The following is a 56755-nucleotide window of genomic DNA, read 5'->3' on the forward strand; positions in this document are numbered from 1 at the left end:
TCTACCTGCGCGCCAGTCTGGCACAGCTCGATGGCGAACAATGGGCGCCCAAGCTCGCAGCGTCGGTGACGGTCGCGCGCGACGCGCGCGGGGTGCCGCTGGTGAGCGCGGGCGATCGCCTGGATGCCGCCTATGCGGTGGGTTTCGTGCACGCACAGGAACGCTTCTTCCAAATGGACCTGCTGCGACGCACGGCCGCCGGGGAGCTGGCGGAACTGTTCGGCCCGCGCGTGCTGCCGCTGGACCGCTCGCATCGCCTGCATCGCTTCCGCGCCCGGGCTGAACAGCGCCTGGCATCCCTGTCCTTGAGCGAGCGCGAGCTTCTCGACAGATACACGGCCGGCGTCAACCATGGCCTGTCGGGGCTGCGCGCTAAGCCCTTCGAATATGCGCTCACCAGAACCAGCCCGCGCCCGTGGTCCAACGCGGACTCGCTGCTGGTCGTATGGGCGATGTTCCTCGACCTGCAGGGCAACCTCGGCCCGCGCGCGCAGGCGCGTGGCTGGCTGCGTGCGCACAGCACGGCCGAGCAGTTGTCCTTCCTGCTGCCGGAAGTGAGCGAATGGGACCAGCCCTTCGATGCCGGTGTGCCGGCGCCGGCGCAGCCGATCCCGGCACGCGCCCCAGTCTGGTGGGGACGGCCGGGCGATGCGCCCGAACGGTTGGCGCTCGCGAATGTGGTCGACGCGGTCGGCAGCAATAACTTTGCCCTGGCCGGCGCGCGCACCGCGACCGGCGCGGCGATCGTATCCGACGACATGCATCTGGGCCTGCAATTGCCCAATACTTGGTATCTGCTGGCCATGCGGATCGGCCCGGAGCGGATCGCGGGCGTGACGCTGCCGGGGGCGCCGCCGTTCATTATCGCCGGCAGCAACGGCCACGTCGCTTGGGCGCTCACCAATAGCAAAGGCGATTACCTGGACCTGGTGGCGCTCGCACAAGATCCCACTCGTCCCGACGAAGTGCGCACGACGGACGGCTGGGAGCGCCCAGTCGAGACGGTGGAACGGATTCGGGTCAAGGGGGCAGACGACGAGCGGCTGGTGGTACGCGAGACGCGGCTGGGCCCGATCCAGACGATCGGCGGACGGCCGTTCGCCTTGCACTGGATCGCCTATGATCCGGCTGCGATCAACCTCAACCATATGAAACTGGAGCGCGCCACCACGCTCGACGAAGCGTTGACGATCGCCAACAGCGACGGTATCCCGGCCCAGAACTTCGTGGCCGGCGACGAGCACGGCAACATCGGCTGGACCATTGCCGGGATGCTCCCGCAGCGGGACGACCGAGCGGGGACCTCGCCGCTGGGCGATCGCGGGCCGACATGGCATCGCCTGCTGCCACCCGAGCGCTATCCGCGCCGGGTCAATCCCCTGAATGGCCAGCTGTCGACCGCCAACAACCGCCAGCTGATTGGCGATGGCGCGCAGCACATCGGCGACGGCGGCTTCGACCTCGGCGCGCGCCAGCACCAGCTCAGGCAGGACCTGGCGGCGCTCAAGGGCAGGATCGGGATCCCGGCCGCGTACCGGGTCGCGCTGGACGACCGCGCCCTCTTCATTGCGCGCTGGCGGGAGCGCGCGCTCGCCCTTCTCGATCCGGCGGCGTTGCGCGGGCATCCGCAGCGCGCCGAATTCCGGCGCCTGCTCGAATTGAGCTGGAACGGACACGCCAGTACCGATTCGGTCGGCTACCGGCTCGCGCGCGCTTACATGTGGTCGCTACACGCGCTCCTATTCGGCGGCGCCGACCGCGAGATGACCGCGGGCGACCCGAAGGCGAACATGGCGCTGGCCTCGAGCCGGTGGCCGGTGGTCGTGGCGCGCCTGCTGGACGCCCAGCCGGCCGGCTGGCTACCGGCCGGCTATGCCGATTGGCGCGCGCTGCAGCTGGCGTCGGTGGACCAGGTCATCGGTGACCTGACGAGCGGCGGTCAGTCCTTGGCGGCAGCCGCCTGGGGCGAGCGCAACCGCGCAAGCATCGAACATCCGATCAGCGCCTCGCTGCCCCGTTTTCTACGGACATGGCTGGCAGTGCCGGACGACCCGCTGCCAGGCGACGCCAACATGCCACGCGTCGCCGGCCCCAGGTTCGGCCAGTCCGAACGCATGACGCTGTCGCCGGGTCATGAAGAGCAAGCCCTATTCGATATGCCCGGCGGACAGAGCGGCCATCCACTCTCTCCATTCTTCCTGGCCGGCCACGCCGACTGGGTCAATGGAATGCCATCGCCGCTGTTGCCGGGCAAAGCGCGCTACACGCTCACACTGATGCCCTGCCTCGTTTGCGACGCGGGCGGAAGCGCCGCCACGACCGGAGAGCGTCATGCCCCAAGCACATAGCGGTTTGATCGCACCCATCGGCAACCAGGCATGGTTTTCCTTGATGACATCTTTATGACTTAACGAAAAGGTAGTTGATCATGAAAATAGAAGATCCGCACGCCTTGCACCTACCACTGTCCGAGCGTGCGAAAAACATGAAGAGCTCAGCGATTCGCGACCTCCTGAAAGTGACCGCCAGGCCGGAGATCATCTCGTTTGCCGGGGGCCTGCCCTCGCCCGATACCTTTCCGATCGCGCGGCTCAAGGACGCTTTCGACCGCGTCTTGTCGGCACAAGGTAAGGTCGCATTGCAATACGGTCCCACCGACGGCTATGCGCCGCTGCGCGAGTGGATCGCCGACCGCATGTCCACAGACGGCGTGCGTATCGGCCCCGAACAGGTCACCATCGTGTCGGGTTCGCAGCAAGGACTGGACCTGCTCAGCAAAGTGCTCATCGACAAAGGAAGCAAGGTCTTGGTCGAAACACCGACTTACCTGGGCGCATTGCAAGCCTTTTCCATGTACGAACCAGATCTGCAGTCGGTCGAAAGCGACGACATCGGCTTGGTGCCGGAGACGGTGGCCCGAATCGGCCAAGGCGCGCGCCTTCTCTATGCGCCGCCGAACTTCCAGAATCCGACCGGCCGAACCCTGCCGCTGTCGAGGCGCCGCGAACTCGTCGCCATCTGCGCACGCATGAATGTGCCGATTATCGAGGACGATCCGTATGGCGAATTGAGTTATGGCGGCGAACGGCTGCAAAAAATGCTGACCATGAACTCTGCCGGCGTAGTGCACATGGGGTCCTTTTCAAAAATCCTGACGCCCGGCATCCGCCTCGGCTATGTCATCGCACCGCCTGCGCTTTCGCGCATGCTTGAGAAAGCGAAACAGGCGACCGACCTGCACACGTCGCAGCTGACGCAGATGGTCGTGTACGAAGCGCTCAAGGACGGCTTCCTAGACCAGCACATTCCCGTCATCCGCCGTCTCTACGCCGAGCAGTGCGAGACGATGCTGGCAGCGATGCAGGACTTCTTCCCGCCTGCGTTGAAGTGGACTCGGCCGGACGGAGGCATGTTCATCTGGGTGACCTTGCCCCGTCATATCGATAGCCAGCAATTGTTCGAAGAAAGCGTTGCCCAGGACGTGGCCTTCGTGCCCGGCACACCGTTCTATCCAGCCAATCTAGCGACCAATACCTTGCGCCTGTCGTTCGTCACGGTACCCCGGCCCAGGATCCGGGAAGGCATCGAAAGGCTGGGCAAGTTAATCGCTTCCAAGCTTTGATGGCGAAGCATGATGCACGCGGTGTCGAACGATCGGACGGCGACGCACTGACCATAAACAATGTGAAAAGGACTATAAGGTATGAAAACTTTTTCGATTAATCCGAAGGAAATCGTTCGACGGACGCTCGGTCCGCTGTATCTGACGACGGCAATTTCTTTTTTTCTGATCCTGCATGCGATGGGTTATTCCAAGCTCGTCGTGTATTACGTCGCTTCGATCTGCGTGATCGTTATGACCGTATTATTGGAATTCGCTTTTCCTTATGAAAAGACTTGGTGCAAACCCGATGATCAGTTCTTCAATGAAATCGGCTCGATGCTGGTATCGACGAATCTGGGCCATAACCTTTCACGCACGGCGGTATATTTCCTGATCGCCCCGGCCATCGTGTTCTGGGGCAGCGATGGCGCGCCGTGGTGGCCGACCGCCTTGCCCTTTCCGCTGCAGGTGGTGCTCGGCTTCATCGTCTGGGAATTCGGCATCTACTGGAGCCACAGGATGATGCACACGACGGAACTGGGATGGCGTTTCCACTCGTTGCACCACAAGCTCCGCCGTCTCACTTGCCTCAACTCGGGTTACGGTCACCCGGTCAATTTTGCTCTGACCAGCTTGTTCGACCTCACGTTTCTGATCCTGTCGGGGGCACCGGCAAAAGTGATGTTGTTCACCAGCTTCTTGTCGGGCGCGGTCAATTTCCTCAGCCATGCCAACATCGACATGAAAATGGGCTTCTTGAACTACGTCGTGAATACGCCCGAAGTGCATCGGTGGCATCACGCCGCGGAGCGGGCCGCCGGAAAACGTAATTTCGGCATGCAGCTGCCGTTCTGGGATCTCGTGTTCGGCACCTTCTACTGCCCCAAGGACACGGCCGCTCCCCGGGTCCTCGGCCACGACGGCCACCAGCCGGCTGGCTTTTTCGCGCAGTGGCTCGCTCCGTTCATGCCGAAGCGGGCCATGCGGTGGGCCGCGATTCCAGGACGAGCGACACCGTTGCGCTCCCCGGCGTCGGCGCAGATCGGCGAGCCAGGAGGTTCCATGGATGCCTGACGGCGGCCCCGGTCGCGCTGGGAGCGACGCGATGGTTATCAACTACATGGCCGGCCCCTTCCTGATGGCCTCGCTCAGGAACGCGATCAGTGCCGGGTTGTTGCTGTGCGCCACATTAAAGCGCAAGTGATGAGCGAATGAGCCGGTTGGCGAGAAGATCGACCCTTTGCTCAAAAATATGCGCTTCTGGAATGCGTCCTCGATCAACCTGTCGATGTCGACATGGCATGGCACCTGCCCCCATAGAAACATCCCGTGCACCGGGTGGCTATCGAACTGGATACCCGCGCTCGCTAAAGCTTGCTCGGCACTCGACCTGGCCTTCAGGAGCTTGGTTTGCAGGTAATTCAAGTGAGCTTGGTAGCGGCCCGATTGCAAGGCATGGAAGACCAGCGACTCCTGTAGCGATGAGCCGCTCAGCACCGTGAGTACCTTTTGTTCAACCAGCGGCTTGACGAATTTTGGCTGGGTGACGACGAAACCGACCCGCATCGCTGGACTCATCAATTTTGTGAAGCTGTTGACGTAGAAGACACGTTGAAAACCATCCATCGCGGCAAGGCGCAGGCTCTTGTGAACGCATATGTCACTGAACACGTCGTCTTCGACGATGTGAAAATCGTATTTCTCCGCTAGCGAAAGCAGCCGGTAGCAAAATATCGGTGTCGTACTGGTACCGGTCGGGTTCTGCAACAGCGTCTGCGTGAAAAACAATTTGGGCCGATGCTCGTGCGCCAACTCTTCCAACGCATCCAGATCGGGGCCGTCCGGCGTGCGCCGGATCGGCACGATCTTAGCGCCCGTGTTGGCGATGATCGCATGTTGCAGCATGTAGCCAGGATCCTCGACGAATACTGTATCGTTCGGCTTGAGCATGATGTTGCAGATCATGCTGACTGCCTGGGTAGCGCCGTAGGTGATCACGATCTGCTCGACATCGACTTGGATACCTTCGTTGTTCAGCTTGGTGGCAAGCTGCTGGCGCAGCATCGGCAACCCTTGCGTCGGCGTCGGTACGGAGCACTTCACTTCGTTGCGTACGAGGCGTCCTATGACTGACGGCGAAACGGCGTTCTCGAGCCAATCGCCGGGTAGGAAACCCGAGCCAGCGGGAATATCGTATCGTCCTTCGTCCACGGTGTTGAGCACAAAGCTGACGGCCCCGGTGGGCCGGCCGATCGGCATTTCCTCAGTTTTGGCGCCTCCACGGTTGTGAACATGGCGCCGGTGAGCGACGAAATACCCGGCCCCCGTACGCGACACCAGGATACCTTGCGAAACTAAGCGTTCATAGGCCGTCGAAATCGTGAAAACGCTGACCCCTAGGGTCCCCGCAAGTTTTCTTACCGACGGTAGCCGCGTACCTTGGAGGAGTCGATTGGTCTCGATCTGATGCATGACCCCCGCATAAACTTGATCCGTCAAAGTAGCGCCATTTCCTTTTTCTAGATTGAACATGTTAAAGCCTTGATTAGATGTTGACGACGAGCGCTATATTCATGACTGGCCGATCCATTCCGATACGGTCAAATCCGTCCTTGAATTTTTGCATTAAAAACAACGCATCAGTGCCCCGAACGCGCACAATACTCAACACGGAAAATTAACAATCGCATGACAAGCCATAATTCCAGATCGAAAAGACTGATCGGGATGCCTGTCTAGCAGTCGGTCCGGATCAAAACGGTGATATGTCAAATCACGAAACATCCTGTTGCGGTTGCGTTGGGAGAAAACTAGATACGCGCTGCTGGTGAAAGTTTAGCTGGAATAGAACTAGACAATCTAATCTGGAGGGTGCGGCTTTTAGCAACAATCCGATTCATTGGAGCCCCTTTTGAGGCGCTACCGATTTCGATTTTACCGTACTGCAGTATAAAAAAATTTACTGAATATCACTACAGCTATAGTGGACCCATCAGTCAAGACACCCAGCCGGCTAGTTTAAGCTGTGTCCGTTTCCCCTTCAGCAGCTATGCGGCGCTGCCCCGTAATGTTGTCTTGCTCATGCTCGTGTATCGCATCGCCGAACTTATCGACGATCAGCGCACTGTCTCCGACGCCAGTACGGTGAACCCGATCCGGCGTCTCGTAGCCCAAGGCCTGATGCGGCCGATCGGCGTTGTAGAACGCAAAATACTGCGCCAAGCCGACTGTCCGCTCAGCCATGTTGGCGTAGCCCTTCAGGTACATGTCGTCGTACTTCACGTTACGCCACAGGCGCTCGACGAAGATGTTGTCCAGTGCCCGTCCGCGCCCGTCCATGCTGATGGCCACGCTTTCGCGTTTGAGCACACCCGTGAAGGCGTCGCTGGTAAATTGCAAGCCTTGGTCGCTGTTGAATAACTCCGGCTTGCCGTAGTGGCGCAACGCATCTTCCAGGCAGTCCACGCAGAACAACGCGTCCATACTATTGCTGATGCGCCAGGCCAGCATGCGGCGGGAGTACCAGTCGATGATCGTCACCAGGTAGGCAAAGCCGCGCGCCAGGCGGATATACGTCAGGTTGGTACTCCACACCTGGTTCGGCCGCATGACCACCACCCCGCGCAGCAGGTAAGGATAGACCTTGTCCTGCGGATGCGGCTTGCTCGTTACCGGTCCCGGCGCCATGCCCGCCAGCCCCATTTCCCGCATCAGACGCTGCACCCGCTTGCGATTAACGCAGTGCCCACGACCTCGCAGAAATACCACCATGCGCCGGCTACCGTAGAACGGCCGATTGGGTGTATTCCTCGTCGATCAAGACGCGTAGCGCGTTGTCTTCCTGGTCCTCCTGCCGTTGGCGGACCATCGCCTCCAGCCTGCGATACACCGTCGCCCTTGGAACACTGGCAAGCTCGCACTGCCGCGTCAATGGCAGGTGCACGTGCCCAAGCTCGATCCAGTCCATGCGCTCGTCGCGACTTACAGCCCCAGTTTTTTTGAGCCAATCGGCTTCCATCTTCAACCGGCCGATTTCGCTATACAGCTTGTCCTCCGGACTGCTTTCTATAGTGGCCCCCGGATTTGAGACAGTGGTTTAAGCTGTCGTCCTCGAAAGGATGATAGCGAATGAGTGAAGGTAAAAAACGCAGGACGCATTCGGCGGACTTCAAGGCCAAGCTTGGCCTTGAGGCAGTTCGCGGATTGAAAACGATCAACGAGATCGCGCAAGAACACGATGTACATCCGCAGCTGGTGACACAGTGGAAGAAGGAGATCCTGGAGAATGCGAGCGCCTTGTTCGATACCAAGCGCGGCCCGAAACCGGTGGATGAAAGCAGTCCGGAGGACAAGCTGTATAGCGAAATCGGCCGGTTGAAGATGGAGGCCGACTGGCTCAAAAAAAAACTTGGGCTGTAGGTCGCGACGAGCGTATGGACTGGATCGAGCCTGGGCACGCGGGTCTGCCGTTGACGCGGCAGTGCGAGCTTGCCGGTGTTCCAAGGGCGGCGGTGTATCGCAGGCTGGAGGCGATGCTCCGCCAACGGCAAGAGGACCAGGAAGACAACGAGCTGCGCGCCCTGATCGACGAGGAATACACCAATCGGCCGTTCTACGGCAGCCGGCGTATGGTGGGGTTCCTGCGAGGTCGTGGGCACTGCGTCAATCGCAAGCGCGTGCAGCGCCTGATGCGGGAAATGGGGCTGGCGGGCATGGCGCCGGGACCGGCGACGAGCAAGCGGCATCCACAGCACAAGGTTTATCCCTATCTGCTGCGCGGCGTGGCGATCACGCGGCCGAACCAGGTGTGGAGCACGGATTTGACGTATATCCGTCTGGCGCGCGGCTTTGCCTACCTGGTGGCGATCATCGACTGGTACTCACGCCGCGTGCTGGCTTGGCGTATCAGCAATAGTATGGACGCGTCGTTCTGCGTGGACTGCCTGGAAGACGCGTTTCGCCACCACGGCAAGCCGGAGGTATTCAACAGCGACCAAGGCTCGCAATTTACCAGCGACGCCTTCACGGGCGTGCTCAAACGCGAAAACGTGGCCATAAGCATGGACGGGCGGGGACGGGCACTGGACAACATTTTCGTCGAGCGCTTGTGGCGCAACGTGAAGTACGAGGACGTGTACCTGAAGGGCTACGCCAACATGGCCGAGCTGACGGTCGGCTTGGCGCAGTATTTTGCGTTCTACAACGCCGAGCGCCCGCACCAGGCGTTGGGCTACGAGACGCCGGAGCGGGTCCACCGTACTGGCGTTAGAGGCGGCGCGCTGATCGTCGACAAGTTCGGCGATACGGACCAAGAGCATCAGCAAGACAGCAGTACGGGGCAGCGCCGGGCAGCTGCTGAAGTGGAAACGGACACAGCTTAAACTAGCCGGCTGAATGTCTTGACTGATGGGTCCACTTTATTTATAGTGGACCCCGAATTTGAGACAGTGGTTTAAGCTGTCGTCCGCGAAAGGATGACAGCGAATGAGTGAAGGTAAAAAACGCAGGGTGCACAGTGCCGAGTTCAAGGGCAAGCTCGGGCTGGAAGCGGTGCGCGGGGTGAAGACGATCAACGAGATCGCGCAGGAGCACGACGTGCATCCGCAGTTGGTGACGCAGTGGAAGAAGGAGATTCTGGAGAACGCCGGCGCGCTGTTCGACGTCAAGCGCGGGCCGAAGCCGGTGGACGAAAGCAGTCCCGAGGACAAGCTGTACAGCGAGATCGGCAAGTTGAAGATGCAGGTGGATTGGCTCAAAAAAAAGCTTGGGGAATGAGTCCTGCCGAGCGGGCACGGTGGATTGCGCGGGAAGACGCGATGCCGCTGACCATGCAGTGCGAACTGGCCGGCGTGCCGCGTTCGACGGTGTATCGGCGGCTGGAAGCGGTAACACGCCAGGCATGCATGAACGAGGAAGACGACCGATTGCGCGCCCTGATCGACGAGGAATACACCGGCCGGCCGTTCTACGGTAGCCGGCGCATGGCGGTGTTCCTGCGAGGTCGAGGGCACCAGGTCAATCGCAAGCGCGTGCAGCGCTTGATGCGGGAAATGGGTCTGGCGGGCATGGCGCCGGGGCCGGCGACGAGCAAGCCGCATCCGCAGCACAAGGTCTATCCATACCTGTTGCGCGGGGTAGCAGTCACGCGACCGAACCAGGTGTGGAGTACGGATCTGACCTATATCCGCCTGGCGCGTGGCTTTGCCTACCTGGTGGCGATCATCGACTGGTACTCGCGCCGGGTACTGGCCTGGCGCATCAGCAACAGCATGGACGCGTCGTTCTGCGTGGACTGCCTGGAAGATGCGCTGCGCCACCACGGCAGGCCGGATGTATTCAACAGCGACCAGGGCGCGCAGTTCACCAGCGACGCCTTTACCGGCGTGCTCAAGCGCGAAGGTGTGGCGATCAGCATGGACGGACGCGGGCGGGCGCTGGACAACATCTTCGTCGAGCGCTTGTGGCGCAACGTGAAGTACGAAGACGTGTACCTGAAGGGTTATGCCAACATGCCCGAACTAACAGTCGGCCTGGCGCAGTACTTTGTGTTCTACAACGCCGAGCGACCGCATCAGGCGTTGAGATATGAGACGCCGGATCATGTCTACCGCGCCGGTGTCGGAGGCGGTGCGCTGATCGTCGACAGGTTCGGCGACGCGGGCCTAGAGCAAGAAAAAATCGGCAGTACGGGGCAGCGCCGGGCAGCTGCTGAAGTGGAAACGGACACAGCTTAAACTAGCCGGCTGAGTGTCTTGACTGATGGGTCCACTTTAGCCTTCCCCTATCCCGTGGTGGCTTGGACATAGGGCCTGCAGTCGACGGGAATTTCAAGGAGGAAAGTTGTGCCATTGGCTGCCGAGCTGTCGACCATGACGGCGCCGCCATGGCTTTCGGCGACGCGTTTGACGAAGGGCAGGCCCAGACCCCATCCAATGGAAGCGGCCGCGGCGACGTCGCGCGTGAAATACTCGAAGATTCGGCCTTGCTGCTCAGGTGGAATCGGCGCTCCGGCATTATGAACCGACAGCAGAAGGCGTTCGTCTCTGCGGGCGGCCACGATCTCGACAGCGCCGCCGTCGCCATATTTGACGGCATTGTTGACTAAGTTTTCCAGGGCGCGCCGCATGGATTTTCGACACCACGTTCCTTGAACCGCTTCCGAGCAGGTTCGAACACAGGTCGCGTTCATTTGCTGATACTCGACGCAGATTTCCTTGACCAAGTCGGCAATGTCAAAGGTCGAAAGCTCCAACGCCAGTTTGGCGCCATGGGTGAAGGTGAGAGCGTCGAGAAGCTCCGCGAGCATTTCTTTTAAGCGGTCGGCGTCGGACGCAATTTTTCCAGCGAGGCGTTTGGTCAATTCGGCATCGACAGAACGCTGGGCCAACTGGGCGCCATTGATCACCACGGCCAGTGGCGTGCGCATGTCATGAGAAATCGAGGCCGCCAGCTTGCGGCGCAAATCCTCTTGCGTGAAGGCGAAGGCGCGCAAGGCTTGGCGCATGGCGAGGTTGATCGACCGGTCGATGATGGCCCAGTCCCGCCGTATCAGTGCAATGTGGCCGTCCGCCACGACGCTGATGGTCTCGCTCAAGATCTGGTATTCCTGAGCGATCTGGTCGGGGCCGAACTGGGTAGTGCGGGCTCGCTCGGCGCCATGGGCCGAAGCGATGGTTTCGATTCCATTCGCCGCTAGGAGAGGGCTTGGCGTCAGAATTTGGGCGAGGTGGACCAGCAGCGCAGGAAACGTCGAGATCAAAGACTGACGTTTCAACGCGTCTGCGCCGAGGATTCGAGCGCGCGCTTCGCGCTCCCAGCGCCATATGAACGCTTCGCCAAGACCCAGAAACTGTTGAGAGATTAGCGAAAGCGCCGACCCGTCGAAACGTTGTTTATGCGCCATTGGGACTTTGATCCCATCGATGAAGACAAAAATTTTGCCAGCCCATGCCATGCCGGCGAGGCATTGAGCCAAGTCAAAACTTGCTCAAATCAAAACGCTCACACTAAAAATAAGGGGGACAAAAAGGATGAAAAATGTCTTCGTCCATCTTAATACGAATTGAAAAAAATTCATCAAATTTCCTTGACTCTCGGTCTAACGACTCTTGTCGCGGGATTCGAAAAAGCCACAATGGAAAGAAATTTCAAATAAGAACTATTTATTGCTCTCTGTTTGCCACAAAATTTTCATGGCATCGCTATATAATGTGAAATTGCTGTCGATAAGAAAATCACAAAGGATCACTTTAAAAGGGCGTTTTCATGGGGCAGTCATTGTGCGTGCGGCGTGTTCTGGTTGTCGATGACAACGCTGACGCAGCGGAACTGGTCGGCGAAGTTATGTCGATGCAAGGTCATCTGGTTGCGGTCGCCAATTGCGGCAAGGAGGCGCTGGCCACGGCCACAGAGTTTTTGCCGGATGTGGTTTTTTTGGACATCGGCATGCCCGGCATGGACGGCTACGAGGTGGCTACACAGATGCGGCGCAACCCTTTGTTGAACGCGGCGCGAATTGTCGCCTTGACGGCATGGGGCGACTTGGCTTCGCGCGCGCGCGTCGCGGCATGTGGCTTCGACGCGCATTTGGTCAAACCGGCCAATCTCGACAGTTTGCTCAACGAAGCCGCGTCGTCCCGTGCGTAACTCACGAGGGGTTTGGTGACGTGATAAGTCCAAACGCTTGTTCATCGCTTGGTCAGATTCAGCGATCTCGGTCGTTTCGGCTTGTAGATCCAATTTCTCTTATTAGCGTTTTAAATCTCAGAGCCGCGCTAAATTCAAGCCGCGGCCACCCTTGGGAAGCCTGAACTTTCGACGTAAGGTCTGCAGTCGACGGGGATGTCGATCAGGAAGGTCGTCCCCGTTTCAGGGGAGCTGTCCACGGCGACGCTTCCACCATGGCTTTCGGCCACGCGTTTGACGAAAGGTAGGCCGAGTCCCCAGCCGATGACCGACGGGTTGGCGGGTTCGCGGGCAAGATAATCAAAAATCGCGCTTTGGCGTTCTTTGGGGATGGGAACGCCTGTATTGTGGACTGACAGCATCAGGCGTCCTCGGGTCTGCGCAGCCATGATGCCTACTTCAGCGCCGTCGCCATATTTCACCGCGTTGTTGACCAAATTTTCCAAAGCTCGGCGCATGGAGTCACGGCACCAAAATCCTTGGACGCTTTCGAGGCTTGTCTCGATGTCGACGCCGCTAGACTGCTGGAATTCATTTGACACTTCCCCCGCCAAAGCGGCGATGTCGAAGGTGGAAATGGTCAGCGGGAGCTGGTCGCCGCCTTTGGAAGTGAGCGCGTCGAGCAGTTCGGTCATCATGTCCTGTAGCCGCTGCGCGTTTGAAGCGATTTTCGAGGCAGTTCGTTTCGCCATCGACCAATCGCCTGTGATTTTGATCATCTCAGCGCCGTTGAGAACCACCGCCAAAGGCGTACGCATGTCGTGCGAAAGGGCGGCGGCGAGCTTGCGGCGCAAATCGTCCTGGGTGGCGACAAATTCGCGCACAGCCTCGCGCACGGCCAAATTGATCGACCGATCGATGATGGCCCAATCGGCGCTCGTCAGATCAACTTTGCCTGCCATTTCCGCGGCGATCGATTCGCGCAAGATTTGATATTCGTGGATCACTTCGTCCGGGCCGAAGTCTGTCATGCGCGCTCGCTCACCGCCATGAACCGCGGCCGCGTTGGTGTGGCTCGTTCCGTTCTCGCGCGCATGGAGGGGACTGAGTGCTTCTGCGATATTGTCCAGAAAAGCGGGAAGGGTGTTGGTGAGTATGGGGCTGTGCAATGCCTGGGCGCCATCGACGCGAGAACGAATTTCGCGTTCCCAACGCTCCATGGTCGCGTCTCGAAGCGCCAAAAATTTTCGAGCGGTATTGGACAAACCATCGTCGTCACAGTTTTGATCGGTGGCCAAATTCATGGTGATGTGTTATGAGCCTTGGTAATCCCCCACAAAAAGAGCGCGATCAGAAGTAGAATTTTCTACTTAAGACACAGAAAGCTCTACATGAAGACGTCCCGCTTTACCGACAGCCAGATTATCGCCATCCTCAAGCAAGCCGAAGCCGGCAGTCCTGTACCGGAGCTGTGCCGCGAGCACGGCATCAGCAACGCCACGTTCTACAAGTGGCGCTCCAAGTTCGGCGGCATGGACGCCTCGTTGATGGCGCGGATGAAGGAGCTGGAGGAGGAAAACCGGCGGCTCAAGAAGATGTATGTCGAGGAGCGTCTCAAGGCCGAGATCGTCGCGGAGGCGCTCACAAAAAAATGGTAGCGCCATCTCAGCGGCGAGAGATGGCGCAATGGGCCGTAACAGAACGGTCAGCCACGGTCAAACTGGCGTGCCAGGCGTTTGGCATCAGCCAGACCTGCTACCGGTACAAAGCCAAGCTGGATGCAGAAAATGGCCTCATTGCCGACTGGCTGGTGCGGCTGACCAACAACCAGCGTAACTGGGGCTTCGGGTTGTGCTTCCTGTACCTGCGCAACGTGAAAGGCTTCAAATGGAACCACAAGCGCGTCTACAGGATTTACCGTGAACTTGAATTGAACCTGCGGATCAAGCCGCGCCATCGCCTGGTGCGCGAGAAGCCGCTGCCGCTGGCAGTGCCGAGCGCGATCAACCAAAGCTGGTCGATGGACTTCATGCACGACCAGCTCGCCGATGGGCGCAGCATCCGTCTGTTCAATGTGATCGACGACTTCAACCGCGAAGGCCTAGGAATCGAGGTCGACTTCTCGCTGCCGTCTGAACGCGTGATACGTTCACTAGACCGGATCATCGAATGGCGCGGCAGGCCGGAGGCAATCCGATGCGACAATGGCCCTGAATACATCAGCGCCGTGACCTTGGCATGGGCCGCAAAGCGCGGCATCCGTATCGATTTCATTCAACCTGGCCAACCGCAACAGAACGCCTACGTCGAGCGCTACAACAGGACGGTTCGCTATGACTGGCTTGCCCACCACCTGTTCGAAACGCTCGACGAAATCCAGGAGTTTGCCACCAACTGGCTGTGGACCTACAATCACGACCGGCCCAACATGGCGCTCGGCGGTATTACGCCAAAACAGAAACTTGCCCTTGCCGCTTAACCTCTACTTTTAGCGTGCTCTAAAAATGGGGGGATTACCCCTTGATAAAGCACCTTCGGCAACGACAAGTCAAACGACGAGTCAAGGGGTGGTGGTAGTAGCGCCAAGCGCGGCGTCTGTTTGATGTCGAGCGAAATTTTACCTTCCACTTTTGTCGACCGCATCCATGTGTTGCAATTTCGCAGTCGCTGGGTAATCCCCCACAAAAAGAGCGTGTTTAGAAGTAGAATTTTCTACTTAAGACAGAAAGCTCTACATGAAGACGTCCCGCTTTACCGACAGCCAGATCATCGCCATCCTCAAGCAAGCCGAAGCTGGTAGCCCTGTGCCGGAGCTGTGCCGCGAGCACGGCATCAGCAATGCCACGTTCTATAAATGGCGCGCCAAGTATGGCGGCATGGACGCGTCGCTGATGGCCCGCATGAAGGAGCTGGAAGACGAAAATCGGCGCCTGAAGAAGATGTACGCCGAGGAACGTCTGAAGGCCGAGATCGTCGCCGAGGCGTTGACAAAAAAGTGGTAGCGCCATCTCAGCGGCGAGAGATGGCGCAATGGGCCGTGGTACAACGGTCAGCCACGATTAATCTGGCATGCCGGGCGTTTGGCATCAGCCAGACCTGCTACCGCTACAAGGCCAAGCTGGACGCAGAAAACGACATGATTGCCGATTGGCTGGTACGGCTGACGAACACCCGCTGGAGAAGCAGTCTTCTCTCCCGGAACAGCGCCTGATGCAGGCCCGGTTCGAAGACGCGCAGCGTTTCAAGGAGAAGAAAGTCGATGATATTCACCTCGAACACGTCGCCGGCCACATGCAGCGGGAGATGCACTGCAATGGACGAGATCAGGCGGCGCGCATCGCGCAGGTTCCGCAGCATCGGCTGCATGCAGCCGATATAGGCGTTACCCCAGCGCGTCTGCGAGAATCCGTTAGGCGGTCTTCGAGGTCTTTGCGGACCGTATCGAGCGAGTCTTTGGAGCGGTCAGGTGCGAAGAAGGAGAGGACCTGTCCCACCATGGGCACGACCACTGCGGCGCCAAGAAGAATTGCCGCTACCTTGGCTACCGTCGGGAGTTCGAAGCCGATGCTGGTGGCGATGCCGACCAACGACGCGTTGGTCACCACCGTCGAGAGCAGCGACGTCTTGGCGGCGTATTCCTTGATCGAGGCGCCGCTGCCGGTCAGGATCGCGCCGTAGCGTCGCAGCTTATCCGCGCGAGCGACGGATCCCGGTGCGTGCCCCCCACCCAGTCGGGCTGCCATCTGACTGAAAAGAGCACGGGTGATCGTGTCGGCGTCGCCCCATTGCCAGGGATTGAAATCTAGCCAGTCCGCGCCCTGTCTGTCGTCGAGCCGCTCGGTGATCAGGTTCTTGAGGGACGACTTGCCAAAACCCCAGCCACCGCGGATGGCGAATGCGCGACCCTCGCGCGGGGCCAGTTCCGACAGGACCGTGACGATCCGGTCAGCGAAGTCCGCACGTCTGAGACGGTCTTCCGATGTCGTTCGGATGGGGGCCTCGGCCCCAATGCCGGTGTCCAGCGGTCTGGCTCTTTCCTCGGCGGCCTGATGTCGTGCCTGCCGGCGCCCCCACCACGCAGCAACACGGAACCGCAGCGTGTTCAGCATGGTGAATCGGCCTGGTGATGGCCCGCGGCACGAGTCCGAATACGCGCGGCCATCGCGCTGCCGGGTGCCACATCCTGATGGTTAAGCTCGGCCTTAATTGCGCGGTTGGTACGTGGTCGACCCATTCCTGTTGTCCTCGTGGTTCGTAGAGCGGCCAGGTCTGCACATCTTGCGCGGCTGGTCGCGGGCGGCCGACGCGCTATTTTTGGCTTCTGGAAATCCAGCATAATCGCGTTTCACGTGCAAAACAAGCATAAACGCTTACATGATTACAGCAGTAATCACGTAATAACCTGGCCAAAAAAAACGGCCTCGCGGCCGTTAGGTACTCTACTATTTTGGCGCGATACCATGCGCTCGTACGAATCTGTCAATTTCCTCGTTGAGCTTCTCGAATGCCGACCGCCTGTCCGGTGGGGTGAGGCCTGCCGCACGAATCTGAGTGAGAATATTATCTGGGTGAGTATTTTGGCGCGCCTTCGCTGAAGCAGGTCCGCCTCCCCGAATAAGTTTTATAGCGGAATGTTCTGTCGGTGCGGCTGATACCTGAACGACGCCTTTGAACAAGGCAGCTCCGACACCTTTGCCATATTTGTGCGCGACTTCCTCCACTGCGCGCTGCGCAGCATCGATTACCGGCGCCTCCTCAAGAAATGGCTTACGGCTATCGCTGTGAAAAAATGAGAGTTTTTTGGGGCCTGGCATAATGAATTCAGTCTATAACCACTTAGGGGGACTTGCAAGACAAAGCGGCACTACCGTGCGTAGGGTCAACTGTCGCGACAATGAATGATCAGAACGATTGTCTAAGGTATTTTGATGCTTGGACTTCGATTGCAGTGTCAGCACGACACCCTGTGTACCCGCTGGCAAACCGATCTCTTGCGTCCTGCCGGCGCCGTCGCGCCACAATCCGATCGACCTGGCCGGTTTCGCCTCGAGCCAGTTCGAACGGTCGACCATCGCGGCACACGTGAACGATAACACGGCCGCCCCCGGATCTTCCGCCAGCACCGTCGCGTATCGACCAGGCCAGCGGACAGCAAGTTGCGGGCCATCCATGAGCAACGCGACCACCAGGTTGGGGCCGACGGCGCGAATGGCCGTCATCGCGGGATCCGTGCGCGCCAAGTCTTCACAAATCAGCGTGGCAAGCGACATGTCTTTGCGCATTGCGAAGAACGGCAGTCGCCGTTGGCTGACGTCGATATCCTCCCACCACTGATTGTTGTCTGGATCTTCATCGAAGCGCAAGCCGTACCGGTCGGTCTGACTCCGGTCGAGCCTCCAGCGATGATGCTTGTTCTGCTCTTTGATCGCGACCGTGCCGTCAGTCTGGATCGCGCAGGTTAACGCTCGGTTAAAATACTTGCCATCCTCATAGTCCAGCACGCCCGTGATCAAAAATTCGATCCCTGTCTTCGCCAACGCCTTTACCAGGTCGCCCGCCACTTGCGATGTCAACGCGCACTCGGGTAGAACCACGCCCGTCGGCACATGGCCAGTCTCGCGCCGGCATTGCTCTATCAGCGGCAAGATCAAGCCAGCCGCCAGAGCTTGCCCGGAGAGCGCCTTCTCTTCGTGCGTTAGCCACCGCTGATCGATACCGAAGTAAGCCGGCACGTGATTGTCGCCCATCTTCTGGCGGGCAGAAGTCAGTTTGAAGCTGCTCGCGTGAATTGTAAATGGAAACGGCACCAGAAGAAGGCGAATGTCGTCGCCCGCAGTTGCCGCTGCGCTTTCCGGTTCCGGCGCCTTTCGGCTAGAGAGAATCCATGACGGCTGCAGGACAGAGCTCGGCGGCAGGAGCGCAAGATAATGGCTCAATGAACGAATCGTACATCCCACCGATGACGTGATCGACTTCGGCAAGACCACTGCGCGGTCCGGTGGAACCATCACGCACAACGAGGTCGGTGCATGTGGCAAACGCACTTGCGCGTTCTCGCCAGTCAATGCGGTGAATGTCAACGACGCGAATAGGCGCTTGGGTGCTTCGACCGGATCGACGTCCCATCCCATGCCAATGCATGTCTCATCGGCGATCGCGAACAGAAGCAGTAGCAGTTCGACGATAAATGGGCTCTCGCGAATAGCCGTGATTTCGAAATCGCCGAGGCCAATTGCGATCGCCTTCCACAGTTCCTTGACGAAGTACGGGACTTCGCTAACGTTGGTGTTCCATTCGCTCGCGCACTCCTCAACCATCAGTAAAACCTGTTGATGCGCCTTTAGGTTGTTGCGATCGGGGCTGGCCAACGTGTAGGCGCCAGTACAGTCGACAATCGTTGCGACGACAGCGAAGAGATCAACCGGCCAAGTCGGACATGCACCGTAGTCAGGAGACGAACCTTCGGTGCTGTCCGCGGCGTTCACGGCGAACGCATCGGTACCGCCTGGTAATAGATGACGAATCAGTTCAATTATGGTCATGCTTGGGTGTCAGAATTAGGTGCGGACGGGGTCGGCTCGATCAGGTTGATGGAGTGTATTCGAATTCTGCCGCATGTGGTCGGTAAGGGCGGAATACCCGAATAGGTACGGCTCGTCGAGGTAGTAAAGTGGACCCATCAGTCAAGACACTCTGCCGGGTAATTTAAGCTGTGCCTGCTTCCACTTCCGCAGCTGCCCGGCGCTGCCCCGTATTACCTTCGCCTGGCCGCTGGAGGGCGTCATCCTCCAGTGGCTGCTCCCGGCAGGGTTTGGCCTCGTTCCCTGCGCTGTCGGCACCGTATCGGTCGACGATCAGCGCACCGCCGCCTTCGCCGTTGCGGTAGACCTCATCCGGCGTCCGGTATCCCAGCGACTGGTGTGGGCGCTCGGCGTTGTAAAACGTGAAGTACTGCGCCAGCCCCACTATCAGCTCGGCCATGTTGGCGTAGCCCTTCAGGTACACGTCTTCGTGCTTCACGTTGCGCCAGAGCCGCTCGACGAAGATGTTGTCCAGCGCCCGCCCGCGCCCATCCATGCTGATCGCCACGCCTTCTCGCTTGAGCACACCAGTGAAGGCGGCGCTGGTGAACTGCGAGCCCTGATCGCTGTTGAACACGTCCGGCTTGCCATGCTCGCGCAGGGCGTCCTCCAGGCAGTCCACGCAAAACGATGCGTCCATGCTGTTGCTGATGCGCCAGGACAGCACGCGCCGCGAATACCAGTCGATAACTGCGACCAGGTAGGCGAAACCCCGCGCCAGCCGTACATAGGTCACATCCGTCGACCACACCTGGTTTGGCCGCGTCACCGCCACCCCGCGCAGCAGGTAGGGATAGACCTTGTGCCGTGGGTGCGACTTGCTCGTCGCCGGCCCCGGCGCCATGCCCGCCAAGCCCATTTCACGCATCAGGCGCTGCACACGCTTGCGGTTGGCCACGTGGCCGCAGGCCCGCAGAAACACCACCATGCGCCGGCTGCCGTAGAACGGGTGGTTGGTGTATTCCTCGTCGATCAGTGCGCGCAGCTTCAGGTCTATTTCGTCTTCGTGCGCTTGCCGTGATGCCGCGTCCAGCCGCCGGTACACCGTCGCGCGCGGCACGCCCGCCAGCTCGCATTGACGTGTCAGAGGCGGTACGGCGGCATTCGATTCGATCCAGCCAAGACGCGCTTCCTGGCTCATTCCCCCAGCTTTTTTTTGAGCCAGTCGACTTCCATTTTCAGCCGCCCGATCTCGCTGTATAACCGATCCTCGCTGCTGTTTTCGTCCACCGGCTTGGGGCCACGCTTGGCTTCGAACAGGCCTCCCGCTTTCTCCAGGATCTCCTTTTTCCACTGCCCGACCAGCACCGGATGCACCTCGTATGCCTGTGCAATTTCGCTAATCGTCTTCACTCCGCGTACCGCTTCCAGACCAACCTTGGCCTTGAACTCTGGCGTGTGTACCCTGCGTTTTTTACCTTCACTCATTCGCTACCATCCCTTCAAGGACGACAGCTTAAACCACTGTCTCAAATTCGGGGTCCACTATAAAGGCTTCGATGCGGCGCACATGTTACGAAAGGCTAAACGCGAACTTTCGCGATTGCTTTAAGCTCGAGACCTTGAGATTGCATACGACCACATGTTTAATTTCGCTGTGACGCTAGCTGCCGTGAGTGACTGGACATTTCACCTCGCCGTTAGCCAGCAACCTGCATGGAACGGCAAGAGAGAACAGCACTTCACGAATTGGGTGCGGCACAGCAACTCAGATGCATCCGTATTTATAGATATATCGAACGAGTATAAGCACGCGAATCGCAACAAGAGCAGTACATTGGCTCGAAAAATGATGCTAAAAGCGGTCTGGCCTGAGCAAGATCCCACGTTTTTTTTCAATGCAGCAAAGATGCTGAAATGGAAGATGAGCAACGGCGGCGACCTAATAGGGGTCGTCTCAGAATTCGGAAAATAAAGCACGCTAAGGCGTAGTCACCCCGTGACTCCCCCGCGCCGATGCAGCGAGCTTCGTTCCGTCTTGCAGTGACGCAATCAGCGGGCAGGAAACGTTCCCTTTCCGCGCATGGCAGGCGCACACCAGTTCAGACAGCACGGCCTCCATGCGTGCCAAGTCGGCCATCTTCTCGCGCACATCCTTGAGCTTGTGCTCGGCCAGGCCGCTGGCTTCCTCGCAATGGGTGCCATCCTCCAGCCGCAGTAGCTCGGCGATTTCGTCCAGGCTAAAGCCCAGCCGCTGGGCCGATTTCACGAACCGCACTCGTGTTACATCCGCCTCGCCATAGCGGCGAATGCTGCCATAGGGCTTGTCTGGCTCCGGCAGCAGGCCCTTGCGCTGGTAGAACCGGATGGTCTCCACATTGACCCCGGCCGCCTTGGCAAAAACGCCAATGGTCAGATTCTCAAAATTAATTTGCATATCGCTTGACTCCGTACATAACTACGGAAGTAAGCTTAAGCTATCCAAACCAAATTTGAAAGGACAAGCGTATGTCTGAACCACAAAACGGGCGCGGCGCGCTCTTCGCCGGTGGGCTGGCCGCCATTCTTGCGTCGGCCTGCTGCCTGGGGCCGCTGGTTTTGATCGCCTTGGGGTTCAGCGGGGCATGGATCGGCAACCTGACGGTGCTGGAACCCTATCGCCCGATCTTCATCGGCGCAGCGCTGGTCGCGCTGTTTTTCGCCTGGCGGCGCATCTACCGCCCGGCGCAAGCCTGCAAACCGGGTGAGGTCTGCGCGATTCCCCAAGTGCGAGCTACTTACAAGCTCATTTTCTGGATCGTGGCCGCGCTGGTCCTGGTCGCGCTCGGATTTCCCTACGTCATGCCATTTTTCTATTAATCACAGGAGTTCATCATGAAAAAACTGTTTGCCGCCCTCGCCCTCGCTGCCGTTGTTGCCCCCGTGTGGGCCGCCACCCAGACCGTCACGCTGTCCGTACCGGGCATGACCTGCTCCACCTGCCCGATCACCGTCAAGAAGGCGATTTCCAAGGTCGAAGGCGTCAGCAAAATTGACGTGACCTTCGAGACACGCGAAGCGGTTGTCACGTTCGATGATGCCAAGACCAGCGTGCAGAAGCTGACCAAGGCAACCGGAGACGCGGGCTATCCGTCCAGCGTCAAGCAGTGAGCCACTGAACCCGAACCTGGGGCGATCATGGGACTGATTACACGCATTGCCGACAAGGCTGGCGCGCTTGGCAGCGTTGTTTCCGCGATGGGATGCGCTGCCTGTTTCCCGGCTATCGCCAGCCTGGGCGCGGCCATCGGCCTTGGCTTTCTACAGGAATACGAAGGGTTGTTTATCTCCAAGCTGCTGCCGCTGTTCGCAGTCGTGGCTTTGCTGGCGAATGCACTGGGCTGGCTGAGTCATCGGCAATGGTACCGCAGCCTGCTCGGGATGGTCGGCCCAGCCATCGTGCTGGCGGCCATGCTCTTGTTTTTTGGCAATTGGTGGACGGCGAACCTCCTCTATGTCGGTCTGGCCTTGATGATCGGGGTGTCGATCTGGGATCTGCTCTCACCGGCCAACCGCCGCTGCGAACTACCACCCAAACACGGCTAACTGCATTGGCAGTTGCCGAAACGAAAAGGAACGATGCAATGTATTTGAATATCACCGGAATGACCTGCGACTCGTGCGCGACACATGTCAAGGACGCCCTGGAGAAAGTGCCGGGCGTGCTGTCGGCGCTCGTGTCCTACCCGAAAGGCTCCGCGCAACTCGCCACCGATCCCGGCACCTCGCCAGAGGCGCTGACCGCCGCTGTGGCCGGCCTCGGCTACAAGGCCACACCCGCCGATGCCCCATCCACTTCAGCGCGGGGCAGACTGCTTGGCAAGGCGCTGGGATGGCTGGGCGGTGGCGACAAGGCTGGTGGTGATGGGGACGGACTGCACGTCGCCGTTATTGGCAGCGGCGGAGCCGCGATGGCGGCGGCGCTGAAGGCCGTCGAGCAAGGTGCGAACGTCACGCTGATCGAGCGCGGCACCATCGGCGGTACTTGCGTCAATGTCGGCTGCGTGCCGTCCAAGATCATGATCCGCGCTGCCCATATCGCCCATTTGCGCCGTGAAAGCCCATTCGACAGTGGCATCGCGGCGACTGTGCCTGCGATTGATCGCAGCAAACTACTGGCCCAGCAGCAGGCGCGCGTCGATGAGCTGCGCCACGCCAAGTACGAAGGCATCCTGGACAGCAACCCGGCCATCACCGTGCTGCATGGTGAAGCGCGTTTCAAGGACGACCAGAGCCTTGCCGTCCGTTTAAACGATGGCGGCGAGCGTGTGGTGGCGTTCGACCGCTGCCTGGTCGCCACGGGTGCCAGCCCGGCCGTGCCGCCGATTCCGGGCCTGAAAGAGTCACCCTACTGGACTTCCACCGAGGCCCTGGTCAGCGACACCATTCCCGAGCGCCTGGCCGTGATCGGCTCGTCTGTGGTGGCGCTGGAACTGGCGCAAGCCTTTGCCCGGCTGGGCAGCAAAGTGACGATCCTGGCACGCAGCACGCTGTTCTTCCGCGAAGACCCGGCCATCGGCGAGGCCGTTACAGCCGCGTTCCGTGCCGAAGGGATCAAGGTATTGGAACACACGCAAGCCAGCCAGGTCGCGCATGTGGACGGCGAATTCGTGCTGACCACCGGGTACGGTGAAATACGCGCCGACCAGCTGCTGGTCGCCACTGGCAGGGCACCGAACACGCGCAGCCTGGCATTGGAAGCGGCGGGAGTCGCTGCCAATGCGCAGGGGGCCATCGTCATCGACAAGGGCATGCGCACCAGTACGCCACACATTTATGCGGCTGGCGACTGCACCGACCAGCCTCAGTTCGTCTATGTGGCGGCAGCGGCCGGCACCCGTGCTGCGATCAACATGACTGGCGGCGATGCGGCCCTGGACCTGACCGCAATGCCGGCCGTGGTGTTCACCGACCCGCAGGTCGCCACCGTGGGCTACAGCGAGGCGGAAGCACATCACGACGGGATCGAGACCGACAGTCGCACCTTGACCTTGGACAACGTGCCGCGTGCGCTTGCCAACTTCGACACACGCGGGTTCATCAAGCTGGTCATCGAGGAAGGTAGCGGACGGCTCATCGGCGTGCAAGCGGTGGCCCCGGAAGCGGGTGAACTGATCCAGACGGCGGTGCTCGCCATTCGCAACCGTATGACCGTGCAGGAACTGGCCGACCAATTGTTCCCCTACCTGACCATGGTCGAAGGGCTGAAGCTCGCGGCGCAGACCTTCAGCAAGGACGTGAAGCAGCTTTCGTGCTGCGCCGGATGAGGAAAAGGAGGTGTTCAATGAGCGCCTACACAGTGTCCCGGCTGGCCCTTGATGCCGGGGTGAGCGTGCATATCGTGCGCGACTACCTGCTGCGCGGATTGCTACGGCCGGTCGCGTGCACCACGGGCGGCTACGGCTTGTTCGATGACACCGCGTTGCAACGGCTGCGCTTTGTACGGGCTGCCTTCGAAGCGGGTATCGGCCTGGACGCACTGGCGCGGCTGTGCCGGGCGCTGGATGCTGCGGACGGTGACGGTGCGTCTGCGCAGCTTGCCGTGTTGCGGCAACTCGTCGAGCGTCGGCGCGAGGCCCTGGCCAGCCTCGAAATGCAACTGGCCGCCATGCCAACCGAACCGGCACAGCACGCGGAGAGTCTGCCATGAACAGCCCAGAGCACTTGCCGTCTGAGACGCACAAACCGATCACCGGCTACTTGTGGGGCGCGCTGGCCGTGCTCACCTGTCCCTGCCATTTGCCGATTCTCGCCATTGTGCTAGCCGGCACGACGGCCGGCGCGTTCATCGGGGAGCACTGGGGTATTGCAGCCCTCACGCTGACCGGCTTGTTTGTCCTGTCTGTGACGCGGCTGCTGCGGGCCTTCAAGGGAAGATCATGACCGCTTCCCAGCCAGCCGAGAGTGGGCAGCTTTGAGCTTCGCTACCAATCTGGAGGAGTACCACCATGAACGCAAACGCCCCGAACACTGCCAGTTGCACCACCTGCTGCGTATGCTGCAAAGAAATTCCGCTCGATGCCGCCTTCACCCCGGAAGGCGCGGAATACGTCGAACATTTCTGCGGGCTGGATTGCTATGAACGCTTCCAGGCACGCGCCAAGGCCGCGACAGAATCTGACATTGCGCCTGTCCCTGGCGGTTCGCAGCCGTCAGATTGAGGCATACCCTAACCTTATGTCAGGATAGCTTGAATAGATCAGTCCGAATAGGGTGCAAATCCTAATTTCTTGACAGGTGCCGCAAAGGGTCATAGAGTTGCCCTGACACTTTCGCCACCTGGAGACGCATCTTGCACGGTCAACGCATCGGCTACATCCGAGTCAGCAGTTTCGACCAAAACCCAGAACGCCAACTCGATCACGTCCAGGTCGATAAGCAGTTCATCGACAAGGCATCGGGTAAAGATACTTTGCGGCCGCAGCTCGATGCCCTGTTGTCGTTCGCGCGCGAGGGCGATACGGTGGTGGTGCACAGCATGGATCGCCTGGCCCGCAACCTGGACGACCTGCGTCGCTTGGTGCACCAGCTCACCAGGCGAGGCATCCGCATCGAGTTCGTGAACGAGTGCCTGACCTTCACTGGCGAGGACTCGCCGATGGCGAACCTGCTGCTATCGGTGATGGGGGCTTTCGCCGAATTCGAGCGGGCGCTGATCCGCGAGCGGCAGCGAGAGGGGATTGCGCTGGCCAAACAGCGCGGCGCATACCGTGGCCGCAAAAAAGCACTGGTGGATGACCAAGTTGTCGAGCTGCGCCGCCGCGCCGGTGCCGGCGAGCCGAAGGCCACGCTGGCTCGAGAGTTCGGCATCAGTCGGGAGACCCTGTACCAATACCTCAAAGCTGTACCTCAGACCCCAGAGGCTTAGCGCCCGATTTTTTCCTTTTTCCCTGGTCACCCCAGTGTCGCAAAAAGCTAGTTTTTTTAGATTGAGGGTTGGTGTTGACAGACTACCTTTCAACATCGTTTCTTGGTTGATCCTAAAGAGGTTCAATGCTAGGTTCGTAGCAAGACATAAAGCGACTGAAGGAGCATAAATGAAAGAATTCTTCCACTATACAAAAGAACTTCTGGTGCGGGATTTCCGCGCCCAGTTCGCGCCGATTTTAGCGATCCGCAACTTTATTATTCACTACGCCTACAATCGTTCGGCGGACTAAATTTTCCAAGTCGCCAGGGCGAGGCCCTGGCGATAAAACGACAACGGCCCTTTCGTAAGATTGGGCCGTTTGTTTTTCTACACTACGGTTCTTTAAGCTTACTTGGTAAGTTCTTATCTCGGCCGTATAGGCCAAACCACAAATGAAACTAACGCACAAATAAAGAAACCAAACTCACCCTCCAGACACGCCGCGGACTATTCACGCCCTGCCCGTCGCCTGGCCGCCCGCCATCGGGTGCTGAAAGAGCTAAGAGAACGAAAAGAACAGAGAGAGCAGAAAGAGTCCCCCCGGGCCCGGCACCGGCGGACAGCGGCAGCGGAATTACCCCTTGGGTCTACAACAGGTTGCATGTCCGTTAGTTTCATTTATGGTATCATGGGGGACACTTTACCCCTTCAAAAACCCTGCTGGATGGCGCCTTCGGCGCCGGCCACCTGGCCACTAATTCCGGCGAAAAACGCGAGGTGCACATGCTTGACCCGAAACGATGGGACGCCAATCCGGTAGCCTCGTTCACGGCCTTCGTCAAGACCGCCGAATTTGCCCAGACTAGCCGCCGCCTGGGCGAAGCCGAACCGGCGCCAGTGTCCTCGAAGTCCGCCGCCATCTACGGCTTCATGTTCAGCAAGTTCGCGAATTGGCTGGCGGGCGAGAAGCGGCCATTCTCCCAAGTGGGCGAACAGGACCTGGTACGCTTCGTCAGCCAGCTGCGCCGGCGCGGAGAGCAGAACAGCGACATCACCGTGCGATACCTGCGCCTGCTCGAGCGGTGCTACACCCACCTGAAAATCGCGCCGAACCCGGCGACGTCGGCGACCAAGCTGGCCAGCGAGAATCGGTACCTAGCGAAGAACGAGGGCACCGAGGCACTGGAGCAGGACCAGGTCGACGCGTTCGTTGCCGCCCTGCCCTCCTTCGACCAGCCGGGCCCGAACCGAGCTGGCCGGCTTCCGAAAGGCTGGAAGCGCCGCCGCGACCACGCCGCTCAGGCCTCGATGCTGTTCGGTGGGCTGCGCGTGGCCGAGGTGATCGGCCTGCACATCGACGAGGTGGACGACGCGTTCAACCACGGCCCGATCCGCCTGCAGATCAATCCAGAGGACAAACACGATACGAGCTACGAACACGATACCGTGGTCTACGACTATGGCGCCGACGCGCTGCGCCGATGGTTGGTGGAGCGGCTGGCCGAAGATGCGAAGGGCAACCGGATCCTCGCCGGTGACCTCGTGTTCCCAGGCGACCATACCGGCAAGCCGATGTCGAAAGTGACGCTCTGGCGACAAGTACAGGCGACATTCGTCCGTGCCGGGCTCGACGTCAACCGCGCCGGCGGCCGCACCTTGCGCAACACGTTCGCAGCCCGAGAATTGAAGAACGGCCGCACGAAGGCCGACGTGAAAGAATACCTGGGCCTGGCCCTTGAGCGGTCGACCGAGCTGTATGAAACCGCGAAACCGAGGAAGAAGAAGTCGAATGAAGCTGTCTGAAATCACGCGCATCCTGGCCGAAGCGTCGCTGCCCCCGTCTCGCGCGACCAGCTGCTCGAACTGGCGGGCACGCACGCCGGCAAGCAATTCCAGGCCGCGCTGCTGGACTTCGCCGGCGGCGACGGTCAGCGGCGGGACGAGATCGAGGCGACGGTGCGCGTGCTCGATCCGGCCGTCCGCGACACGCTGCGCCGTCTCGGCAGCACCTCGACGGTCGACCAGGTCGTGGCCGCGGCGTGCCGCGAGCAGCGCCGCTTCTTCGACGCACTCGACGCGATCGCGCAGCGCACGCCACGCGCCGGAGCCGCGCGGCACTACTTGGCTGAGCTGGGTATGGTGCCGGTGGCGCCGGCACCGCGGTCGAACGTGGACAGCGCCGCGCCATACTACAGTTTTAAAATCGTCGGTACCGGCGCTGCCCTCTGCATCGCCGAGGCGCAGACCCGGGCGACGAGGCAGTACACGGTGAACGTCGAAGGCGCTGTCGCGCTTGCGGGCGCCGGGCCGAAGGCGTTTGACTGGCCCAACAAGATCGTGATCCAGCTGACGGTTCAGGAGGCCTATCAGACCCTGGCCCTGCTCGAAAACAAGCTCCCGGCTGTCAAGTTCGATGGCCACGGTCCGAAGCATGACAAGTCGCTGCACATCGAGTTCCAGCAGTCGCACTACTTTGCGCGTGTCTTCCAACGCGGCCGCCAGGCTGTGGCAGTCCCGATCCGTCCTGTTGAGTCGATCCCCTTCAAATCCCTGCTCTATAAGCAGTTGCTTCGCAACGAAAGCCATCTTCGCATCGAGGACATAAAGGCGATGCTCGATCAGATGGCTGCGATGGCATCTGCACGGTAGTGATACCGCAGCCGTTCAAAACCTCCGCTGCTGTGCATCTTGGTCGACATGGCGATGCAGTTTGCGAATACGCGCGTTTTTTCGATAGGACTCGCCCAAAAATGGCTTTGGCGCGATGCTACATTCCATCTTCCGTTCTTTCGCACCACGTCGTGTAGAAGTTCTACCCGACATTAGATGGCGCGAGCACTCGTTAGGTTTCGTCGCAACATCATTAGGATCAGGGTAGATTCTGTCGTGTTTTTCGTTGCAATGTTCCCTCGACGATTGTATGATGCCTGAACATCAATCATTGGGGGCTTTATGTCGATGCGAGAATTTACTGGTATGAAAGCGCGCATGGCGCAGGAACTGTGCGGCTTCTCCGGGTCGCCAAAGGCCTTCCGTGAGCGTTTCGCCGTTGCCAACCAAGGCCAGTACCATCGCATCTATACCCCGGAAGATATCCGCCGGATTCGCATGACGATGCTTTCGCTCCCGCTTGATACAGTGCGTTCCAAATCCCTCCCACCGATACTTAACTTCCGCATGGCCAAAGGCGGGACAGGCAAGACGACCATCAGCGGAAATATCGCGTCGGCCTTGGCGATGATGGGCCACAAGGTTCTGATGATCGACGGCGATCCTCAAGCTTCTTTGACGGGCCTTTTCGGGATCGACTGGGTTTCAGAAAAGATCGTGCACGTCGGCGAGCTGATGCGTCGCAACGAGCGTAAAGAGCCAGTCGATATTCAGAACGCGGTTTGGCCGATCTACCAGGGCGGCATGCTCGACATTATCCCGTCGGACATCACCCTTGCTGACATTGATGGTTGGCTGATGGGAGCAACCAGCCGCGAGTTCGTTTTCTCTCGCCTCCTGGAGAAGAATGTAGATTTCTTCTCCCAGTACGATGTGATCGTGATCGACTCGGCACCGTCGACGTCCTTGCTGACCAACACGCTGATGACCGCATGCAGAAAGTTACTTGCTGTCGTGGTTCCAGAAGGTCCGAGCACGAAGGCGTTGGAGATCCTCGAATCGAATATCCATGAGTTGAATACCGCATTCAGTAAGTCTGGCCTCAATCTCGACTTCCACGTGATCGTGAATCGGTACAACCAAACGAAGAAGCCGCACAACGATGAACTGTCCAATCTCGTTTCGAAATACCCGAATCAGCTGAACGACACCGTCGTTCGCGACTTTATCGGATTCGTACGGCAGACCGACTCGTTCGACGAAAAGAACAATGGCCCGGTTCTGGAGAAGGAGCCGAACTCAGTAGGCGCTCGTGACGTGCTGGATCTTACGAAGTCGCTCATCCGAATTTTTCAAATCAAGCTGGCCGATGTGAATAGCGTTGCGCCGCTCGCGGGCGTTGGGAGGGCAGCATGAGCGGCAAACGCGGGCCGATCAAGGTGAGTGGCCTTGTCGCATCTGGCAAGGTACACGTCAGGGAATCGACCGACGGCGGCGACGAGTCTGCTAAGTCCGATACGCCGGCGACGCCGACCGCGAATGGACCGGCGTCGCCGGTTGCGACGGTGACGGACGTATCGTCGAACGGACCTGCTGCAAACCAGCCAGCGGCGGGCGCTGGGGCCGACGAGCTTTCCGATACCGCGGTTGCTGGCCAGTCCCCTGTTAGCGAAGATGGAACGGCAGCTTCGGTTGTGGCATCGCCGGACTTACCGTCGAATGGCCCTGTTGCGGACCAGCCAGCTGTAGACAAGCAAGCGTCAGCCGAACATCCCGCAGCGCTCAGTTCCCATTCACCCCCCATTGCCGACACTGGAGAGCCGCCCTCGCCTGACCTTCCATTGACGCCTGGCGCGCAAGCGGTCCGTCAAGCGCACCCGATTACGCAACGGATCTTGCTCGCCCTGGTTGATGACTCTCCGTATCAACCGCGCAAAGAATACGATCCGGAGCTGATAGACGCCCTTGCGACGACGATGAATACGGCCGGCCATGCTGAGCCAATCCGCGTTCGCAAGAAGGCCGACGGCCGGTACGAGCTTATCGCCGGCCACCGTAGGAAGCGTGCAGCCCTAAGCCTCGGCTGGACTGAAATCGATGCTTTCGTCGAAGAGAAAGACGATAAACAAGCACAAGTCCACACCATGCTCGCTGCTATCGGCAGCCATGGTTTGTCCGACTTCGAGCTGGCGGATTTGCTCCGGATCGCTGTGGACCAGAAACTGGTAACGAACCAGCGTCAACTCGCCGCGTGGTCTGGCCTCAATCTGTCCAAGGTCAATGGCTGCCTACAGATGCTCCAACTGCCGCCGAGTATTTTGGCGTACCTGCATCGTAAGCCCAGCCTGTTCGGCTATGAGACATCGCGCGTGATCCTCAGCCTGGTCAAGGAATATCCGAACAATCTGCCCGAGATCGAGCGTGGTGTCGAGCGTATTGCCGATGGAAAGCCTCAGAACACGCTCAAAGGTTGGGTACTTCAGGCGATCAAAGGTCGTCCGCAGGACAACCCGGATCGTAGCCTTATCACCAGCTCTGGCAAGCTTATTTTCACCACCAAGCGCGACCCGTCTGAGCGAGCAGTGTTGGTGAATTGCAAATCGCCAGATGTCGATATGGAAGCGTTTGAGAAGAAGCTGCAGGCTTGGCTAGAGGAACAGGCCTCGTCGGTCGCAGTCCCCTCAGACGCGTCCGATAGCGCAGTCCAGGCCGGGAGCAATTGAAGTGAAACGTGCTTTGATCGACGAATGCCGGCGCCGGCACATCGCGGGTGACAGGGAGGGCTATACCCCCCTGTATAACCGTTATGTGTCTGCATTGTGTACTCGTTCCAGCCTGCCGATCGCAGGCTCGTTTTGTTTAGAATCGAAACACCACCGTAGCGGCGAAGAGCGTTTCGATTCTAAACAGAATGTAGGGAATCAGCATTTCTGTTTAGATTCTAAACAGAATAGCGATTCTTTTTTGCGCCAAGTCAAGCGTTTAGATTCTAAACAGGTTGCTTTTTCACCAGCCCGACGCTGGGCCAACTGTGCGAAGCGTAAAGGAGTGATGCTCATGAAGAGCTAAAAACAAAAAACCCCAGCCGAGAGCTGGGGTTTTTCTTTCTAGTCCCGGTTAGGTGGACCAGATGAAGCCTGAGAACCCTCATCTTACCCCCCCCTTAGCCGGCAGTCAAACACTTTTACGGTGCCCGGCACCGTAGGGGCTGCTATGTTTTTGTATTTTTTGTATCCGACCAACTCGGAGGGACCGTCACACCCAAAAAGTGGCTTTACAGGTACGTTTACGGGAGGTTCGGCATGCTGAACCTTACTTATAACGAAATGCTGAGCGCCTATGATGATTATCCGGCACCCATCAGGCCTTACCTGCTCCGAGCCGAAACGCATCCGCTCTTACGCGAGAAGCTGACGAAATCGTTTATGCGAGCGTTTATCGACCTGCTGTCCAGAGCGAACATCGCAAACCCAGCGCGGCCGATCTGGGTTCGCATGGACACCACAGCAAGGCGTTTAGGAATCAGCGCCAAAACCGTGTCCAGGGCCATTGCGCTCATGACGGAAAACGCATGGCTCAGGCCGAGCGAACACCATGACGGCCGTAACTGGCAAGGCAAATACGCCGGCAGGGAATTCATCCTTTCTGCCGAGCTGCGAAAGATCGTGGGCTTGCCGATCGACGTCGCCCCTCTTCCTCCTCCCAGCGGCCCAGAAGCGGCCACAGACGGCTCTATGGGTGCAACTTGCACTAATCCTGCTGTCGAGCCCTCACGACCGGGATCAAGCGCCCAGGTCGAGTCGTCCGACGGTGTCGAGAAGTCCGAAGGAGCAGAGGAAGGGTCCGGAACTGCTGTGGATAAGTCGCCAAGTGAGCGGACAGAAATGTCCGACGGCCTAGCGAGTTTTCCACAGAAACCGGCTGAAAACCCGGGTGAGCAGACCAAAATGTCCGACGGCTATATAGGTGTTAACAACGTCTTTCTAAAAAAAGAAGCCTCTCTTAAAAGCGAGGCCTTCATCATTGAAACCCAAGGCGAAAAGACGATTCGCATTCCAGCTGACCTGGCGGAGATGCACACGGTATTTGGAATCAGCGGTAAAGGCATCTGCGGTCTAATGCGCTTGGCCAAAGAAAAATGCCAACGTCTACAAGACGTTTGGAAAGCCAAGAAAGACCAGCTCGCTAAGGCAGGCGCGACTGGTGGTAGAGCCGTCCTGTATTTGCGTCGCCTAATGTCTTGCGGGGAAGACTTTGCATACATCGCTCGCAACATGATTCCCAGTCCACCAGTCACAACTGAACCTGTGCCAGCCAGTGACGCTCCGGTACAAAGATCGCATGCTTCTGGTGAGCGGCCGGATGCTCGTAAGCCGAGCAGCGGGTCAGATCTGATCGATCATCTCAACCTCTTGGAGTTTGGCAAGACGTGTGCGTTTAGGAAGTTCAGGCATGTCAGCAATGGTATGACCGTGCGTTTTTACGACGGTAGCGCGGACGTAAGCCGCGGCAGTACATACGAGGTCTACGCCGGCGGCATGTTGGTTGGCCTTTATCGCGGCGTCTATCGAGGCAATCTTGTGGAGGTGAAAGAATAACGAAAATGGTTAAGTTTCCCGTGGAAAACCCAGCTTGCATAAGTCCTTGGCCGATGTCCATCTGAGGAATGGTCATGAAAATTTTCACGTGCCTACATACCCTCCGCGTACATCGCGGGTTGAAAGATCGCTTGTTTCGAATCTAAACAGCGGCACAACGATTTGCTTCTGTCCTAGCTGCCTATTGCGTTGGCTTAGACGTACACTCTCCGCTGTAAGCGCATAGGTCCTCGTCTTCGCGAACTAATCCGATCGAACAGATTTATGTTTAGATTCTAAACACCAGCGCGACTATGCGATGGCGAGAACGAAACGCCTGGGCGTTAGCGAGGCCAGGGGGGCATAAGCCGAAACGTTGTTTAGATTCGAAACAAGCATCTCGGCCAGGTAGTGGAAAAGTTGTTGAGGTCTCGCGCGACAACTTTCACCGCGAGCCCTAGTGCCACGCCGGTTCCGGTGCAGGTGTTTAGAATCTAAACACGATGCGCCAAGCACAGCAGCGTTTAGAATCTAAACAAGGCATAGATTAGTCAGGCAGGATGTTTGCGAGGGTCAACTTGGTTTAAAGCCATGTCCTCGAATCCGCTAGGCCCTAGAGGTTAGTGAGGTCACTGTTTAGATTCTAAACAACGGGCAAGATCGAACGCCGAGAAAGGTGATAACGTCCCCGTAGCAGCTCACCTTTCGAAAAAGCCGGACCCAGGCACTTATCGCTACATGAAAAAAAAGACGACCAGAAGGTCGTCTTTTACGAGGCAGATAAGCGTTATTTTCCCCCGGCCAGGCCGCGTAGGTTCGTCATTAGTTCCGACTGTCCCTGCGCCTCCGATGCCACAGAGCCACTATTGCCCGATGCTGCACTCGCGTTTGGGACAAGCTCGCTGGTCTGCACAACCGTCCCTGCTGCTGCTTCGGGACTGGCGCGAGAAACCGCACCACCGGGCTGGACTGGCGCCACAGGTTCTGGACTGCCTACATCCACCTGGCCAAGTTCAGTTCGCATATCCCAAACCCGCCCGCCGAAACGGAGTACCGTGCCATCCAGCGTAAAGCCCGCCAACTCGGCAGCGAATCCGAGCTCGACAAGGCGACGCAGCTCCGCACTCTTGTCTAGGTTCGGTAGCTCAAGCCTCTGGATCACACGTGCCCCGACGGGCGTCGCGCGCAGAGTTACTTTTACGTTGCTTGAAGTCGGGGGCGTTGCCATTCAAAAGCTCCTTACGGGTTTAGTGCGACCGTGCTGGAGCGCGATGCCTTGGAGACGTCCTCTTTCGGCATGGCCCGCTCAGCTTGGGAAACGACGAACATACCATACTTCCACATACCTCTTGCATTGGCGAACTCCGGATCTTTCGCAATGATCCTTCGTCCCTTGTAAACGCTCGCAAATGCGTCCTCGCCAAGAGCGGACACAATCAGAGCTGCGCCACCGCCAACGAACAGTATCGCGCCCAGGTCGGAGCCATCACCGACTTTTGAAACGAAGAAGTTCTGTACCTCTGCAAGGAAGTCTCGGCATGCAGCTTCGACGATATGGCTTACGTCTTTGAATTCGCCGAACAGTTCGAAGCGTTTCGTACGGCACGCCTCTTCGACATAGGGGGTGGGCGGGTTCGCGTTCAGCTGGAACTCCGCCTTGATGCGCTCACCGACCTTGTCGAGCAGGTTGAGTACACCGATGTTTTCCGTACCGCTGCGGTGCGGATATACCGACCTGGCGTTCTCGGAGATCACAACGATATCGGTCGTCTTGCCGCCGACGTCGACGACGCCGATCGGGCGCCGCGCAATCAGCTCTTCTATATACGCATCGAGCGTACCGTCCGGCTGGATGAGCGCATCGTAGAACGCCGCAATGCCCTCGCTGAGCACACCTTGTTTCACGATCTTTGCGATCCCAGGGCCGGCACCAATACGCTGAACCGACATCGCGAGATTTTTCATTTTGCTGCCGATCATTTCCTCGTTCGGTGCACCGTTACGGTAGTACTGGTCGACCGGCAGGCCGGTCACCAAGTAGATCGGGGTGTCCGCCAGGCCGCAAGAGGAAAGCGCATGATTGACCAACACCCGGTTGAGCGAGGACAAGGCGTAGTTTTCCATGCGCGTGTCCAGGGAGCGCAGCAGGCCCTGCCCGTCCGCGATGGTGAAGCGCTGATCGTCGGTCGCATATGCGCCGCCAACGCCACCGTGGCGCCCAAGTGCCATCACCTGCTCCAGGCCTTGGACGGCCCGGGATTTGTGATAGCCGTATTGGAATTCCTTCGTCGCCGGATCCCAGCCAATGCAGGTCTTCACTGTATCGTGTCCATCGTCCTGCCCCACTACGCGCAGAGTTTCAGCCAGAGTGTTATTGCCCATATCGATCCCTCGTATCAAATTGCCCCCCGCAGGCCCCTGCAGCGGGGGTTCAGTTAGATTCACTGCCTGCTTACTTTACATCAACGCAAAGCTCAAAGCAAGGTCAAACGCGGCCATATAGGGACTGAAAAGGCCAAAAAGGGCCATTTCAAGAGCGGAAATATCCAAAATGCAGACACCATTGGGTCAGATAGGCCATATTTGACCCCATATGGGTCTTATTGCATCGTTCACCCAAGTAGTTGCGGTTCTCGACGGATAAGGCAAAAAAAAACCCGGCTGCTAGAGGCGGCCGGGTTTGGAAACTAACTTCCACTGAAGGGCAGGGCGCCTGTCGCGCCCAGCCTTTCATTACTGCTTCGTGTCCGGTCGAACCGGCTCTTCATCCTTCTTGTTGAACGCGGCCAACAGCAGCACGACCTGCAGGCCGAACACCAAGTCCTCTGCTAGCGTCGAACGGGTGTACCACGACATCGGCATTGCCACGGGCGTGCAGGTCAGGCCTACCACATGCTCGCACTGGACAGGCGCATACATCTCCTCCTGCTTCTCATTGTGCAGGTACAGCGTCAGCAGAAACTGCCCGGCAAACGCAACGGCAATTGCCCACGACCGGTGACCGCCAGTCTTCTTGACGAATTTGTCGACCAGGACGGGCAGGAACAGTGCAATGCCGCTGACGTACCACAGCTTGTCGATAATCCAGAAGCCCACGGCCAGGTTCTCCGAATGCGGCATGAACCCCGGCAGCGGCAGCGCCAGGAAAATGGCGTTGACGAGCAGGAATACGGTCATGACGGCCGCGATTGCGACCTGTTCATTCCTTTCGGAATTTTGAAGGATGAGTGCGCCAGCGAAAAACGTCATCATCAGGAAGAGGAAGCCGAATTGCGGTGGCCCACCGGCGACAAGGTAGAGCAGGGCGGTCACGACGTAGGCCCAGGCCCACTTTTTCACGTCGGGAAGGCGGTTTTTGGTAGGGATAGTGACGTGGTCACCGAGGGTTTGTTTTTTGAACATGATTTGTTTTCCAAATTAGGCTTGAGGGAACAGCTTGTGTTTGAAGCGCCGATGCAAAAGCCACGCAACGACCACTTCATTAGTGTGTAGCAACCGAACACCCGAAAAAGTTATTCCGGGCGGGAATGCCGAACTTTTTGCTTTTTAGAGCGAAAAAGATTCGCCGCCAGCGGCAGTGTTGCTAAAAGAAGAAACGAGCTGGCAGGATCGTCACGAATACTTCTGCCTTGTGTAGCACCCGCGATATCGGATTGGTGTATGCCCAACCGTGGGTATCCGCAGTTCGAAAGACAGTCATCGGCAAGCCAGTCTCGTCTGCTGCGCGCATCGCCCCGAGGCGTGCTGCAAGCAGGGGCACCTCGCAGCTGTAGACCGACGCAGCGCGGCTGGTATATGCGGCGAAGCTGCTCTCGAAATCGGGTAGGCCAGGGCGGGGCAGATTCGTGGATTGTTGTTGCGTTAACGCTTGTTGGACGTGCATGTGTGCTCCTTATTGCCGAAAACCGGCGTGGTGAAAGAGCGGAGCCGCATTCGGCTTGCGACATCGGTATGTCGGAAACCGTAGAGAAGGGGAGGGCGACTGCCAAAAGATCGAGGCAGCGCGTGAGTAAGGCGCCGGCAGCGCCCAGACCAGGGATTTCCGGTCTGGGCATGCTTGCGAGTTGGTGTATCAGGACCCAGCCAATCCAGAGCTGGAAGCATCCTGCGGTTCGACACAGCGGAGCAGCATGTGCGTCGCTACGTCCTCGATGAGTTGGCGGATCGGGCGGGGCCCGTCCGGCTCCTTGTCGGGATCGTGGCCGACATTCTGGACGTACCACCGGCAGAGACCGGCGCGGCCGTCGGTTTCGAGCACCAGCAGCGGATCGTCGAGCTGGACGTCGCAGATCCCGATGATCAGATCTTCGGTATCGGGTTCGGTAGGGATATGGGTTCCACCTTCGTCTGTTACCAGGGCGAAGAGGCCAGGAGCGTCCGGTTCGATTAGGCGCCAGGCCATGCAGCCGCCGCCCGTATGGTAGACCTCGAGGCGATCGCCTTCGGCAGGTTGAGAGTGCGCTTCTGGAAGCGAATTGTTCGTCACGGTAGTTCTCCTAATTGCCGGCAGCCGGCGTTAAAAAGGAGAGAGCTGGGACGGTCCCACTCTTGGTATCGGCAGATAGCAGGAGTAGGGGAGGGGCAAGAAAAGCCCAGAGACGGTGCCGCGGAGCGACATCGAAGTATTGCACTTTTCTTTCTCACCTGCAAGAGAGGTGCTACCCAAGCGCGACGGCGTCGAGCTTTTGATATGCGGAGGGAGGCGTCGCGCTGGATCGACCGCATGTGGAAGGACCAGCCAGCGCGACACTATGCACAATTTCAGTGGATAACGTTGCTTTTCGGATAGGGGGAATGCAGCAGGCATGCGGGTTCCATCGGCCTGCGCAAGAACTGAGCACCTGCACTGCAGAAGACAAACTCGACATTACTTAATGAATTGTCGAGTTGACAATTATTTGATCAAGGGAACAAGGTGCGTAGTCGCGATGCTGTATCGACTACGTCTGCGACTTCGGATTCGGTAACGTCCAAGTTTCCGTCCGGCGTGCCGTTACGAAGAGTGCCCCCAGCGTCCCATTTCGCGTTGATAACCCCGGCCGGCGCGTGAATCGTACCGACCAGCAGATCGTCATCTGTTGGGTCGATCCCATCGATATTTGCTGGCCATCCCGCTTTCGTCTGGGTGTCGATATTCTTGATCAGTAAGACTGCCATATTATTCGTCCTTTCGAAAGTGACCGCTTGCGGCGTACGATGCCCCATGTGATGGCTGAGAATTGTAGCAGGACAGGCCCACTGCCGTAGCCGCGGTTTGCGCCCATGGTCGAGCAGCTGGCGAACACCACCGTAGCCGGGTTTTCCGCCTACGGATTGCAGATCAAGCCTATTCCTTCGCGCCTCGCTTTCCACCGTTCACCATAGGGCCTTTGCGGTTGTAGTAGTCTTCCGCAGCCTCAGCTATTCGCTTCTCTTTCGCTTTCACGTAGATCGCCGTCGTGGAGGCGCTTGCATGGCCTAATATGTCCTGCGCAACCTGCAGCGGCATCCCCTCGTCAACCGCCTGGGTGCCGAACGTATGCCTGAATGCGTGCGGTGAGGTGTCCTCCAGCTGGGCCAGATCTTCCGGGGTAAGAAGCGGCGCCTCGCCTGGCGTAGCGATGGCCACGTGCTTCTGCACGCGCTGCAGCGCGGCTGCCACCATGTTGTAGATCGAGCTGGAGTTATAGCCGTTCGTGCTGCCTGTTTCATGTCGGGCTCGGGCGGTTTCGGTACCCGGCACCACCACCGGCGCCACCAGCGGAAGGTCATCCGGCTGCGAATCAAAGTCCAAGCCGCGATCCCGCCAGTGAGCACGTAGGGCCTCGATCGTGCGCGGGCTTACCGGGACTCTACGCATCTTGCTTCGCTTCCCCAGAACGATGAGCATCCAGACCCCAGCCGCGTGCCGGCTCGGCTTCAAGTTGTGGCGGCGTGCCCCAGCTGCCTCGGCGCGGCGTAAGCCGGAGTCCCCCATTAGCAGGATGCTTGCCAGCGCCACCCGGTCCTGCCGATTTACTGGCGTCAGGCCTCGTTCGGATAGCACGGCCACCACAGTGTCCCAGGCATTTGTACTGAGCGCCCGGTCAATCTGCATACCTTCAACTTGCTCGGTGACGATCGGATCTTTTACGGCAATCCATGGATTCCCGGCCAGATAGCGAACCTTGACGAGCCAGTCGAACATGGCCCTCAGCACCCGCACTGCATACTTTTGAGATTCCGCGTCCATAGGCTCCAGCGCAAACGGTCGCCAGCGCTTGCTGGTCTTTACCGTGCGTTTGCCGCGGAACTCTGGAAGGGGAGCGCGCAGGAAGTGTTTGTAAAGCTCGCAGTCGTCCACTAGGAGCGACGACATCGGCTTACAGGCGACAAGCGCACACCAGAGGATGAATCGCTCCAATTCCTTGCGATAAGCCCGTTCAGTGCTGTCCTGACCCTTGTAGCGGTTCAGGTAAGCGTTGACCGCCTCGAGGTCGTTCCGTGCGGAGATAAAGCAGAACGCGGGCGCTCGGTTAACGCCATCGGTACCGGACAGCCAGGTCGGCAGCTGGAAGGTGCCGAGTGGTGCCACTTCGCGCCGCCTTGTCGTGTCCAGCACCGGCAGCAGGTCGAGGTTGTCAGCCGCGGCCGGGTGCGTAAGCCCGAGGTCGATTTCCCCCAGCTGGTCGGGCCATTGGTGCAGCCATCGCATGATTGCGCCAGCGCGCCCGGCACCAATGCGCGGTATCGAGCGCCACCATCCCGGGCCCCGGCGCAGAATGAGGTCGACCAGGTCACCAAGGGTCTTGATCCCCTCATCTTTTAGGGACCGGGCAGTTTTCGGCCGGAACAACTGCGCCACAGGCTGCGCACGGCTCGGCGTCGGCTTAGGCAGGTCGGCCGCCGTGATGAGAATGTCGAGCGCTTTTTTCGTGATCGCGCCACCTTGCCGCGCACCCTTCAGGATTTCGGCGAAGGCTGGGTTGTGTTCGATCGCGCGCTCGATGAGGGCGTTCCGCATGTCGATCAGCCAGCGTTCCAGGCCTTGCTCGACTTGGGGGCTGTCCTCGGTGTAGTACAGGTCGGCTATACGCTGGACTGGAATCTTCTGCACATAGGCGCGTAGGGCCGTGTAATCGGTGCGGTTGAAGGCTAGTTCAGGTAAGGCGACGTCGGTGTGCTGCGTCATCGAGCGCCTCCAGCACCAGGCAGCGCGGGAAGCTTTGGAAGAGGAAAGGAAACGGCGCGATCGGGTTCGTGAGAATGGTTGAGTCGATTCATGAAGTCAGGCTTTCGAACTTTATTTTCGGCAACGAAAACTGCCGAGACACCCTATCCTAAAGCTGTTTCACGACCAAAACAAGCAAAAACGCTTACATGATAATATGACTTATCATGTAAGGGTGGTCGTCCGATGAAGTAAAAGTGGGACTGTTCATTAAGTAAAAATGAGACTTCTTGAACAAATGAAGTAAAAGTGGAACTGTTGACGCATTGCATGTAGGCGTTCGTTAAGGCAGATGCGTCGCTGGTTCATCGCTGCGGCAAGCGTGTCTTATCGCGCAGCTCGACGGAGCGTCAGTTCAATTCGAACTTCTCTGTCATTAAGCGAACTGAGAGTTAGAACAACAAACCGGCGTCGGCTCCCCCTGCTGGCTTAGCCGGGGAAGGCCGTCTGCCTATCAGGCATGGATTTGACATTATGGGAATAATGTCTGATCTTCATTAATGCCTCTTCCGTTCCGTCCTTAGACACTGGATTCGCCTTAGACGACTATACCTCGAGCCGGCCTGGACATTCCAGCATCAATGGAGCAGGACTAATTGATGCCATGCTTGCTCATGCAATCCTGATCAACCGCCCGTCCGGGGCCGTGCTGGATAAGTCATCCTCTTTTCGGTCTGGCTCGTGGCGCAGCATCAACCAAATTCATGCGCGTGGTCCTCAAGCTTGCGCCGCACCCGCCTGCTTGCCGTCGTGCGGCACAAAGCCAGAAAGCCCAGGAGCCTGGTCGACAGCACCTTGTTCCTGTGGTGAATGATGAAGAAGTTGCGCTTGAGGGCGGGCAGCGAGGTCCGTACCACTACCAGCCGACCGCTCGCGACGAAATCCTCGACCACGAGCCGGGACAGGCAGGCCAGCCCCAGTCCATGCGCGGCCGCATGCTTGATCGCCTCCGCGTTGCTGAATTCGCCTGCCGAGCGCAAGCTGTGCAGGTGAGGGACGAGCGCCTGCTCGACCGCCTCACGGGTTCCCGAACCGGGTTCGCGTAGTAGCCAGCCGGCGTTGCGTAAGGCCTGCAAGGACACGGTCCCGTCGCTGGCGGCACCGTCGGTAAGCAGCGGGTGGCCGGGGGCGGCAACCACCACAAGGTCGTCTGCTATCCACGGTTCGACCTGTAGCTGCAGGTCATGACATGGCCCCTCCACCAAGCCTAGATCCAGCTCGAAATTCGCGACCGCCGTTGCGATGTCGGACGTATTTGCAATGGTGACGCGAGGCGGGCCCTGGGGCGACGCGGCGAATGCCTCCGCCAGTATCGCCGGCAACAGGTAGATGCCGATCGTCGTGCTGGCTCCGAGATGCAGGCCGAGGCCTGTCAAGCTGTTCTGCTCGGCGAACTGGCGTTCGATCGTCGTCGCTGCGTCCAGCATCTGGCGCGCCTAGGGCAGCAACAGGCGGCCGTTGTCGTTGATGAGCAGGCGCTTGCCGACCCGGTCGAACAGCTGGACGTCGAGCATCGCCTCGAGCTCGTTGAGGGCTGCACTGGTCGCGGATTGCGACAAGGCCACCTGGTGAGACGCTGCCGTGGTGCTGCCCGATCCAGCGATGGCGAGGAAGATCTGAAGCTGGCGAAGGGAGAGGCGCATCGTTGGCGGGCGTCGAGTTGTGCTGACGCCCAATTATATTGAAACCACGCCGCTTGCCAAAACGCTGCGCATTTCCCTATTGCTTCAGAACGAAATCGGCCAGCGCACGCAATTCCTCGGGCTTGAGCTGGGGGAAGGGCGGCATCGCAGCCTGTCCCCATTTGTCCGAACTGCCGCCATGGATGCTTTTTTCAAGGAGGGCTTGCGCCCCGGGATTGCCGCGGTATTTTGCGGCCACCTCATGGTAAGCCGGTCCGACGATCTTCTTGTCGATTGCATGGCAGGCCAGACAGTTGTTGGAAGCGAGCAGCGCTTGTACGTCGAGCCCCTTTCCCGCCGCCGGCTTCGTAGCGCCCGATGCCCACGCGAGCCTGAGTTCTGCCGGCAAATCGGCTTCCTTCGCGCTGCCATAGGTCACCGCGAGATAGGCGCCGATGACCTTGACGTCGTCATCGGTGAGCGGGGCGCCATACATGTGCTGCATCTTGCCGACTTCGCCGGTCCATTGGACTAGGGTCATGCCTGGCGGCTGGTACTTGATGTAATCGGCGGAATGACAGGTAGCGCATTTCTGCGTGGCGATGACATAGCCGGGCAGGCGCGACGACTTGAGCTGCGCTGTCTCGGCAGGAAGCTTGAGTGTATGAACTTCGGCGTACGCCGGCGCGGCCATGCCTGCAACGAGCAGGAAAACAGGCAAGAAGGATTCGATTCGTTTCATGGGCGCCTCCTCAGGCGATGGTCACGGGGTAGGATTCGATCACATGGCGGCGATAGCCCCCCGGGTTCCAGGTCGGGTCCGCCGGCTGCACTTCGCCGGCACGGTTGGTGGCCCTTACCATCAGGACAGTCTGGCCGCGTGCGGCGAAGCTTACCGGCAGGCGCCACTCGCGGAACGAATAACGCCCGAGGTCGGCGCCGAGTTCCGCCGCCCGCCAGGTCTTGCCGCCATCGATCGAAACATCCACGGCCTTGATGCCCGCGCCGCCGTCGAAAGCGATACCCTTGAGCTGGACCGTACGGCCGGCGGGCAGCACGCCGCCGCTGGTGACGCTGGTGATAAAACTGCGCACCGGCAGGGTCGAGATCGGCCTGGTCCTGGACGGCGTGGTGCCGGGTGCCACGCACAGGCAGTCATTGTCTGGCACGCGATAGGCCGTCGTCATGAACAAGGCATCGTGGCCTTCGAAAGGCTTGTCGAGCACCTCGATTTCGGACAAGTGCTTGACCCAGTAAGTGCCGAAATAGCCGGGAACGATCAGCTTCAGAGGATAGCCGTTCAGGTAAGGGATGTCCTGGCCGTTCATGCTCCAGGCCAGGAGTACGTCGTGGCCAAGCGCGTGTTCGATGTCCAGCGTTTTCCTGAAATCGGAGGTCGACGGCAGCACAGGCTGGTCCAGGCCGTTGAACATCACTTGTCGTGCATTGGCGCCGACGCCGGCCTTTTCCAGCACTGTCTTGAGCGGCACCCCGACCCAGCGCGCATTGCCCATGGCGCCGTTTGCCAACTGGGCACCGAAGACGCGCGGCGACGAGAACCCGCGGCTGTTGCCGGAGCACTGGTTGACAGCCACGACTTCGACAGGCTCTCCCAGCGCCTTGAGTTCGGAAAGCGACAAGCTCAGGCTGCGCTTTACCGCACCCTTGACCTCGAGCCGGTAGGTCTCAGGATCGATCGACATCGGCAGGTTCGCCAGATGGTAGCGCACGAAGAACGCGTCATTGGGCGTGATCGCCCCGTTGTTGAAGACCTCGAACGGTGTTTCGAGGTGCGGCGGACGGGTCGTGACGCGGATCAAGGGACGCTTTTGCGGATAACTGACCAGTTCGCGCGGGCCATCGGCAAACGAGACCCCGTCGTCCTTGGCGATGGCGGCAAGGCTGGCGCCCGGGGCGGCGGCCAACCCAGCGGCAATGAAACCAGTGTGCCGAATGAAACGGCGGCGTCCCTCGAAAGGGCGCGCGCTATCGTGGGGACCTGCAGGTTTGGCGGTGTCGTCGCCTGATCTTCTTGTCATGGCTGTTGTCTCCTGTGATTGACCGGGCGCCGGGTTCCCGGCGTGATGGTCAGCCTAATATACGTCGCATTATTATTTCTACAAAATTGCTGGATAAATTAAAAGTCGGAATTCAACCTGATATTTTGGTAAATTCCGTACCGAGGATGACAATTTACGGAGGTCAGTCCAGCAGATGCCGAATGGCGTCGCGCTCCTGCACCAATTCATCGACTGCCGCCTGCAGTTTTTCGCGCGCGAAGGTATTGATGTCCAGGCCACGGATCCGATTTGCCTGGCGCCCGTCGCAGACGACCGGCACGCCGAAGAAGATGCCTTCCGGGATGCCATACCCGCCGTCCGACGGCAGCGCCATCGAGACCCAGCGCCCGCCGCTGCCCCTCACCCAATCGCGTACGTGGTCGATCGCGGCATTGGCCGCCGATGCAGCGGACGACTGGCCGCGTGCTTCGATGATGGCTGTGCCGCGCTGGGCCACCGTCGGGATGAACACTTCTCGGTTCCAGCGCTCGTCGCGCAGCGCGAACGAGGCAGATTGGCCATCGACGAGGGCGAAGCGGTAATCGGCATACATGGTGGGCGAGTGGTTGCCCCAGACTATCAATTGCGAAATACTGTCGACACTCTTGTCCAGATGTAGCGCCAGCATGGCCTGGGCGCGGTTGTGGTCAAGCCGGATCATCGCGCTGAAGCAGGATGGATCGAGGTCCGGCGCCGCGTGCATGGCGATCAGTGCATTCGTGTTGGCAGGATTGCCGACGACAAGTACCTTGACTTCACGCTTGGCGACCGCGTTCAGGGCGCGTCCCTGCTTGGCGAAGATCCCTGCATTGGCGGCAAGCAAATCCTTGCGTTCCATACCTTTGCTGCGCGGCTGTGCGCCGACAAGAATGGCGATGTCGGCGTCGCGGAAGGCGACTTCCGGATTGTCGGTCACCAGGACTTCCTGCAGCAGTGGAAACGCGCAGTCTTGCAACTCCATGTCGATACCACGCATGGCGCCCAGGGCATGTGGCAGGTCGAGCAACTGGAGAATGACAGGCTGATCGGGGCCGAGCAGGTCACCGTTGGCGATACGGAAAAGCAAGGCATAGCCGATCTGGCCTGCGGCGCCGGTAACTGCAATGCGAGTCGGGGTTTTCATGTGCGCTCCAATAGTGTTGAGTGAAAGTTACAACTTCAGTGTATTGAGCCGGGAACTAGCTGTAAAACGAATAAAATGAGTATTATCAAGCTAAATATCAGCTTGATTTTCTTGCTGTCCGTCGTGTTTCATGAATTAGGCATTTCGATTTAAGCTACGGTTGCCAGCGCATGCTGCGCGCTATATTCAAAATTGGAGAGCCATGTCTTTCAGCGAAATCATCGCCACCTCGTCGGGTCTCAAGCCTTTAAGGCAATTGAGCAGTCCGATTGAAGCAATCAGGCAATTCACACCGAATTGGTTCGCCGTGACGATGGGTACCGGTATTCTCGCGCTCGCGCTCGCACAATTCCCTTATGCCGTTTTCGGGCTGCATCAGCTTGCCGAAGGCCTTTGGCTGCTCAACATCCTGCTGTTCGTCGTGTTCGCCGCGATGTACGGCGCGCGCTGGCTGTTGTTCTTCGACGAGGCAAAGCAAGTCTTCGGGCACGCGACGGTATCGATGTTCTTCGGCACCATCCCGATGGGTCTGGCGACGATCATCAACGGTTTCCTGGGGTTCGGCGTGGCGCGCTGGGGGCAGGCCGCGGTCGCGGTAGCGCAATGCCTGTGGTGGATCGACGTCGCCATGGCGCTGGCCTGCGGCGTACTGATTCCGTACCTGATGTTCACCCGCCAGCAACACAGCATCGACCAGATGACTGCGGTGTGGCTGCTGCCCGTGGTCGCAGCCGAAGTGGCGGCCGCCAGCGCAGGCCTGCTCGTGCCGCACCTGCAGGACAGCGCGGCGCGCTTCACGGTGCTCCTTACGGGTTATGTGCTCTGGGCTTATTCGGTGCCCGTTGCACTCAGCATCCTCGCGATCCTGCTGCTGCGCATGGCGCTGCACAAGCTGCCGCACGAAAGCATGGCGGCATCGAGCTGGCTGGCCCTGGGCCCGGTGGGTACAGGCTCCCTAGGCATGCTGGTGCTCGGTGCGGATGCGCCTGCGACGTTCGCCCTGTTCGGCATGGAAGAGGTCGGCCGGGTCGCATACGGCCTGGGGGTCGTGAGCGCACTGCTCCTGTGGGGGCTGGGCCTGTGGTGGATGCTGCTCGCGACACTGATCACCTGCCGCTATTTCCGGAGCGCGGTACCCTTCAACCTTGGCTGGTGGGGGTATACATTTCCGCTCGGCGTATTTGCCGTGACCACGCTGCGGCTTGCCAATGTATTCGATTCGCTGTTCTTCGACATCGCCGGCGCGCTGCTCGTAGCGGTGCTGGCCATGCTGTGGCTGGTGGTCGCGTGGCGCACGGCGAATGGCGCCTACCAGGGCAAGCTGTTCGTCTCGCCTTGTATTGCTTCGCTGCAGCGCCCGTGAGCTTAGGTGGTACGGCGCCAGGCGCCGGCAACCCCGCGCGCCTGCGCCAGCGTGTCCACGATCTGCCGCGCTACGTGAGGGCCGGCGCAGACAGCGAGCGGACTCGGATGTGGCATCGACAGCACCTGGATATCGGGCCGGCTGGCGCGGATGGACGCTTCGGCGCGCCTGGCCGTGCGTCCCGCGCACACCACGACGCGCAGCTCCGGCAAGAATCCGAGGACGTCGTCGAGCAGCGCGATGCCGGCGCGGATGTCGCCGGCGCGCAGCTGCATCGGTGGGCCATCGACCGGCGGCAGCCAGGGAACCGTGTTCCAGATCACCGTCTCTTCGCGCGCCACGCAGGCCTGCGCCAGGAAGAGCTTGAGGTTGCGCTGCGCCGGACCGGGATTGTCGCGCGACACGAAACGCGGCCGCATCGCCTGGCGCGCCGGCGCTTCCAGCAGGACCAGGATGCGGGCGAAGGTGCCGCCATCGCGCGGATCGAACCACGGCATCTCGCGCATGCCGCCGGCGTGGCTTTCGACCCAGCGGTTGAGCGCAGCCACTGGCGCGGTATGGCGTTCGAGGTAGCGGCGCGTAACTTCCTCCGGGTCGTCGAGATTGCGTTCCTGCGCTTGCCCGGTCATGGCAGGACGCGCGCCGTCATTTTTGCCATCCCCATTTGGTGAAAATCGCGCTGCCCTGCGGCGACTGCAGGAAATCGACGAACTGCTTCGCAGCCGGGTTGCCGCTGCCGTGCTCGGTCAGGGCGACGCCGGCATCGCGGTAGATCGCGTAATCCGGTTCGATCGACACGACGTCGGCGAGTTTGGGGTTGGAGACCTGCCAGATGTTCCAGATCAGCCATGCATCGATGTCGCTGCGGCTGGTCCAGGTGTCGCGCGCGATCGCGCTGTTGGCAGCATAGCTGGCGATGTTCGTGCGGATCTTGCGCACTGTATCGAGATTGCCTTTCCTACCCGCCATGTCCTCCCAAACGCCATTCTGGCCAGCCCCGTTGACGACCAGGATGCGCACGCCGGGTTTGACGAGGTCGGAGACGCCATGGATATGCTTCGGGTTGCCCGGACGAACCAGGATCGACAGCGGACGCAGGTAGAGCGGCGTGATGCTGGCTTCCTGGATGCGGCCGCCCATCGCAACGGTGAAGTCCGTCATCATGGTTTCCGAGCCGCTGTAGATCACGTCGGCATCCTGCTTCGCGCGTTCGATCCAGCCCGGTGTCGGGCCCGCCGTCACTGTCACCTTGATGCCGTGCTCCTGCTCGAAGGCGGCAGCCGCTTCCTTCATCGCCGGCGCGGGACCGCCGGGGCCGTACACCAGTACCGGCTGTGCGGCACAGGCGATGCCTGTCATGAGCGCGAACATCGCGCCTGCAGCGAGTCGGCGAGCGGTGTTATGACAGAGATATGATTTCATTGGATTTTTCCTTTTTTTAGTTGGCATAAATATAAGTCGGGAAGAGGGCGCTGTGCCTATACACCCAGCAACTTGATCAGAGCAAAGCTGACCACGCCCAATCCTGCGAGTGAGCCGATTACCACCGAGGCCACCTTGGCGCCGGCACGCAGTACGGCGCGGGCATCGACGCCCAGTCCGAGGGCCGCCATCGACATGATGGTCAGGAAGTTCGCCGCGTCGTGGGCAGGCGCCAGTGCAGCCTGCGGAATCCAGCCCATCGAACGCAGCACCAGAAGCAGCAGGAAACCGACGATGAACCACGGCACGAGGTGCGACAGCGCAGGGCGTGCCCGGCCGCTACCGCGTCCGAACATCGACAAGACCAGCACGACCGGACCCAGCATCAACACGCGCACCAGTTTCACCAGGGTGCCGATGTGGACGCTCGCGGCCGATACCGATGCGGTCGCCGCCAGCACTTGCGGCACCGCATAGACGGTCAAGCCGGCGAACACGCCATACTGCACCGGGGTGAACGACAGCAGTCCTACCAGCAGCGGCAGGCCCAATACGACGCCCACGCCAAGCACGGCGGTGAAGGCGATCGAGGCGGCGACGTCCTTGCCGTCGGCATCGATCACCGGCGCCACTGCAGCGATCGCGGAATTGCCGCAAATCGAATTGCCGCATGCGATGAGGATCGCCATCTTCTGCGGCAGGCCCGCGCTGCGCCCAATGAAATAGCTGAACACGATCGCAACCACGACCACCGCCGCGATACCGCCGATGAGGCCGAGGCCGTTGGCCAGCAGCGCACCGGCACTGACCGAAGCGCCCAGCAGCACGACCGCGATCTCGAGCAGCAGTTTGGCGCCGACATGGATGCCTGGATCGAAGCGCGGGTCGAGGCGGTGCAGGGTGCGGATACCGGTGCCGATGAGAATGGCCAGCACCAGGCTTTCGAGCCAAGCGCGGCCGAACACGTGGGTTTCGGCCACTTCGAGCAGATAGGCAGCTGCCGTCACCGCAGCACAAAGCAACAGGCCGGGAACGGCGGCGGACAAATTGTTCACTTGATTCTTCATTATTTTTCTCATATTCATATACGTCGATGTAATAAGTATCGCTGTACTGAATTGTTTGGTCTATTTTAAAATTACGAACATATCTTTCTAAAATATTGAACGATGACATTGGATCAGTTGCGTATATTCGTCGAGGTCGCCGAACGCCAGCACCTTACCCAGGCCGCCGCCGTTCTCTTCCTGACCCCTTCGGCGGTCAGCACTTCCATCAAGTCGCTGGAAGAGCGATACGGAACGGCGCTGTTTCACCGTGTCGGCCGGCGCATCGAAATCAGCGACGCGGGACGAATTTTTCTCGTCGAAGCACGCCGCGCGCTCGCGAGCGCCCAGGCAGCCGAGGCGGCGCTGGCCGATTTGGGCGAGCTCAGACGCGGGTCGCTAACGATCCACGCCAGCCAGACCATCGCCAGCTATTGGCTGCCGGCCTTGCTGGTACGCTTCCGCCAAGCATGGCCGGGAATCGATTTGCACATGGAAGCGGGCAATACCGAGAGCGTCGCCGAGGCCGTGCTGCAAGGCGGCGCCGATCTCGGTTTTGTGGAGGGAAACATAGAACCGACCGGCCTGGAGGAGGAGACTGTCGGCGAAGACAATATGGTGGTTGTGGTTGCGTCCGATCATCCCTGGGCCGACGGCAGGACGCTGACGGCCAGAGAACTGGAAGCTGGACAATGGATTTTGCGTGAAGCCGGTTCGGGCACGCGGTCCGCTTTGGAGACCGGACTCGCCGCGCTCGACGTGGCGGTCGTCAATCTGCAGATCGCACTCGAACTTCCCTCAAATGAGGCGGTGCGCAGTGCGGTCATGGCGGGACCGTTTGCCACCGCGATGTCGGAACTGGTCGTGGCGCCGCATGTGCAGGCCGGCTTGCTGGCACGGGCGCACTGCGCGCTCCCGGCGCGCAGCTTCTCGATGCTGCGCCACGCCCAGCGGCATCGCAGCCGCGCCGTCGCCGCCTTCGAAGACATGGTGCGGACCAGGAAGCGGCCGGATAACTAAGCCAAGAGGTCCAGCCGCAGCCTGTCGCGGTCGTCGCCAAGTGCGCGGCTGGCCAGCCAGACCACGCCGCCGGCGGCCAGTCCGCTGCTCCCGGCCAGCAGGAACAGCAACAGGATCTGGTATTCGACGGCGCCGAGCGGATCCATGCCGGCGAGGAGCTGGCCGGTCATGATGCCCGGCAGCGTGATGATACCCGCCGCGGACATCTGGTTGATGACCGGGATGAGGCCTTTACGCACCGCATCGCGCATCAGCGGCGCAAGCGCTGTGCGCAAGGATGCACCCAGGGCCAAACGGGCTTCGATCTGATTGCGCGACACAACCACGCCGCCGAGGAAAGCGTCGAGGGCCAGACTTGCCGAATTTAGCACGCTGCCCAGCACGATGCCCATCAACGGGATGGCATAGCGCGGGTCGTGCCAGGGCGTGGGGCGGATGGCCGTCATCAGGGCCAGCACCACCGTGGCCAGGCTCGACAGCGCTACCACTGCGCCCGCGATACGGTAGTTGCCCCAGCCGGCCAGGCGCTGCGTCGGCCTCGTTGCGACTTCGCGCGCGGCAGCGGCGATCATGAGGCAGGCGATGGCCAGCGTCAGCGCCGGCGCGTCGGAACGGAATACGATGCGCAGCACGAGGCCGACGAGCAGCAACTGCAGCACCATCCTCAGACTGGCGACAAGCAAGGGCCGATGCAGGCGCAGGCCGAAGGCGATCGAAACCGCCGCATCGAATACGACCAGACTGGCCGCGAGCGCCATGTCCGACGCCGACAGTGCAATCTGGCTCATGCCACCTCGAGCCGGCCGCTCGCCATACGCAGGCACCGCTGCCCGAGGCGCTCGGCCTGTTCTTCTGAATGCGTCACGACCAACACCGACGTGCCTCGTTCGAGTTCCGAACGCAGTAGGGCTTCGAGAGCTGCGGTCGAGGCGGCGTCGAGCGCCGAAGCGGGCTCGTCTAGCAGGAGGACACGGGGCCGGCAAGCCAGGGAACGGATGAGCGCGAGGCGCTGGCGTTCGCCGGTCGACAGCAGCTCCAGGTCGGTATCAAGCGCAGCGGCCCGCAGTTTCAGCGCATCGGCCAGTGCCTGCGCCCGCTTCTGCTCCGATGCCGGAAGGTGCGCGCGCGCGGTCGCGTCCCACCAGGCCGGCTCGGCTGCTTGATAGACTACCATCGAACGCCATGCCGGCGCCGTCCAGCTTGCGCGCTGTGCGCCGTCCAGCAGCACCGTGCCCTCGTTGGGAATCAGGTCCGCGATCATGCGCAGCAACACGCTCTTGCCGGAACCGGATTCACCGACGATGGCGATGCATTCGCCTCGCCCCAGGTCCAGGTCGACCGGGCCGGCATGTGCCGAGCATAGCGCACGCAGTGCAAGACGAACGGATGGATCGAAACGAGCAAGGGAATGGAAAGACATGGGCATGGAGTATAGCCGGGTGCGGCTGCCCATAGTGCCGTGTTAAGGTGGCAAGGTACATTACAAATGGGACATCGATGGAGTTTTCTTCCGTATTCGCAGTCGCCACCGGCGCTGCGCTGGGAGCGCTCGTGCGCTGGTGGACGAGCGTGGCTTTGAATTCGCTGTTTCCGGAGATTCCACCCGGTACTCTGCTTGTCAATCTGGTGGGCGCATACATCATCGGGGTGGCGATACCTTGGCTAACCGAAACGCCGTCGCTCGCGCCCGAGATCCGGTTGTTCGTCGTCACCGGCTTCCTTGGCGGCTTGACGACCATGTCGAGTTTCGCCGGCGAGGCGGTGATCCTGCTGCGCGCCGGCCGCTTGGCCATGGCAGCCGGTGCAGTGCTGCTGCACGTTGCCGGTTCGCTTGTCATGTGCACGCTCGGCATGGGGACGGCCGCATTACTGATGCGCCGCTAACCGGCGCTTGCGTGCGTCGCCTTGCCCTCGGTTGCGAGCGGCAGCTCGCATCGCAACAGCACGGCCTGCACCGCGTGCAGTTGCGCATGGTGTTCGAAAAGGAACGCGCGAAGCGCTTCTTCCGTATCGACCAGTTCGACGCATTGCGGGTGGCGCCCTGCCGTTCCTTCCACGTGGGCGTGGGATGGCTTCTCACCCGGCAGGTAGCCGCTGCCGACATGGAACAGCAACGCCTGGCGGATGCCGGCGCGGCGTGCCTGCGTCAGCAGTTGGTGGGCGAGCTGCGGGGGACTGAGATGGTGCCACAGACGGGTGGCGCGGGCACGGGCCGACATCGGGATGTACAGGCGCAGGACGGCAAAATCGTTCATCGTGTGGCTCACTGTTCAGGACGCTGCGCTGCCGGCCTCGCGCGTTCGCGCGCACGGTAGGCATGGAGTTCGGACAGACGCAGGTCCTCGGGAAGCGCGCGCCGGTGCTTGGCCCGGCCGATGCGCTGGGCGCGGTAGATGCCGGTGTGCCCCGAGAACAGGTAGCTGACGACGCAGGCGAGCGCTGCGTACGGCGCGATCTCGCCGCCGAACAGTTCGATGGCCATGACGGTAGACGCCAGCGGCACGTTGGCGGCGCCGGCGAACACGGCGACGAAGCCGAGCGCGGCCAGTAGCGGGAAAGGCAGGTGCAGCAACGGCGCCAGGGCGTTGCCGAGCGTGGCGCCGATATAGAACAGCGGCGTCACTTCGCCGCCTTTGAAGCCACTGCCGAGTGAGACGACGGTAAACGCCAGTTTGCCGATCGAGTCTTCGAATCCCAGCGGCTGCTGGAACGCCTGGACGATGACCGGAATGCCGAGACCGATATAGCGCTGTGTCCCGCTCAGCCAGACCGCCAGGGCGACGATTGCGCCGCCCAGCAGGGGGCGTGCCGGACCGTACGGCACATGGCGCTTGGCCGTGTCGCTCAACGTGTGCGTCAGCGTCGCGAAGAGCATGCCTGCCATGCCGAACGCGATGCCGGCGACGACGACCGCAACCAGGCCGGTCGTACCGACAGCCGGTACCGCGCCGAGCACATAATGTGTGTGGTGGATACCCCACCATAGTCCCACGCGGTCGGCGACGATGGCGGCGACGATGCAGGGCAGGATCGCGTCGTAGCGCATGCGGCCGATCGCCAGTACTTCCAGGCCGAAGATCGCGCCCGCCACGGGCGTGCCGAACACGGATGAGAAGCCGGCGCTCATGCCGGCCATGACGAGTACCCGGCGTGTATCGCGGTCCAGACGCAACATGTGGGCGATTTGGTCGGCCAGCGTGGCGCCCATCTGCACCGCCGTGCCTTCGCGACCTACCGATGCGCCGAACAGGTGCGACAGCACGGTACCGCCAAGGACCAGCGGCGCCATCCGCAGCGGGATCGTTTTCTTCGGGTCGTGGATCTCGTCGATGATCAGGTTGTTGCCGGCCTCGACATCCTTTCCGAGGCGATGATAGATCCACCCCACGGCGAACCCGGCCAGGGGGAGCAGCCAGATGATCTGCGGTGACGCGACACGGATTTGGGTGACGCGCTCGAGTGCAAACAGGAAGAATGCGGACGCGGAGCCGGCGAGTGCGGCCGCGATGACGGAAAGCAGCAGCCACTTCGCCATGTAATGCAAAAGCTCGACTTGTTCGGGTGTGTGATCAGGTTTCATCGGTCCAGTGAGTGAGCCCAGCTGGTCCGGATCGAGGCATGCGCCTACCTTCCCGGCCGGGAAAGGTAGGCATCATCAGCTCGGGATTGAGCGGTTACGGGAGGAATGCCATCTCCAATTAAAGTCAATCATAGCAAGGTTTGCTTGTTCCGCCAAATCATCGCGCGGCGTCCTGAGCGCAGGCGACGCCGAATTCGACCTTTTAACCTGCTGTAAAAACTTCGATCCACTCGTCTTCCCGCCATTTCCTTGTTTAAACGCCAATCAGGTGACCGGTTTCGTTAATGCGTTGGATGACGAACGAATCGTCCTCGAACGTGCATTCATTCACGCAGCAAGGCGTCTGCCGGAGTTGCCAATAATGACTGAGAGAAAGCCCAAGGCAATGCAACAACAGCACACGGTTGACGCTGTCGTGCCCGACCAGGACGACGGTCTGGCCGGCGTGTTTCAAAAGCACGAAATGGAGGACACTCATGACGCGTACCAACACCTGTGCGAGCGTCTCGCCGCCGGGTATCAAGGCCATGTCGGGTTTCGAAAACCACATCCGTGCCGGCCCGGGCCACAAGGACTCGACACGATCGTGCGTCAAACCTTGCCACTGGCCGTAGTCGATGTCGGCGAGCTCGGCGAGAACGCTTGCAGGCGCGCCGGTTGCGCGCTCGATCGCCGTGCCCGTATCGATGCAACGGGATAAATTGCTGGTGTAAATGGCATCCGGCTGCCAGCCACGCGCCACGCGCCGTCCCAGCGCCTCCGCTTGGCGCCGTCCGAGTTCGGAGAGCGGGAATTCGGCGCATCCACGAAATCGCGGCGGATCGATGCCATCGACGTGGCCATGACGAACGACGACGATGCGTGTAACCAGGCGCGTCATCGGGCTAAGCTGTTTTCAACCTACCCGCGCACGAACGCATCGCGGCCGGCGTAAGAGGCATCTCGACCCATCGCTTCTTCGATGCGCATCAGCTGGTTGTATTTTTCCACGCGCTCGCCGCGCGCAGGTGCCCCGGTCTTGAGGTGTCCTGTACCGAATCCGACCGTCATATCGGCAATGAAGCTGTCGACCGTTTCGCCGCTGCGATGGGAGACCATGGCGCCCCAACCGGCACGGTAGGCCAGTTCGACTGCGGCGCGCGTTTCGGTGAGGGTGCCGATCTGGTTCGGTTTGATCAAAACGGCATTGGCGACGTCTTCCTGAATTCCGCGTTCGATGCGTTTGACGTTGGTCACGAACAGATCGTCGCCAACCAGTTCGACCTTTTTGCCCAGCCGTTTGTTCATCATGCGCCAGCCGGCCCAGTCGTCCTCCGCCAATCCGTCTTCCAGCACGGCGATCGGATAGCGTTCGATCCATCCCTCGTACAGGTCGACCAGCCCGGCCGCATCGACCTTACGGCCCTCGCTGCGAAGGTGGTACAGGCCGTCCTCGTAAAAGCCGGACGACGCCGGATCGAGCGCCAGCACGATGTCGTCACCGGGTCGATAGCCTGCCTTTTCGATCGCTTCGAGGATTAATTCGACGGCCTCGGCGTTGCGCTTAAGGATAGGCGCGAAGCCGCCCTCATCCCCGACCGCCGTGTTGTAACCACGCTCCTTGAGGATGGTGCGCAGGCGATGGTAGATCTCGGCGCCGTAGCGTACGCCCTCGGCGAACGTGGGGGCGCCGACGGGGGCGATCATGAATTCCTGAAAATCGGTCGCTTGCCAATTGGCGTGTACCCCGCCGTTGAGGATGTTGAACATCGGTACCGGCATGCGTGGAGCGTGCGACGCGGACAGGGTACTGAACAAGGGCAAGCCCGCCGCCGCGGCGGCAGCGCGCGCCACAGCCAGACTCACGCCCAGAACGGCGTTCGCCCCCATCCTGCTTTTGTTCGGCGTACCGTCCAGCGCAATGAGAAGGGCATCGATGCCTTTCTGGTCGGTCGCGTCCTTGCCGGCAACGGCGGTGGCGATCTCGCCATTGACGTGGGCGACGGCATTCTTCACGCCCTTTCCGTCGTAGCGGCGCGGCTCGGCGTCACGCAGTTCGACGGCTTCATGAATGCCGGTCGAAGCGCCCGAAGGCACGGCGGCGCGACCGACGACGCCGCATACCAGGCGCACGTCGACTTCAACCGTCGGGTTGCCGCGCGAGTCGAGGATCTCGCGCGCATGGATGTCTTGAATGGCAGGATTCATAAGAATTTCCAGGGTGAAAGCCGGCATCGAACGCGTGCCCGGATAAGTTTGCGGTTACTCTATCCCAGTTCGTCCGGGGGTTGCGCGCGACCCGGCCGGGACGCAGCCGATCCGAGGAGTGAGGCGCCATGCACCGACTGATTTTGATCCGCCACGGCGAGTCCGCCTATAACGCCGATAACCGCTTCACGGGGTGGACCGATGTCGACCTCACGCCGCTCGGCATGGCGCAGGCGCGGGCGGTGGGCGCGACGCTGCGCGCGGCGGGCGTGGCGATCGACGTCGCGTTCACATCGATGCTCAAGCGCACCATCCGCTCGCAATGGATCATCTGCGAAGCAATGGACCGCATGTGGCTGCCGATTGTGCCGGACCCGCGCTTGAACGAACGCCATTACGGTGCCCTGACGGGGCTGAACAAGGCGACGGCCGAACGGGAATACGGCGCGGCGCAGGTCGCCGCCTGGCGCCGCTCGTTTGCCGTGGCGCCTCCGCCGATGGCGCTGCAAGATGCGCGCGCGTATGCGGATGATCCGCGTAACCGCGGTGCCCGGGCAGGCGAGATCGTGCTGAGCGAAAGTCTGGAAGATGTGGTTCGGCGCGTGCGGCCGTTTTGGGAAGAGCTGGCGGCGCCGGCGCTGCGCGAGCGACGGGGCGTCGTCATCCAGGCGCACGGCAACACCATCCGCGCGCTGATCAAGCATCTGGAAGGAATGAGCGACGACGACATCGCCACGCTCGACGTGCCGAACGCCACGCCGGTCGTCTACGAGTTCGACGCGGATATGCACGTGCGCCGTCGGTACGACATGCCGGCCGTGAGCGACGAAGGCCGGCACTCGCTGTTCTGATCGGGCCGGCGGCCGAGCCGTGTTTCTAGCGCACGCTTGCCAGGACGGCTTTGGCCGGGTCGGCCGGCGCATCGCCTTCCATCACCAGGATGCGGCTGGCGCCGGGATCCTTGGCCGACAGGGCGCTCGCAACCTCGCGCATCGGGCCGATGGCGGTGCCGTTTGCCATGCCCTTCGGATTGGTCTTGAAGCGCGCCACCGGCATCGCCTGACCGCTCGCGTATACCGAATACACGGTGTCCGGCTTCAGGGAAAACAACGACACCTCCAGCGCATCGGTCAGCCCCAGGTTGCGCGCCACCACGAAGCCGGTGGCGCCGCCGCCGGCCGGGCGCAGTGCGATGTTGACGGGCTCGGCGTTGGCGCGCGGCACCAGGTTGGTCGTGCCGGCGCCGGCCGGCACCGCGTGCGAGACGTAGACCAGCGCCTGCGGCGCCTGGCCCACCGGCGCGTGCGCCACCACCTT

At 60.2% G+C, this 56755-nt stretch carries 52 protein-coding genes, 5 pseudogenes and 1 riboswitch (2 of these 58 only partly in view); of the genes and pseudogenes, 27 read left to right on the top strand and 30 right to left on the bottom strand.

What is annotated here, in order from left to right; translation table 11 throughout:
* The 3 genes from HH212_RS26595 to HH212_RS26605 form a co-directional block, all read left to right on the top strand.
* Positions 1–2348, top strand: the 3' portion of a protein-coding gene (locus HH212_RS26595; protein WP_229217795.1) for a penicillin acylase family protein. The gene continues 55 nt to the left of window position 1, outside the view; the window shows 2348 of its 2403 coding nt (coding positions 56–2403); its start codon lies off the left edge, out of view; the stop codon is at positions 2346–2348.
* An 80-nt stretch (positions 2349–2428) separates the two neighbouring features.
* Positions 2429–3622, top strand: coding sequence for an aminotransferase-like domain-containing protein (locus HH212_RS26600; RefSeq protein ID WP_170205750.1), 1194 nt, complete (start codon positions 2429–2431; stop codon positions 3620–3622).
* Between the two features lie 81 nt (positions 3623–3703).
* Positions 3704–4678, top strand: a complete 975-nt coding sequence (locus HH212_RS26605) for a sterol desaturase family protein (RefSeq protein WP_170205751.1) — start codon at positions 3704–3706, stop codon at positions 4676–4678.
* Between the two features lie 42 nt (positions 4679–4720).
* Here the strand turns inward: HH212_RS26605 and HH212_RS26610 are convergent, their stop codons facing one another.
* Together HH212_RS26610 and HH212_RS26615 are read right to left on the bottom strand one after the other, a co-directional pair.
* Positions 4721–6136 (bottom strand): aminotransferase-like domain-containing protein, encoded by a 1416-nt coding sequence (locus tag HH212_RS26610; protein ID WP_170205752.1) that lies wholly within the window; start codon positions 6134–6136, stop codon positions 4721–4723.
* Positions 6137–6622: 486 nt separating this feature from the next.
* Positions 6623–7658, bottom strand: a pseudogene (locus HH212_RS26615) (IS3 family transposase); the annotation flags it as partial.
* 74 nt (positions 7659–7732) lie between these two features.
* Between HH212_RS26615 and HH212_RS26620 the strand changes: the two are divergent.
* A protein-coding gene (locus tag HH212_RS26620; protein WP_229217786.1) for an IS3 family transposase occupies positions 7733–8985 on the top strand; the annotation gives its coding sequence in 2 pieces (ribosomal slippage) (positions 7733–8018 and positions 8018–8985; 1254 coding nt in all).
* A gap of 103 nt (positions 8986–9088) precedes the next feature.
* A protein-coding gene (locus HH212_RS26625; protein WP_229217358.1) for an IS3 family transposase occupies positions 9089–10338 on the top strand; the annotation gives its coding sequence in 2 pieces (ribosomal slippage) (positions 9089–9374 and positions 9374–10338; 1251 coding nt in all).
* A gap of 47 nt (positions 10339–10385) precedes the next feature.
* On the opposite strand, the gene HH212_RS26630 is transcribed toward HH212_RS26625, so the two are convergent.
* Entirely contained in the window at positions 10386–11579 is a 1194-nt protein-coding gene (locus HH212_RS26630) for a sensor histidine kinase (protein WP_170205753.1), read from the bottom strand.
* A gap of 290 nt (positions 11580–11869) precedes the next feature.
* On the opposite strand from HH212_RS26630, the gene HH212_RS26635 reads away from it, so the two are divergent.
* The gene (locus HH212_RS26635; RefSeq protein WP_170205754.1) at positions 11870–12250 is read left to right on the top strand and encodes a response regulator; all 381 of its coding nucleotides are present in this window, start codon (positions 11870–11872) and stop codon (positions 12248–12250) included.
* Positions 12251–12384: 134 nt separating this feature from the next.
* Here the strand turns inward: HH212_RS26635 and HH212_RS26640 are convergent, their stop codons facing one another.
* Positions 12385–13533 (bottom strand): sensor histidine kinase, encoded by a 1149-nt coding sequence (locus HH212_RS26640; protein ID WP_170205755.1) that lies wholly within the window; start codon positions 13531–13533, stop codon positions 12385–12387.
* Between the two features lie 87 nt (positions 13534–13620).
* On the opposite strand from HH212_RS26640, the gene HH212_RS26645 reads away from it, so the two are divergent.
* Both HH212_RS26645 and HH212_RS26650 read left to right on the top strand, forming a co-directional pair.
* A protein-coding gene (locus HH212_RS26645; RefSeq protein WP_170202515.1) for an IS3 family transposase occupies positions 13621–14708 on the top strand; the annotation gives its coding sequence in 2 pieces (ribosomal slippage) (positions 13621–13873 and positions 13873–14708; 1089 coding nt in all).
* A gap of 256 nt (positions 14709–14964) precedes the next feature.
* Positions 14965–15398 (top strand): annotated as a pseudogene (locus tag HH212_RS26650) (transposase); the annotation flags it as partial.
* Here HH212_RS26650 and HH212_RS27585 read toward each other — a convergent pair.
* The 5 genes and pseudogenes from HH212_RS27585 to HH212_RS26670 form a co-directional block, all read right to left on the bottom strand.
* Positions 15335–15586 carry a hypothetical protein gene (locus HH212_RS27585; RefSeq protein WP_229217800.1) on the bottom strand — a complete coding sequence of 84 codons (252 nt, stop codon included), beginning with the start codon at positions 15584–15586 and terminating at the stop codon, positions 15335–15337. The pseudogene HH212_RS26650 and the gene HH212_RS27585 sit on opposite strands and share 64 nt — an antisense overlap.
* Positions 15553–16338 (bottom strand): P-loop NTPase fold protein, encoded by a 786-nt coding sequence (locus HH212_RS26655; RefSeq protein WP_229217787.1) that lies wholly within the window; start codon positions 16336–16338, stop codon positions 15553–15555. Before HH212_RS26655 ends, HH212_RS27585 begins: the two co-directional genes overlap by 34 nt.
* Before the next feature lie 333 nt (positions 16339–16671).
* Positions 16672–17043 (bottom strand): hypothetical protein, encoded by a 372-nt coding sequence (locus HH212_RS26660; RefSeq protein WP_170205756.1) that lies wholly within the window; start codon positions 17041–17043, stop codon positions 16672–16674.
* A 12-nt stretch (positions 17044–17055) separates the two neighbouring features.
* Positions 17056–18771 carry a hypothetical protein gene (locus tag HH212_RS26665; RefSeq protein ID WP_170205757.1) on the bottom strand — a complete coding sequence of 572 codons (1716 nt, stop codon included), beginning with the start codon at positions 18769–18771 and terminating at the stop codon, positions 17056–17058.
* A gap of 271 nt (positions 18772–19042) precedes the next feature.
* A pseudogene (locus HH212_RS26670) lies at positions 19043–20238 on the bottom strand (IS3 family transposase); the annotation flags it as partial.
* Positions 20239–20392: 154 nt separating this feature from the next.
* On the opposite strand from HH212_RS26670, the gene HH212_RS26675 reads away from it, so the two are divergent.
* Entirely contained in the window at positions 20393–20725 is a 333-nt protein-coding gene (locus HH212_RS26675) for a hypothetical protein (RefSeq protein ID WP_170205758.1), read from the top strand.
* A 6-nt stretch (positions 20726–20731) separates the two neighbouring features.
* Here the strand turns inward: HH212_RS26675 and merR are convergent, their stop codons facing one another.
* Positions 20732–21187, bottom strand: a complete 456-nt coding sequence (gene merR, locus HH212_RS26680) for a mercury resistance transcriptional regulator MerR (protein ID WP_001166628.1) — start codon at positions 21185–21187, stop codon at positions 20732–20734.
* Positions 21188–21258: 71 nt separating this feature from the next.
* On the opposite strand from merR, the gene HH212_RS26685 reads away from it, so the two are divergent.
* The 14 genes and pseudogenes from HH212_RS26685 (at position 21259) to HH212_RS26750 (ending at position 32847) form a co-directional block, all read left to right on the top strand.
* Positions 21259–21609: a mercuric transport protein MerT gene (locus HH212_RS26685; protein WP_001294660.1), complete on the top strand. Its 351-nt coding sequence runs from the start codon at positions 21259–21261 to the stop codon at positions 21607–21609.
* Positions 21610–21624: 15 nt separating this feature from the next.
* Positions 21625–21900 carry a mercury resistance system periplasmic binding protein MerP gene (gene merP, locus HH212_RS26690; protein ID WP_000732276.1) on the top strand — a complete coding sequence of 92 codons (276 nt, stop codon included), beginning with the start codon at positions 21625–21627 and terminating at the stop codon, positions 21898–21900.
* Between the two features lie 27 nt (positions 21901–21927).
* Entirely contained in the window at positions 21928–22335 is a 408-nt protein-coding gene (gene merC, locus HH212_RS26695) for an organomercurial transporter MerC (protein WP_000522993.1), read from the top strand.
* Between the two features lie 38 nt (positions 22336–22373).
* Positions 22374–24056, top strand: a complete 1683-nt coding sequence (gene merA, locus HH212_RS26700; RefSeq protein ID WP_003055149.1) for a mercury(II) reductase — start codon at positions 22374–22376, stop codon at positions 24054–24056.
* A gap of 17 nt (positions 24057–24073) precedes the next feature.
* Positions 24074–24439 (top strand): mercury resistance co-regulator MerD, encoded by a 366-nt coding sequence (merD, locus tag HH212_RS26705; protein WP_001277463.1) that lies wholly within the window; start codon positions 24074–24076, stop codon positions 24437–24439.
* Entirely contained in the window at positions 24436–24672 is a 237-nt protein-coding gene (merE, locus tag HH212_RS26710) for a broad-spectrum mercury transporter MerE (RefSeq protein ID WP_001087807.1), read from the top strand. The genes merD and merE overlap by 4 nt, the downstream gene beginning before the upstream one ends.
* 50 nt (positions 24673–24722) lie before the next feature.
* Positions 24723–24950 (top strand): annotated as a pseudogene (locus HH212_RS26720) (DUF3330 domain-containing protein); the annotation flags it as partial.
* 131 nt (positions 24951–25081) lie between these two features.
* Complete coding sequence (locus HH212_RS26725; protein WP_170205759.1) at positions 25082–25657, top strand: recombinase family protein; 576 nt, start codon at positions 25082–25084, stop codon at positions 25655–25657.
* A 169-nt stretch (positions 25658–25826) separates the two neighbouring features.
* Positions 25827–25949 (top strand): hypothetical protein, encoded by a 123-nt coding sequence (locus tag HH212_RS27640; RefSeq protein WP_255487033.1) that lies wholly within the window; start codon positions 25827–25829, stop codon positions 25947–25949.
* A gap of 473 nt (positions 25950–26422) precedes the next feature.
* Positions 26423–27442, top strand: a complete 1020-nt coding sequence (locus HH212_RS26730; protein ID WP_170205760.1) for a tyrosine-type recombinase/integrase — start codon at positions 26423–26425, stop codon at positions 27440–27442.
* A 153-nt stretch (positions 27443–27595) separates the two neighbouring features.
* Entirely contained in the window at positions 27596–28288 is a 693-nt protein-coding gene (locus HH212_RS26735) for a hypothetical protein (protein ID WP_170205761.1), read from the top strand.
* Between the two features lie 339 nt (positions 28289–28627).
* On the top strand, positions 28628–29665 hold the full coding sequence (locus HH212_RS26740) for a ParA family protein (protein ID WP_170205762.1): 1038 nt from the start codon (positions 28628–28630) through the stop codon (positions 29663–29665).
* Positions 29662–30972 (top strand): ParB/RepB/Spo0J family partition protein, encoded by a 1311-nt coding sequence (locus tag HH212_RS26745; protein WP_170205763.1) that lies wholly within the window; start codon positions 29662–29664, stop codon positions 30970–30972. The genes HH212_RS26740 and HH212_RS26745 overlap by 4 nt, the downstream gene beginning before the upstream one ends.
* A 579-nt stretch (positions 30973–31551) precedes the next feature.
* The gene (locus HH212_RS26750; RefSeq protein ID WP_170205764.1) at positions 31552–32847 is read left to right on the top strand and encodes a hypothetical protein; all 1296 of its coding nucleotides are present in this window, start codon (positions 31552–31554) and stop codon (positions 32845–32847) included.
* Positions 32848–34065: 1218 nt separating this feature from the next.
* Here HH212_RS26750 and parM read toward each other — a convergent pair.
* The 10 genes and pseudogenes from parM to HH212_RS26800 all read right to left on the bottom strand — a co-directional run bounded on the left by parM (position 34066) and on the right by HH212_RS26800 (position 44820).
* Positions 34066–35208, bottom strand: coding sequence for a ParM/StbA family protein (gene parM / locus HH212_RS26755; RefSeq protein WP_170205765.1), 1143 nt, complete (start codon positions 35206–35208; stop codon positions 34066–34068).
* 351 nt (positions 35209–35559) lie between these two features.
* The gene (locus tag HH212_RS26760) at positions 35560–36228 is read right to left on the bottom strand and encodes a hypothetical protein (protein WP_170205766.1); all 669 of its coding nucleotides are present in this window, start codon (positions 36226–36228) and stop codon (positions 35560–35562) included.
* Positions 36229–36409: 181 nt separating this feature from the next.
* A complete protein-coding gene (locus HH212_RS26765) occupies positions 36410–36709 on the bottom strand; it encodes a hypothetical protein (RefSeq protein WP_170205767.1) in 300 nt (99 codons plus the stop codon).
* 189 nt (positions 36710–36898) lie between these two features.
* Positions 36899–37312, bottom strand: coding sequence for a hypothetical protein (locus HH212_RS26770; protein WP_170205768.1), 414 nt, complete (start codon positions 37310–37312; stop codon positions 36899–36901).
* Positions 37313–37728: 416 nt separating this feature from the next.
* Positions 37729–37983 (bottom strand): hypothetical protein, encoded by a 255-nt coding sequence (locus HH212_RS26775; RefSeq protein ID WP_170205769.1) that lies wholly within the window; start codon positions 37981–37983, stop codon positions 37729–37731.
* A gap of 169 nt (positions 37984–38152) precedes the next feature.
* A complete protein-coding gene (locus HH212_RS26780; RefSeq protein ID WP_170205770.1) occupies positions 38153–39976 on the bottom strand; it encodes a site-specific integrase in 1824 nt (607 codons plus the stop codon).
* Positions 39977–40707: 731 nt separating this feature from the next.
* Positions 40708–41658, bottom strand: a pseudogene (locus HH212_RS26785) (LysR family transcriptional regulator).
* Positions 41659–41734: 76 nt separating this feature from the next.
* Entirely contained in the window at positions 41735–42379 is a 645-nt protein-coding gene (sorB, locus tag HH212_RS26790; protein WP_145646839.1) for a SorB family sulfite dehydrogenase c-type cytochrome subunit, read from the bottom strand.
* A 10-nt stretch (positions 42380–42389) separates the two neighbouring features.
* A complete protein-coding gene (gene sorA, locus HH212_RS26795) occupies positions 42390–43676 on the bottom strand; it encodes a SorA family sulfite dehydrogenase catalytic subunit (RefSeq protein ID WP_141839169.1) in 1287 nt (428 codons plus the stop codon).
* Between the two features lie 163 nt (positions 43677–43839).
* Entirely contained in the window at positions 43840–44820 is a 981-nt protein-coding gene (locus HH212_RS26800; protein WP_141839167.1) for a malate dehydrogenase, read from the bottom strand.
* A 202-nt stretch (positions 44821–45022) separates the two neighbouring features.
* Between HH212_RS26800 and HH212_RS26805 the strand changes: the two genes are divergently transcribed.
* Positions 45023–46183, top strand: coding sequence for a TDT family transporter (locus tag HH212_RS26805; RefSeq protein WP_145646837.1), 1161 nt, complete (start codon positions 45023–45025; stop codon positions 46181–46183).
* 2 nt (positions 46184–46185) lie between these two features.
* On the opposite strand, the gene HH212_RS26810 is transcribed toward HH212_RS26805, so the two are convergent.
* From HH212_RS26810 to HH212_RS26820, 3 genes are read right to left on the bottom strand one after another with little or no spacing between them, the layout of a single operon-like run.
* The gene (locus HH212_RS26810) at positions 46186–46812 is read right to left on the bottom strand and encodes a uracil-DNA glycosylase (protein WP_170205771.1); all 627 of its coding nucleotides are present in this window, start codon (positions 46810–46812) and stop codon (positions 46186–46188) included.
* Between the two features lie 16 nt (positions 46813–46828).
* Entirely contained in the window at positions 46829–47605 is a 777-nt protein-coding gene (locus HH212_RS26815) for a substrate-binding domain-containing protein (protein ID WP_170205772.1), read from the bottom strand.
* A gap of 56 nt (positions 47606–47661) precedes the next feature.
* A complete protein-coding gene (locus HH212_RS26820; protein WP_141839160.1) occupies positions 47662–48672 on the bottom strand; it encodes a YeiH family protein in 1011 nt (336 codons plus the stop codon).
* A 102-nt stretch (positions 48673–48774) separates the two neighbouring features.
* Here HH212_RS26820 and HH212_RS26825 point away from each other — a divergent pair, with 102 nt between their 5' ends.
* Complete coding sequence (locus HH212_RS26825) at positions 48775–49671, top strand: LysR family transcriptional regulator (RefSeq protein WP_141839158.1); 897 nt, start codon at positions 48775–48777, stop codon at positions 49669–49671.
* Here the strand turns inward: HH212_RS26825 and HH212_RS26830 are convergent.
* Together HH212_RS26830 and HH212_RS26835 are read right to left on the bottom strand one after the other, a co-directional pair.
* Positions 49668–50459 carry an ABC transporter permease gene (locus HH212_RS26830; protein ID WP_141839156.1) on the bottom strand — a complete coding sequence of 264 codons (792 nt, stop codon included), beginning with the start codon at positions 50457–50459 and terminating at the stop codon, positions 49668–49670. The genes HH212_RS26825 and HH212_RS26830 overlap by 4 nt on opposite strands.
* Positions 50456–51097 (bottom strand): ABC transporter ATP-binding protein, encoded by a 642-nt coding sequence (locus HH212_RS26835; protein ID WP_229217788.1) that lies wholly within the window; start codon positions 51095–51097, stop codon positions 50456–50458. Before HH212_RS26835 ends, HH212_RS26830 begins: the two co-directional genes overlap by 4 nt.
* Before the next feature lie 71 nt (positions 51098–51168).
* Between HH212_RS26835 and crcB the strand changes: the two genes are divergently transcribed.
* Positions 51169–51555 (top strand): fluoride efflux transporter CrcB, encoded by a 387-nt coding sequence (gene crcB / locus HH212_RS26840; protein WP_141839154.1) that lies wholly within the window; start codon positions 51169–51171, stop codon positions 51553–51555.
* On the opposite strand, the gene HH212_RS26845 is transcribed toward crcB, so the two are convergent.
* From HH212_RS26845 to eno, 4 genes are all read right to left on the bottom strand, one after another.
* Positions 51552–51926, bottom strand: coding sequence for a DUF190 domain-containing protein (locus HH212_RS26845; protein ID WP_141839152.1), 375 nt, complete (start codon positions 51924–51926; stop codon positions 51552–51554). The genes crcB and HH212_RS26845 overlap by 4 nt on opposite strands.
* Before the next feature lie 8 nt (positions 51927–51934).
* A complete protein-coding gene (locus HH212_RS26850) occupies positions 51935–53251 on the bottom strand; it encodes a voltage-gated chloride channel family protein (RefSeq protein ID WP_141839151.1) in 1317 nt (438 codons plus the stop codon).
* Positions 53252–53310: 59 nt separating this feature from the next.
* A riboswitch (Fluoride riboswitch) is annotated at positions 53311–53376 on the bottom strand.
* Positions 53377–53504: 128 nt separating this feature from the next.
* Entirely contained in the window at positions 53505–54131 is a 627-nt protein-coding gene (locus HH212_RS26855; RefSeq protein WP_170205773.1) for a histidine phosphatase family protein, read from the bottom strand.
* A gap of 20 nt (positions 54132–54151) precedes the next feature.
* A complete protein-coding gene (gene eno, locus HH212_RS26860) occupies positions 54152–55438 on the bottom strand; it encodes a phosphopyruvate hydratase (protein ID WP_141839149.1) in 1287 nt (428 codons plus the stop codon).
* Between the two features lie 128 nt (positions 55439–55566).
* On the opposite strand from eno, the gene HH212_RS26865 reads away from it, so the two are divergent.
* Complete coding sequence (locus tag HH212_RS26865) at positions 55567–56289, top strand: 2,3-bisphosphoglycerate-dependent phosphoglycerate mutase (protein ID WP_141839148.1); 723 nt, start codon at positions 55567–55569, stop codon at positions 56287–56289.
* 25 nt (positions 56290–56314) lie between these two features.
* Here the strand turns inward: HH212_RS26865 and HH212_RS26870 are convergent, their stop codons facing one another.
* Positions 56315–56755, bottom strand: the 3' end of a protein-coding gene (locus tag HH212_RS26870; protein WP_141839147.1) for a YncE family protein. It continues 975 nt past the right edge of the window; 441 of the gene's 1416 nt are visible here — the last part of the coding sequence; its start codon lies off the right edge, out of view — the gene reads right to left on this strand; the stop codon is at positions 56315–56317.

Origin of the sequence: Massilia forsythiae (genome assembly GCF_012849555.1) — a bacterium.
In the GTDB taxonomy this organism is placed as follows: Bacteria; Pseudomonadota; Gammaproteobacteria; order Burkholderiales; family Burkholderiaceae_D; genus Telluria; species Telluria forsythiae.

Excerpts from the sequence above, each read along its gene's own strand:
- HH212_RS26775 (WP_170205769.1), bottom strand. The coding sequence starts at position 37,983 with ATGGCAGTCTTACTGATCAAGAATATCGACACCCAGACGAAAGCGGGA.
- HH212_RS26635 (WP_170205754.1), top strand. The coding sequence starts at position 11,870 with ATGGGGCAGTCATTGTGCGTGCGGCGTGTTCTGGTTGTCGATGACAAC.
- HH212_RS26655 (WP_229217787.1), bottom strand. The coding sequence starts at position 16,338 with ATGCTGAACACGCTGCGGTTCCGTGTTGCTGCGTGGTGGGGGCGCCGG.
- HH212_RS26605 (WP_170205751.1), top strand. The coding sequence starts at position 3,704 with ATGAAAACTTTTTCGATTAATCCGAAGGAAATCGTTCGACGGACGCTC.
- merA (WP_003055149.1), top strand. The coding sequence starts at position 22,374 with ATGTATTTGAATATCACCGGAATGACCTGCGACTCGTGCGCGACACAT.
- merP (WP_000732276.1), top strand. The coding sequence starts at position 21,625 with ATGAAAAAACTGTTTGCCGCCCTCGCCCTCGCTGCCGTTGTTGCCCCC.
- merR (WP_001166628.1), bottom strand. The coding sequence starts at position 21,187 with ATGCAAATTAATTTTGAGAATCTGACCATTGGCGTTTTTGCCAAGGCG.
- HH212_RS26760 (WP_170205766.1), bottom strand. The coding sequence starts at position 36,228 with ATGTTCAAAAAACAAACCCTCGGTGACCACGTCACTATCCCTACCAAA.
- HH212_RS26850 (WP_141839151.1), bottom strand. The coding sequence starts at position 53,251 with ATGAAACCTGATCACACACCCGAACAAGTCGAGCTTTTGCATTACATG.
- HH212_RS26825 (WP_141839158.1), top strand. The coding sequence starts at position 48,775 with ATGACATTGGATCAGTTGCGTATATTCGTCGAGGTCGCCGAACGCCAG.
- HH212_RS26800 (WP_141839167.1), bottom strand. The coding sequence starts at position 44,820 with ATGAAAACCCCGACTCGCATTGCAGTTACCGGCGCCGCAGGCCAGATC.
- HH212_RS26665 (WP_170205757.1), bottom strand. The coding sequence starts at position 18,771 with ATGACCATAATTGAACTGATTCGTCATCTATTACCAGGCGGTACCGAT.
- HH212_RS26610 (WP_170205752.1), bottom strand. The coding sequence starts at position 6,136 with ATGTTCAATCTAGAAAAAGGAAATGGCGCTACTTTGACGGATCAAGTT.
- HH212_RS27585 (WP_229217800.1), bottom strand. The coding sequence starts at position 15,586 with ATGCTGCGGAACCTGCGCGATGCGCGCCGCCTGATCTCGTCCATTGCA.
- eno (WP_141839149.1), bottom strand. The coding sequence starts at position 55,438 with ATGAATCCTGCCATTCAAGACATCCATGCGCGCGAGATCCTCGACTCG.
- HH212_RS26855 (WP_170205773.1), bottom strand. The coding sequence starts at position 54,131 with ATGACGCGCCTGGTTACACGCATCGTCGTCGTTCGTCATGGCCACGTC.
- HH212_RS26685 (WP_001294660.1), top strand. The coding sequence starts at position 21,259 with ATGTCTGAACCACAAAACGGGCGCGGCGCGCTCTTCGCCGGTGGGCTG.
- HH212_RS26765 (WP_170205767.1), bottom strand. The coding sequence starts at position 36,709 with ATGCACGTCCAACAAGCGTTAACGCAACAACAATCCACGAATCTGCCC.
- HH212_RS26675 (WP_170205758.1), top strand. The coding sequence starts at position 20,393 with ATGTTTAATTTCGCTGTGACGCTAGCTGCCGTGAGTGACTGGACATTT.
- HH212_RS26810 (WP_170205771.1), bottom strand. The coding sequence starts at position 46,812 with ATGACCGGGCAAGCGCAGGAACGCAATCTCGACGACCCGGAGGAAGTT.
- HH212_RS26815 (WP_170205772.1), bottom strand. The coding sequence starts at position 47,605 with ATGAAATCATATCTCTGTCATAACACCGCTCGCCGACTCGCTGCAGGC.
- HH212_RS26750 (WP_170205764.1), top strand. The coding sequence starts at position 31,552 with ATGCTGAACCTTACTTATAACGAAATGCTGAGCGCCTATGATGATTAT.
- HH212_RS26845 (WP_141839152.1), bottom strand. The coding sequence starts at position 51,926 with ATGAACGATTTTGCCGTCCTGCGCCTGTACATCCCGATGTCGGCCCGT.
- HH212_RS26730 (WP_170205760.1), top strand. The coding sequence starts at position 26,423 with ATGCTTGACCCGAAACGATGGGACGCCAATCCGGTAGCCTCGTTCACG.
- HH212_RS26780 (WP_170205770.1), bottom strand. The coding sequence starts at position 39,976 with ATGACGCAGCACACCGACGTCGCCTTACCTGAACTAGCCTTCAACCGC.
- sorA (WP_141839169.1), bottom strand. The coding sequence starts at position 43,676 with ATGACAAGAAGATCAGGCGACGACACCGCCAAACCTGCAGGTCCCCAC.
- HH212_RS26660 (WP_170205756.1), bottom strand. The coding sequence starts at position 17,043 with ATGCCAGGCCCCAAAAAACTCTCATTTTTTCACAGCGATAGCCGTAAG.
- HH212_RS26865 (WP_141839148.1), top strand. The coding sequence starts at position 55,567 with ATGCACCGACTGATTTTGATCCGCCACGGCGAGTCCGCCTATAACGCC.
- HH212_RS26640 (WP_170205755.1), bottom strand. The coding sequence starts at position 13,533 with ATGAATTTGGCCACCGATCAAAACTGTGACGACGATGGTTTGTCCAAT.
- HH212_RS27640 (WP_255487033.1), top strand. The coding sequence starts at position 25,827 with ATGAAAGAATTCTTCCACTATACAAAAGAACTTCTGGTGCGGGATTTC.
- HH212_RS26820 (WP_141839160.1), bottom strand. The coding sequence starts at position 48,672 with ATGAAGAATCAAGTGAACAATTTGTCCGCCGCCGTTCCCGGCCTGTTG.
- merD (WP_001277463.1), top strand. The coding sequence starts at position 24,074 with ATGAGCGCCTACACAGTGTCCCGGCTGGCCCTTGATGCCGGGGTGAGC.
- merE (WP_001087807.1), top strand. The coding sequence starts at position 24,436 with ATGAACAGCCCAGAGCACTTGCCGTCTGAGACGCACAAACCGATCACC.
- HH212_RS26600 (WP_170205750.1), top strand. The coding sequence starts at position 2,429 with ATGAAAATAGAAGATCCGCACGCCTTGCACCTACCACTGTCCGAGCGT.
- HH212_RS26740 (WP_170205762.1), top strand. The coding sequence starts at position 28,628 with ATGGCGCAGGAACTGTGCGGCTTCTCCGGGTCGCCAAAGGCCTTCCGT.
- HH212_RS26830 (WP_141839156.1), bottom strand. The coding sequence starts at position 50,459 with ATGAGCCAGATTGCACTGTCGGCGTCGGACATGGCGCTCGCGGCCAGT.
- crcB (WP_141839154.1), top strand. The coding sequence starts at position 51,169 with ATGGAGTTTTCTTCCGTATTCGCAGTCGCCACCGGCGCTGCGCTGGGA.
- merC (WP_000522993.1), top strand. The coding sequence starts at position 21,928 with ATGGGACTGATTACACGCATTGCCGACAAGGCTGGCGCGCTTGGCAGC.
- HH212_RS26805 (WP_145646837.1), top strand. The coding sequence starts at position 45,023 with ATGTCTTTCAGCGAAATCATCGCCACCTCGTCGGGTCTCAAGCCTTTA.
- HH212_RS26745 (WP_170205763.1), top strand. The coding sequence starts at position 29,662 with ATGAGCGGCAAACGCGGGCCGATCAAGGTGAGTGGCCTTGTCGCATCT.
- sorB (WP_145646839.1), bottom strand. The coding sequence starts at position 42,379 with ATGAAACGAATCGAATCCTTCTTGCCTGTTTTCCTGCTCGTTGCAGGC.
- parM (WP_170205765.1), bottom strand. The coding sequence starts at position 35,208 with ATGGGCAATAACACTCTGGCTGAAACTCTGCGCGTAGTGGGGCAGGAC.
- HH212_RS26835 (WP_229217788.1), bottom strand. The coding sequence starts at position 51,097 with ATGCCCATGTCTTTCCATTCCCTTGCTCGTTTCGATCCATCCGTTCGT.